Origin of the sequence: Streptomyces sp. NPDC046712 (assembly GCF_040645695.1) — a bacterium.
GTDB lineage: Bacteria > Actinomycetota > Actinomycetes > Streptomycetales > Streptomycetaceae > Streptomyces.
Genome location: NZ_JBEYYW010000047.1, coordinates 1 through 46,263 on the forward strand (window position 1 = coordinate 1; position 46,263 = coordinate 46,263).

The 46,263-nt window shown below is 71.6% G+C and carries 48 protein-coding genes, 2 pseudogenes and 1 riboswitch; of the genes and pseudogenes, 27 read left to right on the forward strand and 23 right to left on the reverse strand.

All coding sequences use genetic code 11. The features are described from left to right. Window positions 1–121: 121 nt before the first annotated feature. Window positions 122–964 carry a hypothetical protein gene (locus ABZ939_RS35730; RefSeq protein WP_361864578.1) on the reverse strand — a complete coding sequence of 281 codons (843 nt, stop codon included), beginning with the start codon at window positions 962–964 and terminating at the stop codon, window positions 122–124. An 89-nt stretch (window positions 965–1,053) separates the two neighbouring features. Here ABZ939_RS35730 and ABZ939_RS35735 point away from each other — a divergent pair, with 89 nt between their 5' ends. Together ABZ939_RS35735 and ABZ939_RS35740 are read left to right on the forward strand one after the other, a co-directional pair. After that, window positions 1,054–1,332 carry a hypothetical protein gene (locus ABZ939_RS35735; protein WP_361864580.1) on the forward strand — a complete coding sequence of 93 codons (279 nt, stop codon included), beginning with the start codon at window positions 1,054–1,056 and terminating at the stop codon, window positions 1,330–1,332. Between the two features lie 18 nt (window positions 1,333–1,350). Beyond that, window positions 1,351–2,532, forward strand: coding sequence for a glutathionylspermidine synthase family protein (locus tag ABZ939_RS35740; protein ID WP_361864582.1), 1,182 nt, complete (start codon window positions 1,351–1,353; stop codon window positions 2,530–2,532). Between the two features lie 3 nt (window positions 2,533–2,535). On the opposite strand, the gene ABZ939_RS35745 is transcribed toward ABZ939_RS35740, so the two are convergent. Beyond that, entirely contained in the window at window positions 2,536–3,231 is a 696-nt protein-coding gene (locus tag ABZ939_RS35745; protein ID WP_361864584.1) for a polysaccharide deacetylase family protein, read from the reverse strand. Window positions 3,232–3,310: 79 nt separating this feature from the next. Next, window positions 3,311–4,516 (reverse strand): ornithine--oxo-acid transaminase, encoded by a 1,206-nt coding sequence (gene rocD, locus ABZ939_RS35750; RefSeq protein WP_361864586.1) that lies wholly within the window; start codon window positions 4,514–4,516, stop codon window positions 3,311–3,313. Window positions 4,517–4,623: 107 nt separating this feature from the next. Next, window positions 4,624–4,714, forward strand: a riboswitch (ZMP/ZTP riboswitch). A 70-nt stretch (window positions 4,715–4,784) separates the two neighbouring features. Here rocD and glyA point away from each other — a divergent pair. Beyond that, window positions 4,785–6,074: a serine hydroxymethyltransferase gene (glyA, locus tag ABZ939_RS35755; RefSeq protein ID WP_361864588.1), complete on the forward strand. Its 1,290-nt coding sequence runs from the start codon at window positions 4,785–4,787 to the stop codon at window positions 6,072–6,074. A 16-nt stretch (window positions 6,075–6,090) separates the two neighbouring features. Here glyA and ABZ939_RS35760 read toward each other — a convergent pair whose 3' ends face one another. Together ABZ939_RS35760 and ABZ939_RS35765 are read right to left on the reverse strand one after the other, a co-directional pair. Then, window positions 6,091–6,891, reverse strand: a complete 801-nt coding sequence (locus tag ABZ939_RS35760) for a hypothetical protein (protein WP_361864590.1) — start codon at window positions 6,889–6,891, stop codon at window positions 6,091–6,093. After that, a complete protein-coding gene (locus tag ABZ939_RS35765) occupies window positions 6,866–7,471 on the reverse strand; it encodes an RNA polymerase sigma factor (protein WP_361864592.1) in 606 nt (201 codons plus the stop codon). Before ABZ939_RS35765 ends, ABZ939_RS35760 begins: the two co-directional genes overlap by 26 nt. Window positions 7,472–7,527: 56 nt before the next feature. On the opposite strand from ABZ939_RS35765, the gene trpS reads away from it, so the two are divergent. Both trpS and ABZ939_RS35775 read left to right on the forward strand, forming a co-directional pair. After that, entirely contained in the window at window positions 7,528–8,541 is a 1,014-nt protein-coding gene (gene trpS / locus ABZ939_RS35770) for a tryptophan--tRNA ligase (protein WP_361864594.1), read from the forward strand. 104 nt (window positions 8,542–8,645) lie between these two features. Further along, a complete protein-coding gene (locus tag ABZ939_RS35775) occupies window positions 8,646–9,233 on the forward strand; it encodes a 2'-5' RNA ligase family protein (protein WP_361864596.1) in 588 nt (195 codons plus the stop codon). A gap of 139 nt (window positions 9,234–9,372) precedes the next feature. Here the strand turns inward: ABZ939_RS35775 and ABZ939_RS35780 are convergent, their stop codons facing one another. Together ABZ939_RS35780 and ABZ939_RS35785 are read right to left on the reverse strand one after the other, a co-directional pair. Then, a complete protein-coding gene (locus tag ABZ939_RS35780) occupies window positions 9,373–10,128 on the reverse strand; it encodes a decaprenylphospho-beta-D-erythro-pentofuranosid-2-ulose 2-reductase (RefSeq protein WP_361864598.1) in 756 nt (251 codons plus the stop codon). Window positions 10,129–10,153: 25 nt separating this feature from the next. After that, window positions 10,154–11,524, reverse strand: a complete 1,371-nt coding sequence (locus ABZ939_RS35785; RefSeq protein WP_361864600.1) for an FAD-binding oxidoreductase — start codon at window positions 11,522–11,524, stop codon at window positions 10,154–10,156. A 160-nt stretch (window positions 11,525–11,684) separates the two neighbouring features. Here ABZ939_RS35785 and ABZ939_RS35790 point away from each other — a divergent pair. From ABZ939_RS35790 to ABZ939_RS35805, 4 genes and pseudogenes are all read left to right on the forward strand, one after another. Next, window positions 11,685–12,197, forward strand: a pseudogene (locus tag ABZ939_RS35790) (phosphatase PAP2 family protein); the annotation flags it as partial. 259 nt (window positions 12,198–12,456) lie between these two features. Then, entirely contained in the window at window positions 12,457–13,377 is a 921-nt protein-coding gene (locus ABZ939_RS35795; protein ID WP_361864665.1) for a decaprenyl-phosphate phosphoribosyltransferase, read from the forward strand. Beyond that, the gene (locus tag ABZ939_RS35800; protein WP_361864602.1) at window positions 13,374–13,808 is read left to right on the forward strand and encodes a GtrA family protein; all 435 of its coding nucleotides are present in this window, start codon (window positions 13,374–13,376) and stop codon (window positions 13,806–13,808) included. The genes ABZ939_RS35795 and ABZ939_RS35800 overlap by 4 nt, the downstream gene beginning before the upstream one ends. Next, on the forward strand, window positions 13,796–14,725 hold the full coding sequence (locus ABZ939_RS35805; protein ID WP_361864604.1) for a YihY/virulence factor BrkB family protein: 930 nt from the start codon (window positions 13,796–13,798) through the stop codon (window positions 14,723–14,725). Before ABZ939_RS35800 ends, ABZ939_RS35805 begins: the two co-directional genes overlap by 13 nt. Here the strand turns inward: ABZ939_RS35805 and ABZ939_RS35810 are convergent. Further along, a complete protein-coding gene (locus ABZ939_RS35810) occupies window positions 14,661–15,920 on the reverse strand; it encodes a D-alanyl-D-alanine carboxypeptidase (protein ID WP_361864606.1) in 1,260 nt (419 codons plus the stop codon). The genes ABZ939_RS35805 and ABZ939_RS35810 overlap by 65 nt on opposite strands. Window positions 15,921–16,038: 118 nt before the next feature. Between ABZ939_RS35810 and ABZ939_RS35815 the strand changes: the two genes are divergently transcribed. The 3 genes from ABZ939_RS35815 to ABZ939_RS35825 all read left to right on the forward strand — a co-directional run bounded on the left by ABZ939_RS35815 (window position 16,039) and on the right by ABZ939_RS35825 (window position 19,397). Continuing rightward, window positions 16,039–16,284, forward strand: a complete 246-nt coding sequence (locus tag ABZ939_RS35815; RefSeq protein WP_361864608.1) for a hypothetical protein — start codon at window positions 16,039–16,041, stop codon at window positions 16,282–16,284. Window positions 16,285–16,296: 12 nt separating this feature from the next. Further along, window positions 16,297–17,637 (forward strand): metallophosphoesterase, encoded by a 1,341-nt coding sequence (locus ABZ939_RS35820; protein WP_361864610.1) that lies wholly within the window; start codon window positions 16,297–16,299, stop codon window positions 17,635–17,637. A gap of 203 nt (window positions 17,638–17,840) precedes the next feature. Continuing rightward, window positions 17,841–19,397: an ABC transporter substrate-binding protein gene (locus ABZ939_RS35825; RefSeq protein WP_361864612.1), complete on the forward strand. Its 1,557-nt coding sequence runs from the start codon at window positions 17,841–17,843 to the stop codon at window positions 19,395–19,397. A gap of 136 nt (window positions 19,398–19,533) precedes the next feature. Here the strand turns inward: ABZ939_RS35825 and ABZ939_RS35830 are convergent, their stop codons facing one another. From ABZ939_RS35830 to ABZ939_RS35840, 3 genes are read right to left on the reverse strand one after another with little or no spacing between them, the layout of a single operon-like run. Then, complete coding sequence (locus tag ABZ939_RS35830; protein ID WP_361864614.1) at window positions 19,534–20,325, reverse strand: TetR family transcriptional regulator; 792 nt, start codon at window positions 20,323–20,325, stop codon at window positions 19,534–19,536. 20 nt (window positions 20,326–20,345) lie between these two features. Next, complete coding sequence (locus tag ABZ939_RS35835; protein ID WP_361864616.1) at window positions 20,346–20,774, reverse strand: DCC1-like thiol-disulfide oxidoreductase family protein; 429 nt, start codon at window positions 20,772–20,774, stop codon at window positions 20,346–20,348. A 7-nt stretch (window positions 20,775–20,781) separates the two neighbouring features. Then, window positions 20,782–21,234, reverse strand: a complete 453-nt coding sequence (locus ABZ939_RS35840) for a hypothetical protein (RefSeq protein ID WP_361864618.1) — start codon at window positions 21,232–21,234, stop codon at window positions 20,782–20,784. A gap of 135 nt (window positions 21,235–21,369) precedes the next feature. Between ABZ939_RS35840 and ABZ939_RS35845 the strand changes: the two genes are divergently transcribed. Further along, the gene (locus ABZ939_RS35845) at window positions 21,370–22,173 is read left to right on the forward strand and encodes an alpha/beta hydrolase (protein ID WP_361864620.1); all 804 of its coding nucleotides are present in this window, start codon (window positions 21,370–21,372) and stop codon (window positions 22,171–22,173) included. On the opposite strand, the gene ABZ939_RS35850 is transcribed toward ABZ939_RS35845, so the two are convergent. Then, window positions 22,145–24,616, reverse strand: a complete 2,472-nt coding sequence (locus ABZ939_RS35850; RefSeq protein WP_361864622.1) for a DUF4132 domain-containing protein — start codon at window positions 24,614–24,616, stop codon at window positions 22,145–22,147. The two genes, ABZ939_RS35845 and ABZ939_RS35850, sit on opposite strands and share 29 nt — an antisense overlap. 46 nt (window positions 24,617–24,662) lie before the next feature. Beyond that, on the reverse strand, window positions 24,663–25,895 hold the full coding sequence (locus ABZ939_RS35855) for an MFS transporter (RefSeq protein WP_361864624.1): 1,233 nt from the start codon (window positions 25,893–25,895) through the stop codon (window positions 24,663–24,665). Window positions 25,896–25,981: 86 nt separating this feature from the next. On the opposite strand from ABZ939_RS35855, the gene ABZ939_RS35860 reads away from it, so the two are divergent. Beyond that, the gene (locus tag ABZ939_RS35860) at window positions 25,982–26,524 is read left to right on the forward strand and encodes a MarR family transcriptional regulator (protein ID WP_361864626.1); all 543 of its coding nucleotides are present in this window, start codon (window positions 25,982–25,984) and stop codon (window positions 26,522–26,524) included. A gap of 30 nt (window positions 26,525–26,554) precedes the next feature. Here ABZ939_RS35860 and ABZ939_RS35865 read toward each other — a convergent pair whose 3' ends face one another. The 7 genes from ABZ939_RS35865 to ABZ939_RS35895 all read right to left on the reverse strand — a co-directional run bounded on the left by ABZ939_RS35865 (window position 26,555) and on the right by ABZ939_RS35895 (window position 32,335). Further along, on the reverse strand, window positions 26,555–27,583 hold the full coding sequence (locus ABZ939_RS35865; RefSeq protein ID WP_361864628.1) for a serine hydrolase domain-containing protein: 1,029 nt from the start codon (window positions 27,581–27,583) through the stop codon (window positions 26,555–26,557). Between the two features lie 70 nt (window positions 27,584–27,653). Beyond that, complete coding sequence (locus tag ABZ939_RS35870; RefSeq protein ID WP_361864630.1) at window positions 27,654–28,169, reverse strand: hypothetical protein; 516 nt, start codon at window positions 28,167–28,169, stop codon at window positions 27,654–27,656. Between the two features lie 81 nt (window positions 28,170–28,250). Further along, window positions 28,251–29,009, reverse strand: coding sequence for a succinate dehydrogenase iron-sulfur subunit (locus ABZ939_RS35875; RefSeq protein WP_361864632.1), 759 nt, complete (start codon window positions 29,007–29,009; stop codon window positions 28,251–28,253). Further along, entirely contained in the window at window positions 29,009–30,763 is a 1,755-nt protein-coding gene (sdhA, locus tag ABZ939_RS35880) for a succinate dehydrogenase flavoprotein subunit (RefSeq protein WP_361864633.1), read from the reverse strand. The genes ABZ939_RS35875 and sdhA overlap by 1 nt, the downstream gene beginning before the upstream one ends. A 25-nt stretch (window positions 30,764–30,788) precedes the next feature. Continuing rightward, on the reverse strand, window positions 30,789–31,262 hold the full coding sequence (locus ABZ939_RS35885) for a succinate dehydrogenase hydrophobic membrane anchor subunit (RefSeq protein ID WP_361667817.1): 474 nt from the start codon (window positions 31,260–31,262) through the stop codon (window positions 30,789–30,791). Between the two features lie 8 nt (window positions 31,263–31,270). Then, window positions 31,271–31,651: a succinate dehydrogenase, cytochrome b556 subunit gene (gene sdhC, locus ABZ939_RS35890; RefSeq protein ID WP_352191932.1), complete on the reverse strand. Its 381-nt coding sequence runs from the start codon at window positions 31,649–31,651 to the stop codon at window positions 31,271–31,273. A gap of 192 nt (window positions 31,652–31,843) precedes the next feature. Beyond that, window positions 31,844–32,335: a 2-oxo-4-hydroxy-4-carboxy-5-ureidoimidazoline decarboxylase gene (locus ABZ939_RS35895; RefSeq protein WP_361864667.1), complete on the reverse strand. Its 492-nt coding sequence runs from the start codon at window positions 32,333–32,335 to the stop codon at window positions 31,844–31,846. Between the two features lie 238 nt (window positions 32,336–32,573). On the opposite strand from ABZ939_RS35895, the gene ABZ939_RS35900 reads away from it, so the two are divergent. From ABZ939_RS35900 to ABZ939_RS35915, 4 genes are all read left to right on the forward strand, one after another. Continuing rightward, the gene (locus tag ABZ939_RS35900; RefSeq protein ID WP_361864636.1) at window positions 32,574–34,193 is read left to right on the forward strand and encodes a family 20 glycosylhydrolase; all 1,620 of its coding nucleotides are present in this window, start codon (window positions 32,574–32,576) and stop codon (window positions 34,191–34,193) included. Window positions 34,194–34,350: 157 nt separating this feature from the next. After that, window positions 34,351–34,953, forward strand: coding sequence for a DUF4328 domain-containing protein (locus ABZ939_RS35905; RefSeq protein WP_361864638.1), 603 nt, complete (start codon window positions 34,351–34,353; stop codon window positions 34,951–34,953). Between the two features lie 133 nt (window positions 34,954–35,086). Then, window positions 35,087–35,737 carry a DUF4328 domain-containing protein gene (locus ABZ939_RS35910; protein WP_361864640.1) on the forward strand — a complete coding sequence of 217 codons (651 nt, stop codon included), beginning with the start codon at window positions 35,087–35,089 and terminating at the stop codon, window positions 35,735–35,737. A gap of 58 nt (window positions 35,738–35,795) precedes the next feature. Further along, window positions 35,796–36,344, forward strand: coding sequence for a hypothetical protein (locus tag ABZ939_RS35915; RefSeq protein WP_361864642.1), 549 nt, complete (start codon window positions 35,796–35,798; stop codon window positions 36,342–36,344). Between the two features lie 36 nt (window positions 36,345–36,380). Here the strand turns inward: ABZ939_RS35915 and ABZ939_RS35920 are convergent, their stop codons facing one another. Next, window positions 36,381–37,112: a Clp protease N-terminal domain-containing protein gene (locus ABZ939_RS35920; RefSeq protein WP_361864644.1), complete on the reverse strand. Its 732-nt coding sequence runs from the start codon at window positions 37,110–37,112 to the stop codon at window positions 36,381–36,383. A gap of 75 nt (window positions 37,113–37,187) precedes the next feature. On the opposite strand from ABZ939_RS35920, the gene ABZ939_RS35925 reads away from it, so the two are divergent. The 6 genes from ABZ939_RS35925 (at window position 37,188) to ABZ939_RS35950 (ending at window position 41,708) form a co-directional block, all read left to right on the forward strand. Further along, on the forward strand, window positions 37,188–37,889 hold the full coding sequence (locus ABZ939_RS35925; RefSeq protein WP_361864646.1) for a hypothetical protein: 702 nt from the start codon (window positions 37,188–37,190) through the stop codon (window positions 37,887–37,889). Window positions 37,890–38,008: 119 nt separating this feature from the next. Further along, window positions 38,009–38,452 carry a hypothetical protein gene (locus ABZ939_RS35930; RefSeq protein ID WP_361864648.1) on the forward strand — a complete coding sequence of 148 codons (444 nt, stop codon included), beginning with the start codon at window positions 38,009–38,011 and terminating at the stop codon, window positions 38,450–38,452. A gap of 117 nt (window positions 38,453–38,569) precedes the next feature. Next, on the forward strand, window positions 38,570–39,148 hold the full coding sequence (locus tag ABZ939_RS35935; protein ID WP_361864649.1) for an RNA polymerase sigma factor: 579 nt from the start codon (window positions 38,570–38,572) through the stop codon (window positions 39,146–39,148). Then, complete coding sequence (locus tag ABZ939_RS35940) at window positions 39,145–39,717, forward strand: hypothetical protein (RefSeq protein WP_361864651.1); 573 nt, start codon at window positions 39,145–39,147, stop codon at window positions 39,715–39,717. Before ABZ939_RS35935 ends, ABZ939_RS35940 begins: the two co-directional genes overlap by 4 nt. A gap of 267 nt (window positions 39,718–39,984) precedes the next feature. Beyond that, complete coding sequence (locus ABZ939_RS35945; RefSeq protein WP_361864653.1) at window positions 39,985–40,650, forward strand: RNA polymerase sigma factor; 666 nt, start codon at window positions 39,985–39,987, stop codon at window positions 40,648–40,650. Further along, on the forward strand, window positions 40,650–41,708 hold the full coding sequence (locus ABZ939_RS35950) for a hypothetical protein (protein ID WP_361864655.1): 1,059 nt from the start codon (window positions 40,650–40,652) through the stop codon (window positions 41,706–41,708). Before ABZ939_RS35945 ends, ABZ939_RS35950 begins: the two co-directional genes overlap by 1 nt. A gap of 189 nt (window positions 41,709–41,897) precedes the next feature. On the opposite strand, the gene ABZ939_RS35955 is transcribed toward ABZ939_RS35950, so the two are convergent. Then, a complete protein-coding gene (locus ABZ939_RS35955; protein WP_361864657.1) occupies window positions 41,898–42,740 on the reverse strand; it encodes a L,D-transpeptidase family protein in 843 nt (280 codons plus the stop codon). Window positions 42,741–42,989: 249 nt separating this feature from the next. On the opposite strand from ABZ939_RS35955, the gene ABZ939_RS35960 reads away from it, so the two are divergent. From ABZ939_RS35960 to ABZ939_RS35970, 3 genes are read left to right on the forward strand one after another with little or no spacing between them, the layout of a single operon-like run. After that, window positions 42,990–44,570 carry a methylmalonyl-CoA mutase family protein gene (locus ABZ939_RS35960; RefSeq protein ID WP_361864659.1) on the forward strand — a complete coding sequence of 527 codons (1,581 nt, stop codon included), beginning with the start codon at window positions 42,990–42,992 and terminating at the stop codon, window positions 44,568–44,570. Window positions 44,571–44,629: 59 nt separating this feature from the next. Then, window positions 44,630–45,286 (forward strand): leucine efflux protein LeuE, encoded by a 657-nt coding sequence (gene leuE, locus ABZ939_RS35965; protein ID WP_361864661.1) that lies wholly within the window; start codon window positions 44,630–44,632, stop codon window positions 45,284–45,286. Between the two features lie 37 nt (window positions 45,287–45,323). Then, complete coding sequence (locus ABZ939_RS35970; protein ID WP_361864663.1) at window positions 45,324–46,145, forward strand: MerR family transcriptional regulator; 822 nt, start codon at window positions 45,324–45,326, stop codon at window positions 46,143–46,145. 31 nt (window positions 46,146–46,176) lie between these two features. Here the strand turns inward: ABZ939_RS35970 and ABZ939_RS35975 are convergent. Beyond that, window positions 46,177–46,263: pseudogene (locus tag ABZ939_RS35975) on the reverse strand (acyl-CoA thioesterase); the annotation flags it as partial.

Genomic DNA, 46,263 nt, shown 5'->3' on the forward strand with positions numbered 1-46,263 from the left:
CGGTGGGCGCAGGCACGAGGGGCGGAGGCGCCCGCAAGGGCGCCGTCCGTTGTGCCCACCCGTTCCGCCCCAGCGGAACGAATGCCCACAACGGGCCCGGGGGGAGCGGGCTGAGCGGGTGTCAGCGGCCCGCCGTCGTCTTCGGGGCCTCCGGCTCCCGTACCGGCGCCTCGCCGAAGCGGGCCAGGACCAGCGCCCCCGCCACCGCGATCGTGAAGCCGAGGATCGCCAGCCACGCCAGGCCCTCGCGTGTGGTGTCGCCGAGCCAGACCACGCCGACGAGCGCCGGGCCGATCGTTTCGCCAAGGACCGCGCCCGCCGTCGCCGTCGTCACCGAACCCCGCTGGAGCGCCGAGGCCAGCAGCAGGAATGCCGCCCCACCGCCCACGAGCAGCGCGTACCAGGCGGGATTGGTCAGGTCGGGGCCGTCGATCAGACGGACCGCCACCTCCACCACCCCGAAGCCGAACCCGGCCCCGAGCCCCAGCGCCAGTGCCCGTGGCCGGTCCGGCAGCCGTCCCGCCACGACACCGATCCCGAGGACCCCGAAGGCGGTCGCGAGCATGGCCCACTGCAGTTCCGGCGATCCGGTTCCCTCCCCCTCCGTCCCCGAGGCGAAGGCCAGCATCGCCAGCCCGCCGCAGACCACGGCCACCGCCGCCCATTCCGTCCGGCTGAGCTGGACCTTCAGCATCCGCGAGGCGACGACGGCGGTGACCGCCAGACTGGCCGCGAGCGCCGCGCCGACCGTGTAGATCGGCAGGGTGAGCAGGGCGACGATCTGCAGCCCGAAACCGATCCCGTCCAGCGAGAGTCCCGCCAGGTACCGCCACTGCCGCACCGCGCGCCAGAACAGCGCGACATCGACCCCGCCACCCGTCCCGGGCTTCGCCGCCCGCACACCCAGCGCCTGCAACACCGACGCCGTACCGAAGCAGATCGAGGAACCCAGCGCACAAATCAACCCGAAGAGCACAAAGGGACTCTAGTGCGAGGGCGCTCGGACACCGGCCTAAACTGTGCGGTCGCGACCAGGCGATGAGAGGGAATGACATGCGCAGGCTGAGGTCGAGCACGGTCGTGCTCGGCGGTATGGGGGTGCTGGCGGCGACGATCACGTCCTGCGGCTCCGAGCCGGACCGGCGGTGTGTCGACCCGCTGACCCGCGAGAAACTGCCGAGCTACGAGTGCGAGAGCGGCAGCGGCAGCTCGACCCGCGGGTCGTACTACTACGGCGGCAGCGTCAGCGACAACAGGGTCAGCGGCGGCAGCTTCGACAAGACGGCCGTCGACACCGGCGGCTTCGGCTGCTCCGGTTCCGGCGGCGGCTGAGCGGACGGACCGTACGACATGCAGCGGCACACGATCGACCCCCGGCCCGGCTGGCAGCAGACGGTGGAGGAGCAGGGGCTCGTCTACCCCCTCACCCGCTATCCCGACGGCTCTCTGCGCCCGTACTGGGACGAGAGCGCGTACTACTCCTTCACCCTGCCCGAGGTCGAGGCCCTGGAGGAGGTCGTCGAGGAGCTGCACGCCATGTGTCTGGCGGCGGCCGCGCACATCGTCGAGCAGGACCGTTTCGCCGATCTCGGCCTCACCGACCCCCGGCTCGCCTCCCTCGTCGCCGAGTCCTGGCGCCGCCGCGCCGAACTTCCCTCCCTCTACGGCCGCTTCGACCTCCGCTACGACGGCACGGGCCCGGCCAAGATGCTGGAGTACAACGCCGACACCCCCACCTCCCTGGTCGAGGCCGCCAGCCCGCAGTGGTTCTGGATGGAGGAGCGCTTCCCCGGCGCCGACCAGTGGAACTCGCTCCACGAGCGGCTCGTCGACGCCTGGAAGCGGCAGGCCGCGCTGCTGCCGCCCGGTCCCGTGCACTTCGTCCACTCCGACGGGGACGAGCTCGGCGAGGACCTGATGACGGTGGCGTATCTGCGCGAGACGGCCCAGCAGGCCGGGCTCGACACGGAGGCGCTGTCGGTCGAACAGATCGGCTGGGACCGTCTGTCGGGGCGGTTCGTTGACGACCGGCTCCGGTTCATCCGCAGCTGCTTCAAGCTCTACCCGTGGGAGTGGCTGGCCACCGACCGCTTCGGCCCGTACGTCCTGGACACCCTCGACAACGGCGGCGGTACGGGCACGACCTGCTGGATCGAGCCGGCCTGGAAGATGCTGCTCTCCAACAAGGCGCTGCTCGCGATCCTCTGGGAGCTCTACCCGGGCCACCCGAACCTGCTGCCGGCGTACCTCGACGGCCCGCGCGAGCTGGCCGAGAGCGGCGGCTACGTCGCCAAGCCGCTCCTCGGCCGCGAGGGCGCGGGCGTCACCGTCCACGAGCCGGGTGCGGCTCCCGCGGTCCGCGACGAGCCCTGCTGCTACCAGGAGCTTGCCCCGCTGCCCGACTTCGAGGGCAACCGGGTCGTGCTCGGCGCGTGGGTCGTCGAGAACGAGGCGGCAGGGCTCGGGATCCGCGAGTCGGCGGGCCTGATCACGGACGAGTACGCCCGCTTCCTGCCGCACGTCATTCTCTGACCGTTACTCAGGGACGTACTCCCTGAGGGGGGCCGGCCTCAGACCGGCGGCCTCGGCTGCGGCGAGGGCGCGGGTGAGGTCCTGCTCCAGGGTCTCGTTGAAGTGCAGCAGGATGATGTCGCCGGCCTCGAGCCGCGGGGTCGGCGGGGTCCACTGCCCCCAGGTGGTGAGGTCGTACGTCCAGGTCACCAGGGCCTTCGCGCCGCAGGCGCGGGCGGTGGTCCGGGTCGTCCCGTCGTACGTCCCGTAGGGCGGGCGCAGCAGGCGCGGACCGTCACCGAACTGGGCGAGGTGCTGCTCGCGCGCCCCGCAGACCTCCGCCTTCTGGCCGGCCGCGTCGAGGGTGGTCAGGTCGGGGTGGTTGACAGTGTGGTTCTCGACGCGGGAGCGGCCCTGGTCGAGCAGGGTGTGGAAGTAGCCGGAGTCGTACGAGTAGGCGCCCGGGAGCAGGAAGAGCGAGGCGGGCACCCGCCGGTCGAGCAGGATCTTCGCGGCGGCGGGGTCGTGGTACCAGCCGTCGTCGATGGTGATGAACACGACCGGGTCGTCGGTCTTGATGTGGCTGACGACGGGGACGGGCTCGGGCCAGGCCGCCTCGGGGGCGGCGTGCGCGGGTCCACCGAACGCGCCGAGCAGCGCGAGCGGGACGAGGGCGGCGAGTGCGCCACGCAGGGCGCGGCGCAGACGGGGTCTCGGCATGGCCGCATCATTGGCCTAGACCAACTGCCGTGTCAATGCCCCGAGTTGCCGCCACCGCCGCCCTCTCGAGCGGACCCGCTCAGTCCGAGAGCACCGCCCGCAGCTGCTCCAGGCCCCAGTCCAGATCCTCCTTGCCGATCACCAGCGGCGGCGCGATCCGGATCGTCGAACCGTGCGTGTCCTTCACCAGCACACCCCGCTCCATCAGCTTCTCCGAGATCTCCCGGCCCGTGCCCCGGGACGGCACGATGTCCACCCCGGCCCACAGCCCGCGCCCACGCACCGCCTCGACGGCCCCCGCGCCCACCAGCAGCCGCAGCTCGGCATGGAGATGCTCGCCCAGCTCGGTGGCCCGCTGCTGGTACTCCCCGGTCCGCAGCATCGCGATCACCTCGAGCGCCACCGCACACGCCAGCGGATTCCCGCCGAACGTCGACCCGTGCTCACCCGGCCGGAACACACCGAGCACATCGCGGTCCGCGACCACCGCCGAGACCGGGACGACACCGCCGCCCAGCGCCTTGCCCAGGATGTACATGTCCGGCACCACGCCCTCGTGCTCGCAGGCGAACGTCCGCCCGGTCCGGCCGAGGCCCGACTGGATCTCGTCCGCCATGAACAGCACGTTCCGCTCCCGGGTCAACTCCCGCACCCCGCGCAGATATCCGGCGGGCGGCACCAGGACCCCCGCCTCACCCTGGATCGGCTCAAGGAGCACCGCCACGGTGTGCGCGGTAACCGCGCGCTCCATCGCCGTCAGATCCCCGTACGGGACGATCTCGAACCCCGGCGTGTACGGGCCGTAGTGGTCGCGCGCCTCGTGGTCCGTGGAGAAGCTGACGATCGTCGTCGTCCGGCCGTGGAAGTTGTTCGCCGCGACCACGATCTTCGCGTGGCCGTCCGGCACGCCCTTGACCTCGTACCCCCACTTCCGCGCGGTCTTCACGGCCGTCTCGACCGCCTCCGCGCCCGTGTTCATCGGCAGGACCATCTCCTTGCCGCACAGCTCCGCGAGCTGCGTACAGAACTCCGCGAACCGGTCGTGGTGGAACGCTCTCGACGTGAGCGTCACCCGCTCCAGCTGCGCCCGCGCGGCATCGATCAGCCGCCGGTTGCCGTGCCCGAAGTTGAGCGCCGAGTACCCGGCGAGCATGTCGAGGTAGCGGCGGCCCTCGACATCGGTCATCCATGCCCCGTCCGCCGAGGCGACGACGACGGGCAGGGGGTGGTAGTTGTGAGCGCTGTGCGCCTCCGCGGAAGCGATCGCGTCTTGCGTCCTCGACACGGGATCTCCGTTCGTCCTGCGGCCAGGGGCGGGTGTGGCCCCTTTTTCTATCGTCGCTCGGATGCCGGATGAAGAAACCTGGGTGACGGCGCGCCCGCTAGGCTTGAAACACGCGCGGCGACTGGCGTACGGGGAAGCGACCCCGGGGGAGCCGCGCGCGGCAGACCACACGAGGTGCCGCCCGCCTGGGCACCACCGGACCCCGTCCCGAGTGGTGCCGCGAACCTCGCAGTACCCCGGGAACCGACGACATGCCCGGAGGAACGCCATGAACGACACCCCGCACGCTGCCGATCTTCCCTCCCACCACCCGGCCCTTGCCGCCACCGACCCCGAACTCGCCGCGCTCGTCGGTGCCGAGGAGCGGCTGCAGGCCGAGACCCTGCGGCTGATCCCCAGCGAGAACTACGTCTCCCAGGCCGTGCTCGAAGCCTCCAGTACCGTCCTGCAGAACAAGTACAGCGAGGGCTACCCCGGCCGCCGCTACTACGAGGGCCAGCAGAACATCGACCAGGTCGAGACCCTCGCCATCGAGCGGGCCAAGGCCCTCTTCGGCGTCGACCACGCCAATGTGCAGCCCTACTCCGGCTCCCCGGCCAATCTCGCTATCTACCTCGCCTTCGCGGAGCCCGGCGACACCGTGATGGGCATGGCGCTGCCGATGGGCGGGCACCTCACCCACGGCTGGGGCGTCTCCGCGACCGGCAAGTGGTTCCGCGGCGTGCAGTACGGCGTACGCCAGGACAACGGGCTCATCGACTTCGACCAGGTCCGCGACCTCGCGCTCAAGGAGCGGCCCAAGGTGATCTTCTGCGGCGGCACCGCCCTGCCCCGCACGATCGACTTCGCCGCCTTCGGCGAGATCGCCCGCGAGTCCGGGGCCGTGCTCGTCGCCGACGTCGCCCACATCGCCGGCCTGATCGCGGGCGGCGCCCACCCCTCCCCGGTCCCGCACGTCGACGTCATCTCGACCACCACCCACAAGACCCTGCGCGGCCCGCGCGGCGCCATGCTGATGTCCCGCGAGGAGCACGCCAAGGCCCTCGACAAGGCCGTCTTCCCCGGCCTCCAGGGCGGCCCGCACAACCAGACCACCGCCGCCATCGCCGTCGCCCTGCGCGAGGCTGCCCAGCCCTCCTTCCGTGACTACGCCCACGCGGTCGTCGCCAACGCCAAGGCCCTCGCCGAGGCACTGCTCGCCCGTGGCTTCGACCTGGTCTCCGGCGGCACCGACAACCACCTGATCCTGATGGACCTCACCCCCAAGGAGGTCCCGGGCAAGGTCGCCGCCAAGGCCCTCGACCGAGCCGGGATCGTCGTCAACTACAACACCGTCCCCTACGACCCCCGGAAGCCCTTCGACCCCTCCGGCGTCCGCATCGGCACCCCCTCCCTCACCTCCCGCGGTCTCGGCACGGAGCACATGGCACAGGTCGCCGACTGGATCGACCGTGGCGTCGCGGCGGCGGGCTCGGGCGACGAGGACGCGCTCCGGACGATCCGCGCCGAGGTCGCGGACCTGATGGCGGCCTTCCCGGCACCGGGACTCCCGGTCTGATCCGGCCGACGGGCGCTCAGCCCGCCGACCCGGCTATCCGGCGGGCCTCCGTCAGGGACGGCTCGCCCTCCAGCCGCAGGGTCAGGGCTCCCGCGTTCCTCGTCCAGAGGAGCGTGGGGCCCGCCGTGCGTATGGAGTGGGTCCACTCCTCCCCGCTCGCGTCCGTCATCGGGAAGCGCAGCAGATGCGGCTCGGCGAACCAGTAGCCCTGGTCCCCGTCCGGCATGTCGACCCACTCGGGATGCGTCTGGACCTGCTTGCCGAAGCCCATGTCGAGCCGCGCCGGGAACTCGTCCAGCCGGACCGTCCGACCACCGTCCCCGCGCCAGCACAGGCTGACCACCGCCCGCCCCCGCTCGGCCGAGCCGGTCACCGAGACCGCGTCCGGCGTGCGGAGCGCGCTCGGTGTCAGCGGCGTGAAGCCGGCCCTCCGAGCTGCCTCCTCCAGCGGCACCGGGTCGGGGCACCCCGGCACCGCCGCGCCCGGAGCGGGGTGCGCCCCGGGGTCGTACCGCACCTCCACCCCACCGAAGCCGAACCAGTCCGCCACCGTCGCCCGGACCGGCGGCGTCAGCACCAGGACCACCAGGACCCCGGAGAGCGCCGCGATCAGCGCCTTCCACCGCCCGCGCAGCCACGCGAACGGCAGCCACGCCCGTCGCGCCCACGCGAACCGCCGCCGCGGGACCGGCGTCGGCACCTGCTCCGTCAGAAGCTGAGCGAGCACCCGCTCGGCCATGGTCTCCCCGTCCACGTCCGGCACCCTCAGATGCCGTCCGAGGTCCCGCAGCTCATCCGAGAGCCCGTCGTCCGTCATGCTCGTCACCTCCCTCCAATGCCAGCCCGAGCTTCTTCAGCGCCCTGCTCAGCCGGGACTTCACCGTCCCTCGCGGCCAGCCGAGCGCCTCGGCCGTCTCCGTCTCGTCCAGCTCCAGCAGATACCGGTGGATCACCACCTGCCGGTGGTCCTCGCTCAACCCGTCCAGCGCCGCGAGCAGCCGTCGCCGCCGCTCGTCCTCCTCCACCGCCACCGCCGGGTCGGCCCCGTCCGGTATCAGCGGCTCGCCCGCCAGCAGCTCCGCCTCCCGCCCCGCGACGGCCCGCTGCCGCCCCGCCGAGCGCACTGTGTTCCTCGTCTCATTGACCACGATCCGCAGCAGCCACGGCCGGAACGCGGCCCCCTCCTTGAACCGCCCCAGCGACCGGTACGCCTTGAAGAAGGCCTGCTGCACCACGTCCTCGGCCTCCGCGCCGGCCCCGCACGCCACCGCCGCCCGCAGCGCGACCGCCGTGTGCGCGCGGACCAGCGCCGCGTACGCCTCCGCCTCCCCGGCGCGTACCCGTGCGATCACCGCGGCCTCATCGATCGCGATCAGGCCCCCCTCCCGCGTCCTCACACCTTTGATACACCGGTAGTCGGGGATCGGTTCCCACACCTGAGAGAATGATGGGCATGGCCTCTGACAGTCCCCGTGTGCTCTCCGGAATCCAGCCCACCGCAGGCTCGTTCCACCTCGGCAACTACCTTGGCGCCGTCCGCCAGTGGGTCGCCCTGCAGGAGACTCACGACGCCTTCTACATGGTCGTCGACCTGCACGCGATCACGGTTCCGCAGGACCCCGCGGAGCTGCGCGCCAACACCCGGCTCGCCGCCGCCCAGCTGCTCGCCGCCGGTCTCGATCCGGAACGCTGCACGCTCTTCGTCCAGAGCCACGTTCCCGAGCACGCGCAGCTCGGCTGGGTCATGAACTGCCTCACCGGCTTCGGCGAGGCCTCCCGCATGACCCAGTTCAAGGACAAGTCCGCCAAGCAGGGTGCCGAACGGGCCACCGTCGGTCTCTTCACGTACCCGATCCTGCAGGTCGCGGACATCCTGCTGTACCAGGCCAACGAGGTCCCGGTCGGCGAGGACCAGCGCCAGCACATCGAGCTGACCCGCGACCTCGCCGAGCGGTTCAACAGCCGCTTCGGCGAGACGTTCACGATCCCGGCGCCGTACATCCTCAAGGAGACGGCCAAGATCTACGACCTGCAGGACCCGACGATCAAGATGAGCAAGTCGGCGTCCACGCCCAAGGGCCTGATCAACCTCCTCGACGAGCCCAAGACCACCGCGAAGAAGGTCAAGAGCGCCGTCACCGACACCGACACGGTGATCCGTTTCGACCCGGAGAACAAGGCCGGCGTCTCCAACCTGCTCACCATCCTGTCCACGCTCACCGGGACGAGCATCCCCGACCTGGAGAAGAGCTACGAGGGCAAGATGTACGGCGCGCTGAAGACCGACCTGGCCGAGGTCATGGTGGACTTCGTCACGCCGTTCCGGGCCCGCACGCAGGAATACCTGGACGACCCGGAGACGCTGGACTCCATCCTGGCCAAGGGCGCGGAGAAGGCCCGCGCGGTCGCCGCGGAGACCCTGGCACAGACGTACGAGCGGGTGGGTTTCCTGCCCGCGAAGCACTGACCGGGACCCGAGACCGAGGACTCTGGCACTAAGGGCGGTGCAGGCCGCACACTGGCGGCTGCACCACCCACCATCCCGAAGAGACGACGACGGAGGAGAACGACGTGGGGACCGTAACGCTCGGCGTTTCGATCGCGGTCCCGGAGCCCTACGGCAGCCTGCTCCAGGAGCGGCGCGCGGGCTTCGGGGATCCCGCCGCGCACGGCATCCCCACGCACGTCACCCTCGTCCCGCCGACGGAGGTCGACCGGGAGCGGCTGCCCGCGATCCAGGCGCATCTCGCCGAGGTCGCGGCCGGCGTCCGCTCCTTCCCGGTCCGGCTGAGCGGCACCGGAACGTTCCGCCCGCTGTCACCGGTCGTGTACGTCCGGCTCGCCGAGGGCGTCTCCGCCTGCTCCTGGCTCCAGGAGCGGGTGCGGGACGAGTCCGGGCCGCTCGTGCGCGAGCTGCAGTTCCCGTACCACCCGCACGTCACGGTGGCGCACGGCATTTCCGAGGAGGCGATGGACCGGGCGTACGAGGAGCTGGGCGACTTCGAGGCGGCCTGGACCTGCTCGTCCTTCGCGCTGTACGAGCAGGGGCCGGACGGGGTCTGGCGCAAGCTGCACACGTACGAGTTCGGCGGCCGCACGGTCTCCGCGGTCCCGGCCCAGGGCACCCCGGTCGACACGCCGACCCCGACCGCCGGCTGATCGCCCCGGCGAGGGCCCGCACCCCGGCCGCCGGCCGATCGTCTCCACGACGCCCCCTCGACGCCGCACGACGTCCCACGACGCCCCCTCGACGTCCCCACGAGGCTCCACGACGCCCTCTCGGCATCCCCCTCGGGAATCACACCGGCAGGCGCCGGAACACCGCCCTCGGCACGTGCCGGAGCGCCGACATCACCATCCGCAGCGCCCCCGGCACCCACACCGTCTCCGAGCGGCGCCGCAGCCCCAGCTCGATCGCCCTGGCCACATCCTCCGGCGTGGTCGCCAGCGGGGCCTCCTCGAGACCGGCCGTCATCCGCGACCGTACGAACCCGGGCCGCACGACCATCACCTGCACCCCCGTCCCGTGCAGCGCGTCCCCGAGCCCCTGTGCGAACGCGTCGAGACCGGCCTTGGACGAGCCGTAGATGAAGTTGGCGCGGCGGGCGCGCTCCCCGGCCACGGAGGAGAGCACCACCAGCGAGCCGTGCCCCTGCGCCTGCAGCGCCGCCGCGCAGACGAGCCCGGCGGAGACCGCCCCCGTGTAGTTGGTCTGGGCGACCCGGACGGCGGCGAGCGGATCGGCCTCGTCGTGCGCCTGGTCGCCGAGGATCCCGAAGGCGAGCAGCACCATGTCGATGTCGCCCTCGGTGAAGATCTTGCCGAGACGCTCCGCGTGCGACTCGGGGTCGAGCGCGTCGAAGGGGACGGTGTGCACCTCCGCTCCCAGCACCCGCAGCGAGTCGGCGGCGGCCGTCAGGGCGGGGGAGGGGCGCCCGGCCAGCCAGACCGTACGGGTGCGGCGGGCGATCAGCCGGCGGGCGGTGGCGAGCCCGATCTCGGAGGTGCCGCCGAGGAGCAGCAGGGACTGCGGGGTGCCGAAGGCGTCCTTCATGACGATCAAACTCCTCAGAGAGCAATCAGACGGCGAGACGACGGGAGAGGTCGGAGGTGAAGACGGACCGCGGGTCGAGCACGGCGCGCAGCGCCTGGAAGTCGGCGAGCCGCGGATACATGGCGTGCAGCAGTTCGGGCCGCAGCCGGGAGTCCTTCGCGAGGTAGACCCGGCCGCCCGCGCCCGCCACCTCCTCGTCCAGCTCGTCGAGGAACACGCCGAGTCCGGAGATGCCGGCCGGGATGTCGAGCGCGAGCGTCCAGCCGGGCACGGGGAAGGAGAGCCAGCCCGGGTCGGAGTCGCCGAAGCGCTTCAGTACGGCGAGGAACGACGGGCAGCCGCGCCGCGCGATCCGCTTCACGATCCGGCGCAGGGTCTCCTCCTGCCCGTACCCGACGACGAACTGGTACTGCACGAAGCCGCCGCGTCCGTAGATCCGGTTCCAGTGCGGGACGCCGTCCAGGGGGTGGAAGAAGGCGGAGATCCGCTGGAGTTCGCCGGTCCGGCTGCGGGGCGCCCTGCGGTACCAGACCTCGTTGAACAGGCCGACCGTGGTCCGGCCGAGCAGTCCTTCGGGGACGAGCGCGGGCGCGGCCGGGAGCCGCCCGGGGCGGAAGGCGAGGGGCGCGCGGCGGGCGCGGCGGTTCCGGAGGGGGATCGCGTCGTACGGGGCGTGGTCGCCGCGGGTGAGTACGGACCGGCCGGTGGCGGCGCCGCGGGCGAGCAGGTCGATCCAGGCGACCGAGTAGCGGTAGCGGTGGTCGGTGGCGGTGAGCCGGGCCATCAGGTCGTCGAGGTCCGTGGCGCGTTCGGTGTCGACGGCCATCAGCGAGGTCTCGACGGGCAGGAGCCGGAGGGTCGCGGAGAGGATCACACCGGTCAGGCCCATGCCGCCCGCGGTGGCGTCGAAGAGATCGGTGCCGGGGGTGACCGTACGGATCTCCCCGTCGGCGGTGAGGAGTTCGAGGGAGGTCACATGGCGGGTGAAGGAGCCGGAGACATGGTGGTTCTTGCCGTGGATGTCGGCGCCGATCGCGCCGCCGACCGTGACGTAGCGGGTCCCGGGCGTGACGGGGACGAACCAGCCGAGCGGAAGCAGAACCTCCATCAGCCGGTGCAGACTGACGCCCGCGTCGCAGACGACGACGCCCGCGGTGACGTCGATCGTGCGGACGCGGTCGAGGCCGGTCATGTCGAGGACGGAGCCGCCGGCGTTCTGGGCGGCGTCGCCGTAGGCGCGGCCGAGGCCGCGGGCGATGGAACCGCGGGCACCGCACGCGCGGACCGCTTCGGACGCCTCCTCGTAGGTACGGGGGCGGTGCACGCGCGCGAGGGTGGGTGCGGTGCGGCCCCAGCCGGTGAGGGGTTCGCTGGGGATGTCGGTCTCGGCAGCCATGGACGCGACCGTATCGCCCGGCATGTGGTGTATGCCTGCTTTGCCCTACGGTTCGTCGAAATGGGTGATTAAACGAGTGTCAGGAAAGATTGCCGTGCGGTCGCCGACCCACCGGGTCAGAGTCACCCCTGGTTGACCGAGAACCGGGGAGGCGGAGCCGATGCGATACGGGGACTGGGCCGGGGCGGAGCGAAGGCTCCTCGCCGCCCTGCGCCGCTGCGGGCGGCGCGCACCGGTGGCGACGGCCGCCCGCGCACTGTCCTTCACCGGTGAACACGGCGCGCTGTGGCTCGCGGCCGGAGTCACCGGCGCGGCGGTGGACCCGGAGCGGCGGACCGGCTGGCTGCGGGGCACGGCGCTGATCGCCGCGGCGCACCTGGCGAGCATGGGCGTGAAACGGGTGGTGCGGCGGCCGAGGCCGGGGACGGCGGAGTACGAGCCCCTGGTCCGCACGGCGGGCCGGCACTCCTTCCCCAGCTCCCATGCGACCTCCGCGGCGGCCGCGGTCGTCGTCTTCGGGGCCCTGCACCCGGCCGTCCGCCGTCTGGCCGCCCCGGCGGCGACCGCGATGTGCGTCTCCCGCCTGGTCGTCGGCGTCCACTACCCGACGGACGTGGCGGCCGGCGCCCTCCTCGGCGCGGCGACGGCGGCCCTGGGCCGCGGCTGGCTGCGCGCGACGCCGGGCGCGCCCCACGCGAGGCCGGGCGCGATGTCACACGCGAGGCCGAGCGCGCCACACGCGACGCCGGGCGCGACGCCACACGCGAGGCCGGGCGCGAGCGCGATGCCACGCGCGCGTGCGGCGGCACTGCGCCACGCGCGCGTGGCGTCCGGGCCCGCCAGGCTCCGGTCCCGAGACCTGGCCTTCCTCGCCGGTGGTCGCCGTGGCTGAGCGGACCACCGGAGTCGCGGTACTCGAGCAGCATCCCTCCCTGGTCCAGGGGCGGCAGCGGACCGGCGGGAGACGGGTCTTCGCCGTGGGGCTCGGGCTCGTGCGGACCGCACGGCCCCGGCAGTGGGTCAAGAACGTCCTCGTCCTCGCCGCACCCGTCGCCGCCGGTCAGCTCGTCTCCTGGCACGCAGCCGCCCGACTCGCCCTCGTCTTCGCCCTGTTCACGGCCGCCGCGTCCGCCGTCTACCTCGTCAACGACGCCCGCGACGCCGCCGCCGACCGCGCCCACCCCGTCAAGCGCCTCCGCCCCGTCGCCGCCGGGCTCGTCCCGGTGCCCGTCGCGTACGTCACCGGGGTCCTCCTCGGTCTCGGCGCCGCGGTCGCCGGCGCGGTCCTGTGCAACGCCATGACCGCCGCGCTCCTCATCGCGTACCTCGTCATGCAGTGCGCGTACTGCGTGCGACTCAAGCACGTCCTCGTCGTCGATCTCGCCGTCGTCACCACCGGGTTCCTGATGCGGGCGATGATCGGCGGCGTCGCGCTCGCGATCCCGCTCTCCCGCTGGTTCCTCATCACCACCGGCTTCGGCGCGCTCTTCATGGTCGCCGCCAAGCGGTACTCCGAGGCCGTGCAGATGGAGGACGCCCAGGGCGCGACCCGTGCGCTGCTCACCCAGTACACGACCGGATATCTGCGCTTCGTCTGGCAGCTGGCCGCCGGTGTCGCCGTCCTCGGCTACTGCCTCTGGGCGCTGGAGAGCGGTGGCGTCGCCAACGCCGGTCTGCTGCCCTGGCGCCAGCTCTCCATGATCGCGTTCATCCTCGCCGTGCTGCGCTACGCCGTCTTCGCCGACCGTGGCACGGCCGGTGCCCCGGAGGACGTCGTCCTGCGCGACCGGCCGCTCGCGGTCATCGGTCTGGTCTGGGCCGCGATGTACGGCATGGCGGTCGCGGACCTGTGAAGGTTCTCCACCGCGAACTCGCCGGCTTCGCCGTCGCCGGACTCGCCGCGTACGGCGCCGATCTCGTCCTCTTCCTCTGGTTGCGCGGCCCCGCCGCGTTCGACCCGATCGCCGCGAAGGTGCTCTCCTTCCTCGCCGGATGCACCGTGGCGTACCTGGGCAACGCCCTCGGCACGTACCGCCGGCGGACGGTCGGGCTGCGCGAGTACGCCGTCTTCTTCGCCGTGAATCTCGCGGGCGCCGCCGTCCAGCTGTTCTGCCTCGGCGTCTCCCACTACGGCCTCGGACTCACCTCCGCGCGGGCCGACACGGTGTCAGGACTCGGTGTCGGCATGGTTCTCGCGACCTGTCTGCGATTCTGGGGAACCCGGACGATCGTGTTCCGTTCGGCTGCCGGAGCAAGGGGTACGCGTACGACATGGACTGGCTGACCAAGCTCCCCGTCATCGGCCCCTGGGTCACTCGGCTCATGCGGACCCACGCCTGGCGTTCGTACGAGACCCTCGACTCCGTCCACTGGGCCCGGCTCGCCGCCGCCATCACCTTCATCAGCTTCCTCGCGCTCTTCCCCCTGATCACCGTCGCCGCGGCGATCGGCGCCGCGCTGCTCAGCACGGAGCAACTGGACAAGATCGAGGCGAAGATCGCCGAGCAGGTCCCCGGCATCTCCGACCAGCTCAACATCAGCGGCCTCGTGGACAACGCGGGCACCGTCGGCATCGTCGCCGGCGCGCTGCTGCTCGTCACGGGCATCGGCTGGGTCGGCTACATGCGGGACTGCCTGCGCGCGGTGTGGGGGATCGACGACAAGGACGAGGGGAACATCGCCCTGCGCAAGGGGAAGGACTCGCTCGTGCTGCTCGGGCTCGGCGGCGTCGGGGTCTGCTCGCTCGCCGCGTCCTGGCTCGGGTCCACGGCCATCGGCTGGAGCGCCGAGCAGCTCGGGATCTCCGGCGGCGGGGCGGGCGGCGTCCTGCTCCAGACCGCCGCGGTCGCCGTCGCCGCCGTCGCCGACTTCCTCATCCTGCTGTACGTGCTGACGCTGCTCCCCGGCGTCGAGCCGCCGCGCCGCCGCCTGGTGGTGGCCGCGGTGATGGGCGCGATCGGCTTCGAGCTGCTGAAGCTGCTGCTCGGCGGCTATATGAGGGGCGTCGCGGCGAAGTCGATGTACGGCGCGTTCGGCGTCCCCGTCGCGCTGCTGCTGTGGATCAACCTCACCGCGAAGCTGCTGCTGTACTGCGCGGCCTGGACCTCGACCGACTCGCCCGAGGCCGAGCCTCCGGCTAAGGACGAGGACGGGACCGGGGACGGCGACCGACCAGCTCCGGCAGCGGCCAGCGACGGTTGACGAGGAAGACCCCGCCCGCGAGCACCACCAGGACCCCGCCGGCCACGGCCAGGGCGATCCCGACCCCGCCGGACTTCTCCGCGGACGCGGTGCTGGCGGCCGCTCCGGCCGTCGTCCCGGGGGCGTTCTTGCCGGGGGCGGGCGCCGAGCCGTCGCTCTCGGTCCCCGGGTTCGTACGGGCGGACTTCGGGGGGACGAGCTCGCCGACCGGCTTCACCTTCCCGGACGCCGCGAAGCCCCAGTCGAGGAGCCGGGCGGCCTCCTTGTACACCGCGTGCTGCTCCTTGGAGTTCGGGTTCATCACCGTCACGAGCAGCACTTTGCCGTTGCGCTCCGCAACGCCGGTGAAGGTGGAGCCGGCGTGCGTGGTGCTGCCGTTCTTCACGCCCGCCATGCCCTGGTACGGCGCGACGCCGAGCGCGCCGGTCAGCAGCCGGTTGGTGTTCTGGATCTCGAAGGTCTCCCGCGCCTTGCCCGGCTTCTGCTCGCCGGGGAACTTGGCGCGGGGGGTGGCGGCGTACTCCCGGAAGTCCGCCTTCTGCATGCCGCTGCGGGCGATGAGGGTGAGGTCGTACGCGGAGGAGACCTGGCCCGGGGCGTCGTAGCCGTCCGGCGACTTGACGTGGGTGTCGAGGGCCTGGAGCTCGTCGGCGTGGTCGTTCATGTCCTTGATGGTCTTCGGGATGCCACCGTTCATCTCGGCGAGCACCCGCACGGCGTCGTTGCCGGAGCGAAGGAAGACACCGAGCCAGAGGTCGTGCACGGTGTAGGTCTGCTTCTCCTTGACCCCGACGAGGCTGGAGCCCTCGCCGATCCCGGCGAGCTCCTTGGGGTCGACGGTGTGGCTCGTGGTCTTCGGGAACTTCGGCAGGACGGTGTCCGCGAAGAGCATCTTGAGCGTGGAGGCGGGGGCGAGGGGCCAGTGGGAGTTGTGCGCGGCGAGCACGTCCCCCGTCTCCGCGTCCGCGACGATCCAGGACCGGCCGCTCAGCTCCTTGGGCAGCACCGGTGCCCCCGCCCCGAGCCGCACCTGGGTCCCGGGCACGGCGAGCAGGGCGCCGCCCAGGGAGGACATGAGGGCCGGGGGCTTCGGCTGTTGGTCGTCCTTGTTGTCCGCGTGGGCCGGCGAGGCGGCGACAAGGGGAAGCAACGCGGCAGCAGTGACCGCCCAAGCGGTCTTCTTCGAAGCAGACACGATCGAAAACGTACAGGTACGCATCCGGGATCCGAACCCCGCCAGGCGGTTCGTCCCAGGGCGTCCACCCGGACGCCCCGAGCGCGGGCACTGGGGGGCGGATGGTGATACTGGGGCTATGAAGCTCAGCCGGCCCGTCTCCTGGTTCCTGCTCGCGTTCGGCGTGTGGAGCTGGTTCATCTGGATCACTTTCATCAAGAATCTCTCGGGCAACGGGAGCGGTCTCGCCTTCGACGACGCGGGCGACCCGACGGCCTACTTCTGGGTTCATCTGCTGCTCGCCATCACGTCCTTTGTCCTGGGGACGGTGGTCGGCGTGATCGGGTTGCGTGGTGTGCGCGCGTTGCGGCGCGAGCGCGGATAGGGGTTGGGGCGCGTGCTCGTCTTCCTGCTGGTGGTCGTCGTGGTCCTCGCCCTGCTGGGCGGGGTCCACTGGTACGTGTGGAAGCGGCTGGTCCGTGATGTGACCGTCGCGGGGGGCATGGCACGGCGCCTGGGGACGGTGGCCGCGTTCGTGCTGCCCCTGCTCTCGGTCGCCGCGCTCGTCTCGGGCCGGGCGGGGGCGCCGTTCTGGCTCCAGCAGGTGGTGGCCTGGCCGGGGTACCTCTGGCTGGCGCTGCTGCTCTACGTGACCCTCGCCCTCCTGGTCGGCGAGGCGGTCCGGCCGCTCCTGCGCCGGTGGCCGGCCCGCCGGGCCGCGACGGGCGCGCCTGCAGCAGCCTCCGCGAACGACATCGCGAAGGACACCGCGCGGGCCGGCACCCCGGTCGTGGCGGCCGGCGGGGGCGGCGGGCTGCTGCCCGAGGCCGAGGAGGAGCCCGCACCCACGGAGCCCGAGGAGGAGCCCGCACCCACCGAGCCCGAGGCACCGGCCGCCGGTGCCACCGCCGTGTCGCGGCGGCTGTTCGTGTCGCGGGTCGTCGGTGGGGCCGCTGCCGCCGCGGCCGTGGGGACCGTCGGGTACGGGACCTACGGCGTGATGCGCGGGCCCCGCGTCAAGCGGGTCACCGTGCCGCTCGCCAAGGTGCCGCGCGCCGCCCACGGGTACCGGATCGCCGTCGTGTCCGACATCCACCTCGGGCCCGTCCTGGGCCGCGCCCACAGCCAGCGCATCGTCGACGCCATCAACGCCACCCAGCCCGACCTGATCGCCGTCGTCGGAGACCTCGTCGACGGCACCGTCGAGAACCTCGGTCCCGCCGCCGAGCCGCTCGCCCAGCTCCGGGCCCGGCACGGCGCGTTCTTCGTGACCGGCAACCACGAGTACTTCTCCGGCGCCGACGCCTGGGTCGACCACGTCCGCGAGCTCGGCCTGCGCCCGCTGCGCAACGAACGCCTGGAGATCGCGGCCGGATTCGACCTCGCCGGGGTCGACGACGTCGCCGGCGAGAGCGAGGGCCAGGGCCCCGACTTCGTCGCCGCGCTCGGCGACCGCGACCGCGCCAAGGCCGCCGTCCTGCTCGCGCACCAGCCGATCGTCATCCACGACGCCGTGCGTCACGGCGTCGACCTCCAGCTCTCCGGCCACACCCACGGCGGCCAGCTCTGGCCCGGCAACTACCTCGCGGACCTCGCCAACCCGACCGTCGCCGGTCTGGAGCGGTACGGCGACACCCAGCTCTACGTCTCCCGGGGCGCGGGCGCCTGGGGACCCCCCGTCCGGGTCGGCGCGCCCTCCGACATCACCCTCGTGCAACTGGCCTCGAAGCAGGCGTAGCAAGGGACGGAGCGGAAGGGGTCACTCATCGCGCAGGGGTGGATACGTACTGCCCAGTCACCGGAAGTCCCCCTATCCCGGACATATACCTGCAGTGTGAAGGTTTACTCTTCCACTTGTGAAATACGTGTGATTGGGTGGCGCCATCGCGGCGGCTGGGCGCCGCCGCGCCAGGGGTGGGCACAAAAAAAGGAAGCACGGCGATGCGGTCGACGGTCCGTATGCGGATCCTCATCACTTGTGGAGTTCTGGTGGCCGCCGGGGTGGGGGGCTGGCAACTTCTGCCCTCCGACGAGGTCCGGAACGACCCCATCACGGTCGGGACGACCGACGAGGTGACCTCGCTCGACCCGGCGGGTGCGTACGACGCCGGTTCCTGGGCGATGTACAGCAATGTCTTCCAGTCGCTGCTGACCTTCAAGCCGGGCTTCACCACGCCCGTCCCGGACGCCGCCGAGAGCTGCAAGTTCGTCGGGGCCAAGCTCACCACGTACCAGTGCAAGCTCCGTGAGGACCTCACGTTCGCGAGCGGCCGCAAGGTCACCGGCGAGGATGTGAAGTACTCCTTCGAGCGGATGCTGGGCATCAAGGCGGACGTCGGTCCCGCCCCGCTCTTCCCGACCCTGAAGAACGTCGTGGCCGACGGCCAGACGGTCACCTTCAACCTGAGTGGGCGGGACGCCACCTTCCCGCTGAAGGTGGCCACGGGCGCCGGCTCGATCGTCGACCGCGACCAGTACCCGGCCAAGCAGCTGCGCGATGGCACCACCGTCGAGGGTTCGGGGCCGTACGTCCTCAAGGAGTACAAGCCCGGCGAGAGCGCCCGTCTGGAGCCGAACCCGAGGTACCGGGGAGCGCTCACCAAGACCGGCGGTCCGATCGTCGTCCGGTACTTCACCGAGTCCGAGCAGCTCGCCTCCGCGTGGAAGACCAAGCAGGTCGACGTCACGCACCGGCAGATGCCGCCGGAGTTCCTGTCCACGCTGGGGAGCGGCAAGGACTCGGCCCGGATCACCGAGGCGCAGACCGCCGAGATCCGCAATCTGTACTTCAACGTGAAGTCCCCTTCGCCGATGGCGAAGAAGGAGGTCAGGCAGGCCGTCGCCGCCGTCATCGACCGCCCGGCGATCGTCACCGGCGCCTACCACGGCACGGTCGAGCCGCTGTACTCCCTCATCCCGCAGGGCTTCAACGGTCACAGCACCTCGTTCTACGACACCTATCCCGAGCCGTCCAAGAAGACGGCCAAGAGCCTGTTGAAGGCTGCCGACGTCGAGACCCCGGTGTCCTTCACCCTCGGCTACCGCAAGGACGCCACCTACGGCGCCGAGGCGGCCGAGCTGAAGCGGCAGCTGGAGGCGACCGGCCTGTTCAAGGTCAAGCTCGTCGAGGCGGAGTGGAAGGACTTCCAGAAGGCGTACGTGCGGGGCGACTACGACGCGTACCCCGTCGGCTGGCTCCCCGACTTCCCGGACTCGGACAGCTTCACCGCCCCGCTCGTGGGGTCCGACAACGCGATGCACAACGGCTTCGCGAGCAGCAAGATCGACTCGCTGATCTCCGCCACGCAGCAGTACAGCGACCGCGGTGCGGCCGCCAACGACTTCGAGGCCATCCAGTCGGAGGTGGCCGCGGACGTGCCGCTGGTGCCGCTGTGGCAGAAGAAGGACTACGTCCTGGCGACGGACGACGTGGCCGGTTCGCAGTACCTGACCGACGGCACGGGCATCTGGCGCCTGTGGGAGCTCAGCTGGATCTAGGAGCGCCCTGCTCCGAGCGGAGGGGCCCCGAGTCGCGTACCGACTCGGGGCCCCCGCATGGGCGGCCGAGTCGCGTACCGACTCGGGGCCCCCGCATGGGCGGCCCGTGGCAGCGGCCGCGTCGGCGGCGAGCCTGTCAGCCCTTCGCCTTGGGGGTCTTCGCCGCCGCCCGCTTGGGCATGCCCGAGGCCGCCATGCCCGCCGCCGTCGGCATGAAGTCGGCGAGCAGGTCGTGCGTCTCGCGGACCAGGGGGCGCAGCAGCCGGAAGCGGGAGAGTGAGATCGCCCGGGCGGTGACCGGTGCGAGCCGGTCGACCAGGCGGCGGCTGTTGGCGCATCCCTCGGAGCGGTCGTACACCCAGAACAGCACCAGGCCCATCTGCTCGAGCCAGAGCAACTGCGGGAGCGGTTCGGCCAGTTCGGGGTCGATCTTCACCGCGGCGCCGGAGATGACCCTCCGGTGGACCTCGATCGCCGCCTCGCGCGGGCCCTCCGACTCGGGGGAGAAGGGGCTGAGCGGGCTGTCCGGATCGGCGGCGTTCTTGAAGAACTGGGCCGCGAACTCGTGGTACGGCTCGGCGATGTCGAGCCAGCCGAGGAGGACCCCGCGGATGCGTGCCGTGAGGTCCTTCTCGTCGCTGTCGAGGATGTCTTCGACGGCCGCCTGGTGCTCCTCGGCGATCCGGTCGTAGAAGCCCTGGACGAGGTGTTCCTTGGAGGCGAAGTAGTAGTACGCGTTGCCTACGGAGACCCCGGCCTCCTGGGCGATGGCCCGCATCGTCGTCTTGTCGTAACCGCGCTCCTTGAAGAGCCGGAGGGCGGTTTCGAGGATGAGCGTACGGGTCTGTTCGCTCTTCGCGGCCTTGGCCGGGGCCTTCGCCCCGTCGGCGGCGGGCTCGGCGGGCTCGGCGGGCTGCACTGCCTTCACGTCCTTCACAGTGCCCGAGCCTATCCGGGCGCGCCGGGCAGCTCACACGTCCCGTCCTCGCAGGCGGGAGCGCCCTTGATCGCCTCGCGCCACTTGGCGGCGGCGAGGACGGTCGCCCGGGCGAACGGCTGCCCGGCCGGGGTGGCCAGCCAGTGGGCCTTGGGCCGGTGGTCGGCCAGGGCCCAGAGGCAGACGATCCAGGCGGAGGTGGCGCGGTAGATCTGTCCCCGGTCACCGATCACGGTGATCTCCTTGAGGGTGGACTCGTGGTCGAGGCCGGGGAAGCGGCGCCGGGCCTCCTGGGAGGCGGCCGGGACGAGGTCGAGCGGGACGAGTTGCCGCTGCCGCAGGAGCCAGTGCCGCAGATGGACACAGAGCGAGCAGTCGGCGTCGTACAGCACGGTCAGGCGGTGCACGGGTGTGGTCGGTCGTCCGGTCGGCGTCGTCATGGCCGGCTCACGCCCCGGCGCCGGCGCCCGCGCCCGGAGCGGGCGGCGCCCAGGGGCCGCGGCCTGCCTGCTGGGTCCAGCCCTGCGGGGGCACCGGCGGGACCTGCTCGCGCTCCATCATGCCCCGGCGGCGGATCTTGTTGAGGACCCAGACGTTGCCGAGGTGCATCACGCCGAGGACAAGGAGGACCACGCCGAGCTTGACCGAGAGGGCCTCGAAGAGGGACCGGGCGTCGGCCACGGCCTCGTCCTGGCTGAGATAGAGCGCGACGAAGCCGAAGTTGACGAGGTAGAACCCGACCACCAGGAGGTGGTTCACGGCTTCGGCGAGCTTCTCGTTCCCGTGCAGGACGTCGGCGAGGAAGATCCTTCCGTTGCGGCTGAGGGTGCGGGCGACCCAGACGGTCAGGGCCACGCTGATCAGCAGGTAGACGATGTACGCGACGACAGTGAGGTCCATGCCCCACCCTCCCTTGAACGCGTTCAAAAGCTGGCGGTCATGACTGTAGACCCTCGTTTGAACATGTTCAAGCGAGGGTCGGAAGGGTGCGGGAAAGGGGTGGGCGGACGTCGTGCCGTGCGCCTAGAGTGGCGCGTGATGCTCACTCATGACCTGGCCGGTGAAGGCCCTTCCGTCGTCCTCCTGCTCCACTCCGGCGTCTGCGACCGGAGGATGTGGGACGCGCAGTTCACGGCGCTGGTCGCCGCCGGGCACCGCGTGGTGCGCTGCGACCTCCGCGGCTTCGGCGAGACCCCGATCGACCGCCCGCACACCCACTGCGACGACGTCGTGGAACTCCTCGACACCCTCGGCGTCGAGCGGGCCGCCCTCGTCGGCTCCTCCTTCGGCGGCGAGGTCGCCCTGGAGACCGCCGTCCGGCACCCCGACAGGGTCTCGGCGCTCGTCCTGCTCTGTGCCGGCATGCCCGGCTTCGAAGCGAGCGACGAACTGCGCGCCTGGGGCCGGCGCGAGGACGAGCTGCTCGAGGCGGGCGACCTCGACGGCGCGGTCGCGCTCAACGTCGACACCTGGCTCGGCCCCGAGGCCGGGGACGAGGCGCGCGAGCGCGTACGCGTGATGCAGCGGCGCGCCTTCGACGTACAGCTCGCCGCTCCCGAGGAGTTCCACCCGGTCGACGCCGGTGTGAAGGCGGACGACCTGGCCGGGATCGACGTGCCGTGCCTGATCGTCTCCGGCGGGCACGACGTACCCGACTTCCGGGCGATCTCCCGACGGCTCGCCGACCTCCTGCCGGACAGCCAGCACATCGATCTGGACTGGGCGGGCCATCTCCCCGCCCTGGAGCGCCCGGACGAGGTGAGCGGGCTGCTCGTCGAGTATCTGACCGTGGAGGGCGGCGAAGGGGCGGCTACAGCGTCCGGCGTATCGGTTCCGTGATCGTGCGGTCGGTGATCCCCGCGTCGGCGGCGAGCAGGAACGCCTTCGAGAGGATCACCGACAGCAGGCCGCCGTCCTCCTCGAACGGCAGGAAGACCTTCTCGCCCGCGGCACCGCCTCCGTCGGCGGCCCCGGCCTCCCGGCCCACCGGTATGCGCAGAACCTCGTCCGTCGGCTCCATCAGGACATCGCCCGAGCCCAAGTGGATCCGATAGGCGCGCAGTTCGCCCCGCACCCGTAGGAAGTGGTCCGTCAGCTCCACCCGGTCCGCGATCCGGGTCCGCGGCAGCAGCCGGGCCAGCGACTCCCGGCGGATCCACGCCGACTCGGTCGGCGCGGTCCGGTCCTCGGACGCCACCCCCGTGAACAGGTCGACGTCCCGCAGCGCCTCCGACAGCACCAGCGCCGGTACGTCGGTCAGCGCGGCCTCCTCCCAGGGGCCGCGCGCCCCCGCGGAGGCCGCGCGGCGCTCGAAGCGGACCCGGTCCGTGGAACAGAGATACGCGACCCCTCCGGCGGGGCTGCCGGCGTCGAGCAGCTCGACGAGGAACCGGGCGCGCCAGAACAGGCCCTCGGCAGCCGGGAGATCACCCGGCCGGGGCAGCTCCCGGACCATCTCGGAGGAGGCGCCGCCGGAGAAGTACCCGAGAGGGTCCCCGCCCCACCCGCGCTCGGCCATCAGCGACCTTGCCTGGCCGTAGCGCAGGGTGCGCCCGGCGAACCGGTGCGAGTGGGCCCCGGTCGCCACCTCGGCGGGCGTGAGCGTGTACACCTCGCGGAAGACCTGCTGGAACGGCTGGCGCAGCTCCCGCCCCGTCAGTTCGGACCGCCACTCGGAGACCTCCTCACCGTCCGCGCGGACCGGATGCCACAGCCGCAGCAGGGCCCCGGGGCCCACCGGGGTCGCGGTGCCGTCCGCGCCGGCCAGCGCCCAGCCGCCGCCCGTCCGCTCCGGCAGCCCCGCCGTCCAGCGCCCGCCGCCGTCCGGGGCGACCTCCCACAGCAGCGCGCGGGCGGCGGCACCGGTCACCGGGTGGTCGATGTAGTACCGCTCCCAGTCCTCCACCGGCCAGGTCGTACCCGCCGCGAGATGCTCCTCCAGCCGGGTCCGCTCCACGGCCAGCAGGGCCCGCAGCTCCTTCAACGCGGTGCGGAGCGGCGCCAGTCGCTCGCCGTACCGCTCCCGGGCCGTCTTCGGCGCCGACTTCAGCACCCTGCCCTGGGGACCCCGGAACGAGAGCGAGGCCACGCCCGGCTCCTGCACGGAGAGCACCGCCGTGTACTCCCCGAGCGCCTCCTCCCGCATCCCGCGCCCGTCGAGCCCGTGCTCCGGCGTGCCGCGCTCGCGCAGCATCGACGGGGTGAGCCCGGCCCGCCCGGCGACGCTCTCCAGGGCCTTGGCGGCCGCCTTGAGGACCGTACGGTTGCGCACCGTGCCCTTGACGCGCCCGAGCCACTGGACGGCCTGCTCGCCCCGGCGGCCCTCGAACTCGCCGAGGACGGCGACGGTGGCCGAGGCGAGCGGCTGATTACGGCAGTCGCCGCCGGAGCCGCCGGAGCCGCCGAGCCCCGTGCCCGCGTGGAGCGCGACGGCGCCGGCCAGCGGGGCCGCCCAGTCCACGTCAAGGTCCAGCGCCGCCCACAACAGCCCGCGCACCAGGCGGGTGTTGCTCTCGCCCGCGATGCCCCAGCCGCTCATCCGCAGCGGGTCCAGATCGGACAGCTTGTGTTCGGGCTGGGCGGCGATCCCCTCCAACAGCCGCCGCACCAGCTCCGCACCGGCCTCGGTCTCCGCCAGGAGCGCCGAGGCGCGTCTGCGCCAGGCCGGGGTGGCCCTGACCCTGTCCACGAGGGCGCAGTGCGCGAGGAACGCTGCCGCGCCCCGGCCCCCGAGCAGGTCCGCGTGCGTGGCCCGCATCGCCGGGCCGTAGTCGTCCAGCGCGTCGAGCACGTCACGGGGCAGCCGGCCCTCGACGACGGGCGTCTCGCGGCGCAGCAGCGCGTCGATCCGGTCCCTTATCCGCGAGAACTCGTCGCTCGCGTCCACACACAGGCTCTCCGCGATCCCGCGCAGCGCGCGGAGCCGGGGCCGGTCGAACTCCTCGGCCTGCTCCGCAGCCGACAGAGCGATCGGCAGCAGCGCCCGGAACGACGCCTCCAACTCGTGCGGGGCGACGGCGGCGTCCTTCCCCTGCAGCCGCGCGAGCAGCACGTCCGCCTCCGCCGTCGACCAGCCGAGCGCCTGACCGGCCAGGTGGTCCAGAGCGCCCGCCACGACCGGATCCGGGTGCCGGCACATCCGCCGCTGGAGCAGCAGCGCGCTCTCCCGCCGCCCCGCCGTGTCCAGCGCGTCCAGGAAGTCCCGAACCCGCTCCGACCGGTCCGGCCGGTCGGACTCCAGCGCTGCGTTCAGCCCGTTCTCCAGGCTTGTGGTCCCCACCATGCGTACGACGGTAGGGGACCGCACTGACAGCGCCGCCGTGGCCCCCTCAGGTGAACTTCCGTACCCCTGGCACCAGAGCCGTTCCCAGGCAGCAGCCGCCCACCAGCACCGCGGCGGCGACCAGGGGGACCTCCGGGCCCCAGGCGGAGGCGGCGAGCGGGGCCAGGGCGTAGCCGAGCGGCATGGCGGCCAGGGAGAGCAGCCAGTCGTAGGAGGTGACGCGGGCCAGGGTGTGGGCGGGGATCGCCTGTTGGACGGCGGTCTCCCAGACGGGGGAGAGGAAGCCGAGGCCGGCCTGGGCGATCCCGTACGCGGCGATGGTCACCGGCGCGGGGGCGGGGAGGGCGAGCAGGAGCAGCGGCAGGGCGTACGTGGCGAGGCCGAGGTTCGCGGTGAGGACCGGGCGCCGGGGGCGTACCCGATGGGCGAGCAGCGAGCCGAGCAACAGGCCCACGGCGCCGGTCTGGAGGAACGCCAGCCAGACGGCCGTGCCCCCGAGCTGGGTGAGGGCGATGGACGGGCCGAGGGTCATCAGGACGGCGGCGGCGCCGTTCCAGGCGCTGTGGCCGACGAGGCTGGTCCAGTACCAGTCGCGGGACCTGACCTCCTGCCAGCCCTCTCTGAGGTCGGCCCGCAGCGAGCGGCGGGGGATCGGCACCCGCTCCACCCGTACGGCGAGGAGCAGCAGGGCGCTGACCGCGAAGGTGGCCGCGTCCAGGACGAACGCCCAGCCGGCGCCCGCCGTCAGGATCAGCGTGCCGGCGAGAGCCGGCCCGCCGATACGGGTGGCGCTCTGGGCGATGCCCATCGCGGCGTTGGCGCGCTGGAGCGCCTCGGGGGCGACGGTCCCCTTGACCAGCGGGGCCCCGGTCGGCATCGAGAACGCGCCGGCCGCACCCCCGACGACCTCGGCGCCGGCGATGACCCAGAGGGACGGCTCACCGCTCAGCAGCTGGACCCCGACGAGGAGTTGGGTGGCGCAACGGACGAGATCGGTCGTCAGCGCGACGGTACGGGCGTTGAAGCGGTCGCCGACGACTCCGCCCACCGGCAGCAGGAGAAGCTTGGGGACCATCGCGCAGGCCAGGACGAGCGCGAGCGCGGAGGACGATCCGGTGGCCTCCCAGACGGCGATGGCGAGGGCGGCCGGGATGGCGGCGTCGCCGAGCAGGGAGAGCGTGCGGCCGGTGAAGAGCAGTCGGAAGGAGCGGGTGCGCAGGGGGTGGGGGACGGCGGAGGGCATGGACACGGGCTCCGTGTCGGAGGGGACGGCGGGCATGACGGCGAGAGTATTTCGGTACCGAATAATTCGTCAACGAAATATTCGGTGTCGAAGGAATCCGGGTGCGGACGTACCATCGACCCATGGAGTCGACCGAGCCCGAGGGCCCGACGCAGCGGGACTGGACCGACGAGCACGTGGCGCAGTGGCAGCCCGTGCTGCCCGGCCTCGACCCTGTCGTGGAGGGCGCGGTCACCCGTATGAAGAAGCTCTCCGTCCATCTGCGGCGGGTGCGCGAACAGTCACTCGTCGACTTCGACCTGGAGCGCCACGAGTTCGACACGCTCCACAAGCTCGCCGGCCGCGGCGGCAGCGCCGCACCCTCCGACCTGGCCCAGGACCTGGACCTCGCACCGGCCTCGGTCACCGGCCGCCTCGACGCCCTGGAGAAGCGCGGCTTCGTCCGACGCACGCCGTCCACGACCGACCGCCGCCGGGTCGTCGTCGAGCTCACCGCCTCGGGCCGCGAGACCTGGCTCGGCGCGATGGACGTCCTCGGCCACGAGGAGGACCGCCTGCTCGGCGTCCTCGACGAGGACGAACGCACCCTGCTGAACGACATGCTCCGCCGGATCATGCTGGCCGCGGAGCAGGACGCCGCCGGTGCCCGGCCCCTGCACGGCTGAGCCGCTCGGTACGGCTGCGCCGCCCGCCGCCTAGCCCTTGAAGGCGGCCTGGGCCATGCGCATGATCCGCTTGAACTCCTCGTCGCCGTTCTTTCCGGTCGGGAGCATCGAGTACACCAGGACCCGGCGCAGGTCGGGCGTGGCGAACACCCCGGACGTGTAGCCGCGGTTCGTTCCCGTCTTGCCCCAGACCAGAGGCCCGTTGTTCGGCAGCCGGGTGCGCGTCAGGCCGCCGTAGCTGAAGCTCGCGTCGGGCACCGACGGTGTCGTGAACAGCAGCTTCTGCTCGGCGGGGCGCAGCAGCCGACCGCGCATCAGGGCGTTCATGAAACGCGTCAGTTCGGGGGCCGTGGAGACCATCCCGCCCTCGGCCCAGGCCCAGTCGTCGGCGGGCAGGGAGGTGTGGCGCAGACCGAGAGGCCGCAGCACACGGTCGTGGACCTCCTCGGCGTACGACCGGCCTGTCACCTTCTCGACGACGAGACCGGCGATGAAGTAGTTGATGCCGTTGTACTGGACGGTCTTCCCCGGGGCAGTGGGGGTCCCGCAGGAGACCGCGGAGGTCACGACCTCCACCGGGGTCCCGGGCCGGACGCACTCCGGCTTCTGCAGACCGCTGGTGTGGCTGAGCAACTGTCCGACGGTGATGGGCTCGTACGAGGCGGGCAGCAGCCCCGGCAGCAGTTCCTGCACGGTGTCGTCCAGGGCCAGTCGGCCCTCGCCGACGAGCTGGAGCGCGACGGTGGAGGTGAAGAGCTTGGTGATGCTGCCGATCGCGAACGGCGCCTCCGCCGGCCGCGTCCATTCCCCGGCGGTCCCGGTCCACCGGCCCTCGCGCCCGGTCACCCGGATCATGGCACCCCGGACGTAGTCGTCGGGCAGCCCGGCGAGCGCCGCGCGCAGGGCGACGGGGTCGACGTGTCCGTGCTGCGCGGCGACCGCGGTCACCGCAGGGGGTGCCGCCGCCGCTGCGGGCACGGTCGCCCCCACCACTCCGGCGAGGGCGAGACCCGCCACCGCTACCGTCCAACGCGCCTTGCTGATCCGTGAGTTCGTCATGGATCAAGCATCCCGCCGGATGATCGCCGGGCCCATCGGGGACGACCCTGGTCGGCCCCTGACGCGCCCCCTAGATGCTCAGCGAGCGTGCGTAGTTGAGCTGGCCCATCACCCAGTGGATGGTGTCCGGCCCGGTCGCCGGGATCATCGTGGCGTGGTGCCGGCCGCCGCTGGTCACCGTGACCTGGATGAAGCCCGTCGTCTGCTTCTCCTTCATCAGCAGGAAGAGCAGACCCAGCAGGCACAGCACGAAGAAGATGATCGCCAGCACGATCGCGACCGTCGGGATCTTCTCCTCGGTACGCGACATGTCCATCGCGTTCCACACCGCCCCCTTGAGCGGCATGTTCCCGGCGGGCGTGATGATCTGATCACCCATCACCGTGATGTCGCCCAGGCTCAGCAGCGGTGCACCGCCGCCCTGAACCACCGGCGGATGCTGCGGCGGCATCGGCGCACCGGGAAGGGTCGGCTGGTACCCCTGCCCCGGCACCCCCGCCTGCGGGTATCCGTACCCGGGCGCCCCGGCCTGCTGCTCCGGCCCCCACTTGTACTCGCCGTCCGCGTAAGGGTTCGGCTCGCTCATCAGTCCCCGCTCTCCACAAAGAAAAAGCCCGCTCCTGCACGCCGCAGCGTACAGAAGCGGGCCACTGCCCCGGAAAGGGTGTCAGAAACGACGCGTGATCAGCGCGCGCTTCACTTCCTGGATCGCCTTCGTGACCTCGATGCCACGCGGGCAGGCGTCCGTGCAGTTGAACGTCGTGCGGCAACGCCACACGCCGTCCTTGTCGTTCAGGATCTCCAGGCGCTGCTCGCCCGCCTCGTCACGCGAGTCGAAGATGAAGCGGTGCGCGTTGACGATGGCGGCCGGGCCGAAGTACTGACCGTCGTTCCAGAAGACCGGGCAGGACGACGTGCACGCGGCGCACAGGATGCACTTGGTGGTGTCGTCGAAGCGCTCGCGGTCCTCGGCCGACTGCAGACGCTCACGCGTCGGCTCGTTGCCCTTGGTGACCAGGAACGGCATGACGTCCCGGTACGCCTGGAAGAAGGGCTCCATGTCGACCACGAGGTCCTTCATCACCGTGAGGCCCTTTATGGCCTCGACCGTGATCGGCTTCTCGGGGTTGATGTCCTTGATCAGCGTCTTGCAGGCGAGCCTGTTCTTGCCGTTGATCCGCATCGCGTCCGAGCCGCAGATGCCGTGCGCGCACGAGCGGCGGAAGGTCAGCGAGCCGTCGACGTCCCACTTGATCTTGTGGAGGGCGTCGAGCACACGCTCCTTCGGGTCGATCTCGATCTGGAAGTCCTCCCAGACCGACGCGTCCGACACCTCGGGGTTGAAGCGGCGGATCCGCATCGTGACCGTGATGTACGGGGAGGCGGCGGAGTCCGCCTCGACCTTGTCCAGTACGGGGGTAGCCATCAGTACTTACGCTCCATCGGCTGGTAGCGGGTCTGGACGACCGGCTTGTAGTCGAGACGGACGGTCTCGGAGCCGTCGTCGCCGACCTCGCGGTACGCCATGGTGTGGCGCATGAAGTTGACGTCGTCGCGGTTCGGGTAGTCCTCGCGGTAGTGACCGCCGCGGGACTCCTTGCGGGCCAGGGCCGAGACGGCCATGACCTCGGCCAGGTCGAGCAGGTTGCCCAGCTCGATGGCCTCGAGGAGGTCCGTGTTGAAGCGCTTGCCCTTGTCCTGGACGGAGACGTTCAGGTAGCGCTCGCGCAGCTCGGCGATCTTCTCGACGGCCGTCTTGATCGTCTGCTCGGTGCGGAACACCATCACGTTGGCGTCCATCGTCTCCTGGAGCTCGCGGCGGATGTCGGCCACCCGCTCGTTGCCCGTGGAGTTGCGCAGCCGCTCGACCTGCTCCTCGACGAACGTCGCCGGGTTCTCCGGCAGCTCCACGTAGTCGGACTTCGCGGAGTACTCGGCGGCCGCGATACCGGCGCGCTTGCCGAAGACGTTGATGTCGAGCAGCGAGTTGGTGCCCAGACGGTTGGCGCCGTGCACGGAGACACAGGCGACCTCGCCGGCCGCGTACAGACCCGGGACGACGGTGGTGTTGTCCGCCAGGACCTCACCCTCGACGTTGGTCGGGATGCCGCCCATGGCGTAGTGCGCGGTGGGCTGGATCGGGATCGGGTCCGTGTACGGCTCGATTCCGAGGTACGTACGGGCGAACTCGGTGATGTCCGGGAGCTTGGCGTCGAGCTGCTCCGGCGGAAGGTGCGTCAGGTCCAGGTAGACGTGGTCTCCCTCGGGACCGCAGCCGCGGCCCTCGCGGATCTCCGTGTAGATGGAGCGCGAGACGACGTCACGGGACGCGAGGTCCTTCATGACCGGCGCGTACTTCTCCATGAAGCGCTCGCCGTCCTTGTTGCGGAGGATGCCGCCCTCACCACGGGCGCCCTCCGTCAGCAGGATGCCCATGCGCCAGATGCCCGTCGGGTGGAACTGGAAGAACTCCATGTCCTCCAGCGGCAGACCGCGCCGGTAGCAGGCCGCCTGGCCGTCACCCGTCAGCGTGTGCGCGTTGGAGGTCACCTTGAAGAACTTGCCCGTGCCGCCGGAGGCGTAGATCACGGCCTTGGCCTGGAAGATGTGGATCTCACCGGTGGCCAGCTCGTACGCGACCACACCGGCGGACTTCTTGACGCCGTCGACCTCGGTGATCAGCTGGTCCAGGACGTAGAACTCGTTGAAGAACTCCACGCCCTCCTTGACGCAGTTCTGGTACAGCGTCTGGAGGATCATGTGGCCGGTGCGGTCCGCGGCGTAGCAGGACCGGCGGACCGGGGCCTCGCCGTGGTTGCGCGAGTGACCGCCGAAGCGGCGCTGGTCGATGGTGCCGTTCGGGGTCCGGTTGAACGGCAGACCCATCTTCTCCAGGTCGAGGACGGCGTCGATGGCCTCCTTCGCCAGGATCTCGGCGGCGTCCTGGTCGACCAGGTAGTCACCACCCTTGACCGTGTCGAAGGTGTGCCACTCCCAGTTGTCCTCCTCCACGTTGGCCAGCGCGGCGGCCATGCCGCCCTGCGCGGCGCCCGTGTGGGAGCGGGTGGGGTAGAGCTTCGTGAGCACGGCGGTGCGGCTGCGCTTCGTCGCCTCGATGGCGGCGCGCATGCCGGCGCCGCCGGCGCCGACGATGACGGTGTCGTACTTGTGGATCTTCATGACGTGGATTACCTCAGCCCCGTGCCTAGCGGATGTTCGGGTCGAAGGTGAAGATCACCAGCGTGCCCAGAAGGATGGTGAACACCGTGGCGGTGTACAGCAGGCCCTTGAGCCACAGGCGCGTGTTGGCCCGCTCCGCGTAGTCGTTGATGACCGTGCGGAGGCCGTTGGCGCCGTGCAGCATGGCGAGCCAGAGCATCAGCAGGTCCCAGACCTGCCAGAACGGGGACGCCCAGCGGCCGGCCACGAAGGCGAAGCCGATCTTGGAGACGCCGCCGTCGAGGAAGAGCTGGATCAGCAGGTGGCCGAGGACCAGGACGACGAGGACGATGCCGGAGAGGCGCATGAAGAGCCATGCGGCCATCTCGAAGTTGCCTCGGGTCGCCCGCGGCGTCCTGCCGGTGCGCTTGCGGGGGGCCTCGATGTACGGGGCCGGGTTGTCCACGTCGTAGGAGGCGCCCTCGACGGGACCGATCGCGGAAGTGGTGTCAGCAGACATGTCTGGCGTCAGCTCCCGAACAGTTCACGTGCGGCGTGGCCGAGGACGGGGTAGATGGAGCCCGCCATCAGCACGACCCAGATGCCCACGACGGTCCAGAGCATCTGCTTCTGGTAGCGCGGGCCCTTGGACCAGAAGTCCACGGCGATGACCCGGAGGCCGTTGAGCGCGTGGAAGAGAATGGCGGCGACCAGGCCGTACTCGAGGAGTGCGACGATCGGCGTCTTGTACGTGGCGACCACGTCGTCATAGGCCTCGGGGGAGACGCGGACGAGAGCGGTGTCCAGCACGTGTACGAACAGGAAGAAGAAGATGAGGACGCCGGTGACTCGATGAGCCACCCAGGACCACATTCCTTCCCGGCCGCGGTACAGCGTTCCAGCCGGCACGGAAAAACCCTCCGGGAGCGGGGATCAGGGTCGGCCGGCTTCGATGTCGGTCTGACCCGGCCGGGTACGGTCCACCGGCCCCGGTCATCGTAGCGACGACTTGTCGGTTCGCTCGCGCGGGGTCCATAGGTGTGATCAAAGAGGCACGGACGGGCTATCGCCTGGGCGGGAATCGCCGCATTCCGGACGGAATCACGAGCCGGCGATTCCGAATGTGAGGCGGGCGCGGGCCAGCCGGCGGAGCTCGTCGGCGGCGATCACCCGCTCTTCCTCCGGTTCGTTGCCGAGCCGTGACCGGATGCCGGCCAGGACCTGGTCGAGGCGCTCACCGGGGCGTACGCCGTCCAGGCTGATCACGAAGGCGTGCCCGAACCTGCTCTCGTACGCGGCGTGGGCGGCCCGCAGGGCGGTGTGCGCGGCGGGCGGGGCGTCGGGATGCGGCGCGGCGGAGGACTCGGCGGCCAGCGCCTCGTCGAGGTCGGTACGGGACAGGTCGTATCCGGCCTCGTCGGCGGCGGCGAGCAGCGCGTCGAGCGTCGGGTACGGACGGTGCGCGGTCACCCGTTCGGCCCAGCGGCGGCTGTGGCAGCAGGAGAGGAGCAGTTCCTGGGCGACGGCGGCCGGGGCCGCGTTGAAGCGCCCGAGACCGAGGGGGTGCCGGGGGCCGCCCTGCTGGGCAGGTATCGCGGGAGCGGCGGGGGAGCCCAGGTTCCGGGAAGAGGCACGGGTGTCGCTGGTCAGCGTGGACTCCGGGAATGGTGGGGTGGGTGTGACGCAACGTTATCGACGAGGGGTGAGAACTGTCCGACGGATGCGCGAATTTCACCCGGAAGGGAGAGTTTCGGAACGTGTGCGTGACGTTTCGGCGTCGGCGCCCGCCTCCGAATGGCCCCATCCGACCCCCTGAGGGAGGATCCGAGTGATGCGGTACGCCATACGAGGGGCCCAAGCGGGCCCGACACTCCTCGCGGCCGCGGTGGCACTGGTCACCGTGACGGCCTGCTCCAACGGGCCGTCCTCCGGCCCGGCCGGCCCCACGTCCGGAGCCGGGACGCCGTCGCCGGTCACCAGCGCGCCGACGAGCGCGGCACCGAGCCCCACCCCCACCCGGACGTTCCCGCTCTCCACCGCCCCGCTCACCGTCCCAGCCGTCCGCTCCCACGAGGCGGCCCGCGGCCCGGGCTGGCGCCCCACATCCGAGGCCGGCGTCGTCGTCGCCCCGGGCAGCGAGGGGCTCGCCGACGAGGGGCGGCTGCTCGCGGGGGAGCTCAAGATCGCGTACCGGGGCGCCGTCGCCGCCCGCGCGGGCGACGTCGAGCTGGCGCTCGGCGGGAAGGGCGCCCCCGAGTCGTACACGCTCACGACCCGCGACGACCGGGTCCGGATCACCGGCCCCGACCAGGCGGGGGTCTTCTACGGCACCCGCACCCTCAAGCAGTCGGTGAAGGGCTCCGGCGCGATGCCCGAGGGCACGGTCACCGACGCCCCCGCGAAGCCCCAGCGCGGACTGAACCTCGACATCGCCCGCAAGTTCTTCACCGTGGACTGGATCGAGGCCCGGCTCCGCGAGATGGCCGACCTCAAGCTCAACCAGTTCGGTCTGCACTTCTCCGACGACCAGGGCTTCCGCATCGCATCGGACACCCACCCCGAGATCGTCTCCGCCGAGCACCTCACCAAGGCCGAGGTGCGACGGATCCTCGCGCTCGCGGAGAGCCTGCACATCACCGTCGTGCCCGAGATCGACTCGCCCGGACACCTCGGCGCCGTCCTGCGCGCCCACCCGGACCTGCAGCTCCGCAACGTCCAGGGGACCCCGCGCCAGGGCGCCATCGACATCTCGAAGCCGGCGTCGGCGCGGCTCGTGGACGAGCTGCTGCGCGAGTACTCCGGTCTCTTCCCCGGCGGCTGGTTCCACGTCGGCGCCGACGAGTACCAGGCGCTGACCGTCCGCTCCCCGGCGGCCTCCTATCCGCAGCTGGCCACGGCGGCGCGGCAGAAGTACGGCCCGCAGGCGGGCGTCCAGGACCTGGCGGAGGGCTGGCTGAACGACCGGGCGGCGGTGGTCCGCGAGGCGGGCAAGGTCGCGAAGGCGTGGAACGACGGGTTCTTCCGGGGCGGGGTCGTCAGCGCCGACCGGCGCATCGAGGTCGAGTACTGGACCGGCAAGGAGATCGGGGCCCGGCCGCCGGCCGAGTACCTGGCCGAGGGCCGGAAGGTCGTGAACCTCAACGACGAGTTCCTGTACTACGTCCTCGGCCAGCCGAACCAGTTCACGTATCCCACCGGGCGCCGGATATACGAGCAGTGGACCCCGCTGGTCCTGCGCGGCGTCACACCCGTGCCGCAGCGGTACGCGTCCCAGATCCTGGGCGGCCGGTTCGCGGTTTGGTGCGACCGTCCCCAGGCGCAGACGCAGGCGCAGGTGGCCGACGGGATCCGGATGCCGCTGACGGCGACGGCCCAGAAGCTGTGGGACGCGCGGAAGCCGACGGCGAGCTGGGAGCAGTTCCGGGCGCTGGCGGCGCAGGTGCGTGGCTGACCAGCGGTTTTCCCATGGACGTGGGTCTTCCGCGTGGCATACGTTTCCCCTCCGCCGCGGCCGCCAGGCCGCCCGGCGCCTCGGGGAGGGGCGCCGTGGACCCATGGGGGTTCGCTCGACCATGCTCCGCAATCCGACCGGCTTGTCCCATGCCGTCGTGTCCCTGCTCGGCCTCAACGTCGTTTTCGACGTCCTGCTGTCCGTGTTCGACATCCGCGTCCTGCTCACCGACCCCACGGCGGGCGGCTACGACCCGGCCGTGTTCGGCCCCCTCGACCTGGACCTGACCTACAGCATCGCGTTCACGCTGTACGTGGCGACCGGGATCGTCTTCATCGTCTGGTTCCACCGGCTGCGGAGGAACGCCGGCGTCTGGGCCGGTGACCTGCAGAGCCGGGGCCCGGGGTGGGCCATCGGCGGGTGGTTCATCCCGATCGGCAACCTGTGGATCCCGCGCGGGATCGCCGTGGACATCTGGCGGGCCAGCCGCTTGGCCCCGTACGCCGCCGACGGGAAGAGCGAGCTGACGCTGCTCAACAGCTGGTGGGGGTTCTGGGTCGCCGGCACGGTGGTGGACCGGATCGCGGCGCGGCTCTACAGCAACGCCTACACCGCCGACGCGTATGTCACCGCGGCCTCCTGGTCGTTCGTCGGCTACGCCCTCGACATCGCCGCAGCCGTCCTCGCGATCCGGTTCGTCCCTCGCCTGACCTCCATGCAGCATGCGAAGGCCACCGGCGTGCTCCCGGCCGCGCGGTAGGAGGAAGCGCGACCGGGCGCCGGCGGCGAAGGGGGGTCGAGTCGGCCGGAGTACGCTCCCCACCGCGGTGGCCGCCCGGTCGCCGGGTGCCTCGGGGAGGGGCGCCGCTCACCCGTGGGGGTTCCGCTCCGACATGCTCCGCAATCCCGTTGGTCTGTCGTACGCCGTCGTGGCGCTGCTCGCGGCGCTCGCCGTGGCCGATGTCGCTCTCATCGCGGCGGCCATCGACGTACGGCTGCTGATGACCGGCGACCTGAAGGACCACCCGGATCCGGCCGGCTTCGCGCACATGGGCGTCGAGGTCGCGACGGTCTTCTGGGGGCTGATCCAGCTGGCGCTCGCCGTCGTCTTCATCATCTGGTTCTACCGGGTCCGCAAGAACGCCGGCGTCTTTGCGCCCGATCTGCACCGGGGCGGTCCGGGCTGGGCCATCGGCGCCTGGTTCGTCCCGATCGCCAACATCTGGTGGCCGCGGACCGTGGCGGCCGGCACCTGGCGGGCCAGCCGCCGGGACCCGTACGGCGAGGGCAAGGTCGAAGGGGAGTCGTTGGCCCTGCTCAACTGGTGGTGGGTCTTCTGGATCCTGACGGGCATCGGCAACTTCTTCGCGTCCTCGGTGTACGACGACGCGGACACGGTCGAGGAGTTCGCGGCCGGGGCCGGGGCGCTCATGGGAGCGGCCGTCGTGGACATCGTCGCCGTCGGTCTCGCGATTCTTTTCGTCCGTCGTCTGACCTCTATGCAGCACGCGAAGGCCACTGGCATGATTCCGGCCGCGCAGTGACGTAATCGCGCCAGGCGGCGCAGTAAGGGAAGTACTGCGTCCGCAACGGGAGGCCTCCATGAGCCTGCTGGAACTGATCGACCGGGCCGACGAACGGAGTCTGGCGGCCGCCGGGCTCGCCTGCCTGGACCGGTGTCTGCCGCTGCTCGCCCCCGAGGGCGGCGAGGCGCTGCGGCCCGTCTGGGCGGCGGTCGCACGCGGCGACGGCGGGGCGTGGGGCGAGGCGATGGCCAAGGCCCGGGTCGAGCTGGACGGTGACGCCGGGAACGACGCGACGGCCGGGCTCGTACGCGGGATGCTGGACACCGCGCCCGCCGAGTGGGCCGAGGGGCCGCTGCGGGAGTGGGCCTCCGGATGTTCTGTCACCGCGCTGGCCCTGCACGGCCGGTACGACGCGGCCGAGGTCACCGACGAGTCGATCGCGCGCTGCCGGGCCGGGGACGGCGCCGGGGTGGGGCCGCTCCTCGCGGGCGAGCTGCGCCGGCAGGAGACCGTCCTCGAATCGGTCGCCCATGGCCCGACCGGTCTGCGTCGGGCCCGCGAACTCTCCACGGAGGGCGGCCGCGTACTGCGCGCCGTCGTCTCCCGCCGGGCCCGCACGGCCTGACGCCGGCCGGGGCCCCTCGGGCCCCGGCCGTTCGCTTCATTCCTTCGGGCCCGCCATCCGCGCGACCGTCTCCGCGATGTCCCTCTCCGCCACCGCCTTGTCGAGGCCGAGGCCGGTCAGGACCCCGTCGCCGTCCTCGAACTCGAGCAGCGCCAGCAGGATGTGCTCGGTGCCCACGTAGTTGTGGCCGAGCCGCAGTGCCTCCCGGAACGTCAGCTCCAGGACCTTCTTCGCCGCGGCGTCGTACGGGATGAGCGCGGGCACCTCCTCGACCGCCGGCGGCAGCGTCGGGGTGACGGCCTCGCGCAGCCGCTCGGGCGTCACACCCTGCGCGCTCATCCAGAGCCCCGCGAGGCCCTCGGGTTCGGCGAGGAGGCCGAGGGCCAGATGGCCGGGGAGGGTCTCGGCGTTGCCGGCGGCCGTGGCCTCGTTCTGGGCGGCCATGACGACGTTCCTGGCCCGGGGGGTGAACCGGCTGAACCCCGCGTTCGGGTCCATCTTCTCGGAGTCCGGGTCCTTCGGGACGAACCGCTTCTGGGCCGCCTGCCGGGTGACGCCCATGCTCCTGCCGATGTCGGTCCAGGAAGCACCCGAGCGCCGTGCCTGGTCGACGAAGTGCCCGATCAGATGATCGGCCACGTCGCCGAGATGGTCCGCCGCGATGACCGCGTCGGAGAGCTGGTCGAGGGCGTCCGTGTGGCCCCTCTTGATCGCTTCGATGAGGTCGTCGAGCCGGACGGGATGGGTCATGCCGACTGGTTTCGTCATAGAGGCAACCCTAGGTTGACAGTCCATGGGTGTCAACCTTCGGTTGACAGTTCGAGGGGCGCCATGATGATCGCCATGACGACGACGAGCGACCCCACCGCCCCCGGCACCCTCACCGCCGACGACCTCCAGCACGCCGTCCGCCTCTCCCTCACCACCCTGCGCGGCGCGGCCGCCACGACGACCACCGACGACTGGCAGCGTCCCGCCGGTGCCCTGACCTGGAGCTGCTGGGAGACCGTCGAGCACCTCGCCGACGACCTCTTCGCCTACGCCGCCCAGCTCGGCCTCGAAGCGCCGCTCGACACCGAGGTGCCCTTCCTCTGGGAGCGGCGCCGCGAAGGCGGCCCCGCCAACGTCACCTACGCCGATCCCGAGGCGGGGACGTCCGGGCTGCTCCAGGTCCTCGAGTCCTGCGGCGCGATGCTGACCGCCCTGGTCCGTACCGTCCCCGCGGACCGGCGCGCGTACCACTGCTTCGGAATCTCCGGCGGCGAGGGCTTCGCGGCCATGGGCATCGTCGAGATCCTCGTGCACACCCATGACGTCGCCACCGGCCTCGGCGTCCCCTTCCACCCGCCGGCCGGCCTGTGCGACCGCGTGCTCCTCCGGCTCTTCCCCGACGCCCCCACGGACACCGACCGCTGGCCGACCCTGCTGTGGGCCACCGGCCGCGGTGAGCTCCCGGGGCGCGAACGGCTCACGTCCTGGCGCTGGTTCGCCGAACCGCGGGGTTCGGAGGAGCCGCGGGGCCCGGAGGAGGTGCGGGGGTCGTAGGGGTCGCGTGACCGGGCGTGCCCAAAGGTCGGACGGTGTGACCAAGATGTGGGCATGGTGTGACCAGCGCCACCTCCGTCACCTGTGACACTTGCGTCCCACTGGTCGCTTGGTTTGGCATGTACCAGGAATCCGACTCCGCGCCGGCCTTGCCGTCCGCCGACGGAATGCGCGCCTACGTGACCCATGTCGTCGAACGGCTCACGGCCAGGAGCCGTCTGCCGCTCGACTACTCCGTCGCCAGCCTCCGCCTGGTCGACCTGATCGTCGACGGCCTCCGTCGCGACCAGCCCGACCGCGACCGCGTCGACCGCATCCTCCAGGGCCTGGGCGCGTACACCGGAGAGGTGATCGTGCGCCGGGCCGGGGCGCAATGGGTGGACTTCGACGAGGGGCAACGGGAGTTCTTCCGGCAGCCCGTCGGGATCCGGATGCCCGACGGGCGGGCCTGGAACCCCCTCGGAAAGGTCGTCAACCGATTCGAGACAGGTCCGGAGGAATCCGTACAGCGCTTCTACCTGCTGCTGCACGGCCGGGCCAGGACACCTGTGCGCTGCCTGTGAAGCTGTGACGTTTCCACGGGTCCGCGCGCTGAAGGGGAGGGGGGATGGCGCGCCGCGCCCTGCCTCACGGGGGCATGGGCACGGTGAGCGGTGCCGAGTCGGCACGAAGAGGGAAGTGTGGGCGCGTACGACGCGGAACTGGGGATCCTTGTCGAGCGCGCGCAGGGCGGGGACGAGGACGCGTTCGCGCAGGCCTACCGTCTGGTCCACCCCGGACTGCTCGGCTATGTACGGGGCCTGGTCGCCGAGGACGCCGAGGACGTCGCCTCCGAAGCCTGGCTGGAGATCGCCCGGGACCTGGGACGGTTCCGTGGCGACGGGGCCGGGTTCCGGGGCTGGACCGCGGTGATCGCCCGCAACCGGGCGCTGGACCATCTGCGCCGGCAGCGAAGACGGCCCCTCACCTCCTTACTGGAGCAGGACGTCCTGGATCTGCCGGGTGGTCACGACACGGCGGCCGCGGCCCTGGAGAGGCTGTCGACGGAGCAGGCGCTCGCCCTGGTCCGCAGCCTGCCGCGGGACCAGGCCGAGGCCGTGCTGCTGAGGGTCGTGGTCGGCCTGGACGGACCGGCGACGGCGCGCGTCCTGGGCAAGCGCCCCGGGGCGGTCCGCACGGCGGGCCACCGGGGCCTGAGGAGACTGGCGTTACTGCTCGCCGCCGCGGAGCCGCCGCGGCGGCGGAAGGATGGGACATGACACGTGAGCCGGACCCGCTCGGCGCGGCGCTGAGCGCGGCGCTCAGCGCCGCGCTGCGGCGCGAACAGGACGGTGCCGACACGGGCGAGGCCCGGGCGCGCGAGGCCTTCCGGGCGGCGCGGGACGGCGCGGGGTACGCGGCGCGCCGCACCAGACGGCGGGACGACTGGCGGTCCGTGACGGTACGGGGTCGGTGGCGCGGTTCCCTGCGGACCACTGCGCTCGGTGTCGCCGCGACGGTCCTCCTCGGCGGTGTCGCCGTGGCGGCGTCCGGAACCCTCGACCCCGACCCGCCCGCACCGGCACCCGTCCAGGACAACCCCGAGGCTCCTGAGCCCCCCGAGGCGAGCCCCCGCGCGTCGGCCGTCCCCACGGCGGGGGACCTGGCGCCGGACCGGCGCGACAGACGGACGCGCAAGACCATGGGCAGGGACCCGGACGCCGACATCGGCAAAGGCATGGACAAGGACAGGGGCAAGGACAAGGACAACGGCAAGTTCAAGACCAAGGTCGAGAAGAGCAAGGTCCACGATCCGAAGCGCGCCGGATCGAAGGATCAAAGGCCCTGAAAAGAGGGCGAATAGGAGGACGACCGGGGCCGCCACCCCCCACAGGAGAGGCCCCGGTCGCCGTCCGCCGGAGCCGCAGCACGGCCCCGTACTCCCTACAGCGCCATGGATGCGTTTTCTGTCACACCGTCCTGCCCCCCTCGAAGGTTGCAGGTTGTACAAAGACCGGACGAACATGGACGCGGTGACGGGGAAGGACGTAGCGTGCTGGTGCGCGCCGGACGGTGCGGCGGTGGTGACCAGCCGTGATGACGAACAGGGTGGGGAGTGCTCGGGGACGACGCGGAGCTGACGGCCGCGGTGCTCGCTGCGCAGGACGGGGACGACGACGCCTTCCGTACTGTGTACCGCGCCGTGCATCCCCGGCTGCTGGGCTACATACGCACGCTCGTCGGTGACGCCGACGCCGAGGACGTCGCCTCGGAGTCCTGGCTCCAGATCGCCCGCGACCTCGACCGCTTCAGCGGCGACGCGGACCGGTTCCGGGGCTGGGCGGCACGTATCGCCCGCAACCGGGCGCTCGACCACATCCGGATGCGGGGCAGACGACCCGCCGCGACCGGCGACGAGACCGAACTCACCGACAAGCCCGCGGACTCCGACACCGCGGGCGAGGCCCTGGAGGCACTGGCCACCGGCCACACCATGAATCTGATCGCCCAACTGCCACAGGACCAGGCAGAGGCCGTCGTCCTGCGGGTCGTCGTCGGCCTGGACGCCAAGAGCGCCGCCGACACCCTCGGGAAGCGCCCCGGCGCCGTACGGACCGCCGCGCACCGCGGTCTCAAGCGCCTTGCCGAACTCCTCGGCTCCGAGGGCGACGGCAGCGGTACCCCGCTCGGGGGCGTACCGCCGCAGCGCGGTCGCCGACCGGGGGCCTCGGCTCCCGGTGGTGTGACGCAATCGCGCGCGCGTACGCAGAAGGACATGTGATGGCCGACGAGCGGTACCAGTGGCTCGACCAGGAGGCCGCGGAGCGACTGCTGCGCGGCGAGCCGGTCGAGGCCGTCGACGATCACGTCCGCGAGCAGGCCGAGCGCCTCGCTCAGGCCCTCGCATCGGTCCGGTCCCTGCCCCTCGCCGGACCGGCGCGGGCTGAACTCCCCGGCGAGGAGGCCGCCCTGGCCGCCTTCCGCAAGGCCACCGCCGAGCGCGTCACCGCGTCCGCGTCCCCGTCCGCCTTCGTGCCCACCGCGGAACTCGGCGGAGTGCGGCTCCGGCCGGTGCCCGCCGTCCGGCAGTGGGGACGCTCGCTGCGGTACGGACTGGCCGCGGCGGTCGCCGCCGTCGCCGTCGGCGGGGTCGCCGTCGCCGCCGGCACGGGCATGCTCCCCTTCGACACCGATCGTCCGGAGCCGGCCGGCTCGGTATCGGCCGTGGAGATCCCGGAACCCGTCGTCTCGGGCTCCCCCGACGACGGGTTCGGTACGGGTACGCCGTCGGTGCCTCCCTCGGGCGAGGGCCGGACCCCCGGCGCGTCCCCCTCGCTCTCCACGCCCCCGGCCACGGCCGGCTCCGGCGGTACGGGCGACAAGGACGACGCCACGCCCAAGCCGGGGAAGACCGCGACCCCCACGGCCCGCGGCGGCGACACCTTCTCCGCCAAGACCCTCAAGGCCTGTCAGGACTACCGCGCCGGACGACTCGACGACAGCGCCCAGCGCCGGCTCACGGAGTCGGCGCGCACCGGCGAGACCGTACGGCGCTTCTGCGACCGCGTCCTGGCCGGCGGTTCGACGAGCGGCGCCACCAGGGAGCCGTCCGGCGGCTCCTCGGGCGGCTCCTCGGGCGGCACGGGCGACGGCAAGGGCGACGACAGCTCCTCCGGAGAGGGCGATCGAGCGGGAGCGTCCTCGGGCGCCGGCACCGGCAACGGCGCCGGCGGCAAGGGCCGCGAGGACAAGCGTGCCGACAACGGTTCCGACAAGCGTGCCGACGGCCGCGACACCGGGCACGGCAAGGGCTCCGACCGTACCCAGAACCGCTCGTAGGACCAGGCGTGACATCGGCGAGACAGCGGGCGTAACACTTTTCGGCCCGTCGGCGCAGTACTGAGTGAGCCGACTGGTCATCGGCCGCGCAGAGAGCCGGGGTTCCCCCCGTACCTTCGGCTCCGCGCACCCGGCGCGGGTGGGACACGTTCCCCCGGTCCCACCCGCGCCCCTTCCGCTCTCCCGCTGCTACCAGTGGACGACGACCTTGTCGCCGACCTTCACCTGGTCGAAGAGCGTCGCGATCTTCCCCCGGTCACGGACGTTGACGCAGCCGTGCGAGGCCCCGTTGTAGCCGCGGGCCGCGAAGTCCGACGAGTAGTGCACGGCCTGGCCACCGCTGAAGAACATCGCGAACGGCATGGGCGTGTGGTAGATCGTCGAGACGTGGTTGCGGCTCTTGGAGTTGACCTGGAACGTGCCCTCACGGGTCGGCGTGTTCTCGGAGCCGAAGCGGACGTCCATCGACGAGACGACCTTGCCGTCGATCATCCAGGCCAGCGTCCGGCTCTCCTTGCTGATGCACAGCACCCGCCCGGTCATGCAGCGCGGGTCCGGTGTGTCCAGCTTGTTGGTCGTGGAGGGCTTCAGCTCGGCGGCCGTCGGCTTGTGCGTCATCCCGACCAGCCGCTGCCAGGTCGTCTCGTCCACCGAGCCGGTCTGCGGCAGCTCCCGCTTCTTCTGGAAGGCCTTGACCGCGCCCGCGGTCATCGTGCCGTAGAAGCCCGTGGGCGCACGGTCGAAGTACCCGACCTGCCGCAGCCGCGCCTGCAGCTCGCGCACCTTCTCGCTCTCGTCCCCGTCCTTCATCAGGACCTTGGCGGCCGGCTGCGCGGAGGTGGGGGAGGAGCTGGGCGTGGAGGACGGCTTGTCGTCCGTCGTCGGCGTGCCGGCCGGCTCGGTCGTCGGCGTGGTCGGGGCCGGGGCCGATGACGAGCTCGGCGGCGCGCCGGTCGTCGAGGGCGACGCGCCTCCGCCGCCGGCCGCCTGGGCCGTACAGCTCGTGACAAGTGCCACGACGGCCATGGACATGAGTGCTCTGCGTATGACGGACGAACGGCGCATCGGAAGCCCCCCGGGTATCAGACTGTGTACCTATTGGATGCTTCCCACGTCCGCTTGGTTGCGCACGCGACGCAAGTACGGAGCATGCTGTTACGAAGTGCGGAGCATGCTGTGAGGAAGGTCCCAGCGTGCGGCTCTCCACCCGCCGCACGGCCGCCGCTACAGTCCGTCGCGAGGGTCGGTACCGCAGAGTAGGTCTATCGGGAGGCACAACAGATGGCGCGCGAGTCGGAGTCGGGGCTCCCCATTGAGCCGGTCTACGGACCGGACGCCCTGGACGGGTGGGATCCCGCCGAGAAGCTGGGCGAGCCGGGCTCGTACCCCTTCACGCGCGGCGTGTACCCCTCGATGTACACCGGCCGCCCCTGGACCATGCGGCAGTACGCGGGCTTCGGCACGGCCGTGGAGTCCAACGCCCGCTACAAGCAGCTCATCGCCAACGGCACGATGGGTCTCTCCGTCGCCTTCGACCTGCCGACCCAGATGGGCCACGACTCGGACGCGCCGATCTCCTCGGGCGAGGTCGGCAAGGTCGGCGTCGCCATCGACTCGATCGACGACATGCGGATCCTGTTCGACGGGATCCCGCTGGACAAGGTCTCGACGTCGATGACGATCAACGCCCCCGGCTCCCTCCTGCTGCTCCTCTACCAACTCGTCGGCGAGGAGCAGGGCGTCCCGGCGGACAAGCTCACCGGCACCATCCAGAACGATGTGCTCAAGGAGTACATCGCCCGCGGCACGTACATCTTCCCGCCCAAGCCCTCGCTCCGGCTGATCGCGGACATCTTCAAGTACTGCAAGACCGAGATCCCGAAGTGGAACACGATCTCGATCTCCGGCTACCACATGGCCGAGGCCGGCGCCTCGCCCGCGCAGGAGATCGCGTTCACCCTCGCCGACGGCATCGAGTACGTCCGTACCGCCGTCGCCGCCGGCATGGACGTGGACGACTTCGCGCCCCGCCTCTCCTTCTTCTTCGTGGCCCGCACCACCGTCCTCGAAGAGGTCGCCAAGTTCCGGGCCGCCCGCCGCATCTGGGCGCGGGTGATGAAGGAGGAGTTCGGCGCGAAGAACCCCAAGTCGCTGATGCTCCGCTTCCACACCCAGACCGCCGGTGTGCAGCTCACCGCCCAGCAGCCCGAGGTCAACCTGGTGCGCGTCGCCGTCCAGGGCCTCGCGGCCGTCCTCGGCGGTACGCAGTCGCTGCACACCAACTCCTTCGACGAGGCCATCGCCCTGCCGACGGACAAGTCCGCCCGCCTGGCCCTGCGCACGCAGCAGGTCCTCGCGTACGAGACCGACGTCACCGCCACCGTCGACCCGTTCGCCGGTTCGTACGTCGTCGAGAAGATGACCGACGACGTCGAGGCGGCCGCGCTGGAGCTGATGGCCAAGGTCGAGGACATGGGCGGCGCGGTCAACGCGATCGAGCGCGGCTTCCAGAAGAACGAGATCGAGCGCTCCGCCTACCGCATCGCACAGGAGACTGACAGCGGCGAGCGCGTCGTTGTCGGCGTCAACCGCTACACGATCGACGTCGAGGAGCCCTACGAGCCCCTGCGCGTCGACCCGGCGATCGAGGCCCAGCAGGCCGAGCGGCTCGCCAAGCTGCGCGCCGAGCGCGACCAGGCGGCCGTGGACGCGGCGCTCGCCGAGCTGAAGAAGGCGGCGGAGGGCACGGACAACGTGCTCTACCCGATGAAGGACGCGCTCAAGGCGCGCGCCACGGTCGGCGAGGTCTGCAACGCGCTGCGGGAGGTCTGGGGCACGTACGTCCCGACCGACGCGTTCTGATCTTCCGCGATACGAAACAGACGGGCGGAGTGTCGTACCCACGTGCGACACTCCGCTTCATGTTGGGTGTCACCGATCTTCCGACGTATCTCGTGGGCCTCGTCCTCATCATCCTTCTGCCGGGGCCGAACTCGCTGTACGTGCTGTCCGTCGCCGCCCGCAAGGGCACCCGTACGGGATACAAGGCGGCCGCCGGCGTCTTCACCGGGGACGCGGTCCTGATGACGCTGGCCGCCCTCGGCGCGGCCTCGCTGCTCCAGACCACCCCCCTGCTCTTCATGATCGTGAAGTACGCGGGCGCGGGGTACCTGGCATGGATGGCGTACGGGATGCTGCGGGCGGCCTGGTCGATGTGGCGCGGCCGGCACGAGGCACCCGACGAGGAGACCGTCCAGACCCCGGCCACCGCAGGGGAGAACCCGTACCGCCGGGCGCTGATCATCAGCCTCTTCAACCCGAAGGCGATCCTCTTCCTGATCTCGTTCTTCGTGCAGTTCGTCGACCCCGGCTACGCCTACCCGGCGCTGTCCTTCCTGGTGCTCGGCACCCTGCTGCAGATCGGCAGCTTCCTCTACCTCACGATGCTGATATTCGGCGGAACACGGCTCGCCGCCGCGTTCCGACGCCGCCGCCGGCTCTCGGCGGGGGCGACCTCCGCCGCGGGCGCCCTCTTCCTCGGCTTCGCCGCGAAGCTCTCCCTCAGCAGCGCCGCTTGACCCTGACACCGTGTGAGGCCGTTCCGTAGGGGGCGTCATGTTCACCATCGGAGACTTCGCGCGGCACGGGCGGGTGTCGGTCCGGATGCTGCGTCATTACGACGCCATCGGACTGCTGCGCCCGGCCCATGTCGACCCGCACAGCGGCTACCGCTTCTACGAGGCGGACCAGCTGGCCCGCCTCAACCGCGTCATCGCGCTCAAGGAGCTCGGCTTCACCCTCGACCAGGTGGGGTCGATCCTCGACGAGCACCTCGGCGCGGAGGAGCTGCGCGGCATGCTGCGGCTGCGCCAGGCCGAGCTGGAGACGGCCCTGGCGGAGGCGGCGGGACGGCTGGCGCAGGTCGGCGCGCGGCTCCGAGCCATCGAGAGCGAGGGACACATGTCCACGCAGGACGTCGTGATCAAGAAGGTTCCGCCGGTGCGGCTCGCCGAGCTGAGCGGGGTGGCGGCCGGGTTCGGCCCCGGCGAGATCGGCCCGGTCATCCAGCCGCTGTACGAGCGGTTGTGCGCGCGCCTGGAGGCCGCGGGCGTGACCGGGTTCGGCCCCGGGATCGCGTACTACGAGGACGCGGGCGCCGCTGACGGCTCGGTCCTCGTGCACGCCGGCATGACCGTCCCCGACGGTACGGAGGTGGAGGGCGTCGACATCGTGGTGCTGCCGGGTCTGGAGGAGGCGGCCACGGTCGTCCACCGGGGCCCGATGGACGAGCTCCTGCCGACCGTCCAGACCCTGGCCACCTGGATCGACGCCAACGGCTACCGCTCGGCGGGCTATGCCCGGGAGCTGTATCTGGAGTGCCCGGACGACACGGCGAAGTGGGTGACGGAGCTCCAGGAGCCGGTCGTCCGCGCGTAGTCGTACGGGGCGTGCAGGGGTGGGCCGGCTTCACCGGCCTCATGATCACGCCGCCGTGCACCGTACCGAGGAGGTTGGTGTCGTGGCTGGTCATGATGTGGCTGAGGGTGGTGCGGGA

Excerpts from the sequence above, each read along its gene's own strand:
- ABZ939_RS35960 (WP_361864659.1), top strand. The coding sequence starts at position 42,990 with ATGGCGCGCGAGTCGGAGTCGGGGCTCCCCATTGAGCCGGTCTACGGA.
- ABZ939_RS35735 (WP_361864580.1), top strand. The coding sequence starts at position 1,054 with ATGCGCAGGCTGAGGTCGAGCACGGTCGTGCTCGGCGGTATGGGGGTG.
- ABZ939_RS35875 (WP_361864632.1), bottom strand. The coding sequence starts at position 29,009 with ATGGCTACCCCCGTACTGGACAAGGTCGAGGCGGACTCCGCCGCCTCC.
- trpS (WP_361864594.1), top strand. The coding sequence starts at position 7,528 with ATGGCCTCTGACAGTCCCCGTGTGCTCTCCGGAATCCAGCCCACCGCA.
- ABZ939_RS35860 (WP_361864626.1), top strand. The coding sequence starts at position 25,982 with ATGGAGTCGACCGAGCCCGAGGGCCCGACGCAGCGGGACTGGACCGAC.
- ABZ939_RS35815 (WP_361864608.1), top strand. The coding sequence starts at position 16,039 with ATGAAGCTCAGCCGGCCCGTCTCCTGGTTCCTGCTCGCGTTCGGCGTG.
- ABZ939_RS35825 (WP_361864612.1), top strand. The coding sequence starts at position 17,841 with ATGCGGTCGACGGTCCGTATGCGGATCCTCATCACTTGTGGAGTTCTG.
- ABZ939_RS35855 (WP_361864624.1), bottom strand. The coding sequence starts at position 25,895 with ATGCCCGCCGTCCCCTCCGACACGGAGCCCGTGTCCATGCCCTCCGCC.
- ABZ939_RS35970 (WP_361864663.1), top strand. The coding sequence starts at position 45,324 with ATGTTCACCATCGGAGACTTCGCGCGGCACGGGCGGGTGTCGGTCCGG.
- ABZ939_RS35900 (WP_361864636.1), top strand. The coding sequence starts at position 32,574 with ATGCGGTACGCCATACGAGGGGCCCAAGCGGGCCCGACACTCCTCGCG.
- ABZ939_RS35785 (WP_361864600.1), bottom strand. The coding sequence starts at position 11,524 with ATGGCTGCCGAGACCGACATCCCCAGCGAACCCCTCACCGGCTGGGGC.
- ABZ939_RS35745 (WP_361864584.1), bottom strand. The coding sequence starts at position 3,231 with ATGCCGAGACCCCGTCTGCGCCGCGCCCTGCGTGGCGCACTCGCCGCC.
- ABZ939_RS35870 (WP_361864630.1), bottom strand. The coding sequence starts at position 28,169 with ATGAGCGAGCCGAACCCTTACGCGGACGGCGAGTACAAGTGGGGGCCG.
- ABZ939_RS35740 (WP_361864582.1), top strand. The coding sequence starts at position 1,351 with ATGCAGCGGCACACGATCGACCCCCGGCCCGGCTGGCAGCAGACGGTG.
- sdhA (WP_361864633.1), bottom strand. The coding sequence starts at position 30,763 with ATGAAGATCCACAAGTACGACACCGTCATCGTCGGCGCCGGCGGCGCC.
- leuE (WP_361864661.1), top strand. The coding sequence starts at position 44,630 with ATGTTGGGTGTCACCGATCTTCCGACGTATCTCGTGGGCCTCGTCCTC.
- ABZ939_RS35835 (WP_361864616.1), bottom strand. The coding sequence starts at position 20,774 with ATGACGACGCCGACCGGACGACCGACCACACCCGTGCACCGCCTGACC.
- ABZ939_RS35850 (WP_361864622.1), bottom strand. The coding sequence starts at position 24,616 with ATGGTGGGGACCACAAGCCTGGAGAACGGGCTGAACGCAGCGCTGGAG.
- ABZ939_RS35780 (WP_361864598.1), bottom strand. The coding sequence starts at position 10,128 with ATGAAGGACGCCTTCGGCACCCCGCAGTCCCTGCTGCTCCTCGGCGGC.
- ABZ939_RS35805 (WP_361864604.1), top strand. The coding sequence starts at position 13,796 with ATGGACTGGCTGACCAAGCTCCCCGTCATCGGCCCCTGGGTCACTCGG.
- ABZ939_RS35955 (WP_361864657.1), bottom strand. The coding sequence starts at position 42,740 with ATGTCCATGGCCGTCGTGGCACTTGTCACGAGCTGTACGGCCCAGGCG.
- ABZ939_RS35915 (WP_361864642.1), top strand. The coding sequence starts at position 35,796 with ATGAGCCTGCTGGAACTGATCGACCGGGCCGACGAACGGAGTCTGGCG.
- ABZ939_RS35865 (WP_361864628.1), bottom strand. The coding sequence starts at position 27,583 with ATGACGAACTCACGGATCAGCAAGGCGCGTTGGACGGTAGCGGTGGCG.
- ABZ939_RS35910 (WP_361864640.1), top strand. The coding sequence starts at position 35,087 with ATGCTCCGCAATCCCGTTGGTCTGTCGTACGCCGTCGTGGCGCTGCTC.
- glyA (WP_361864588.1), top strand. The coding sequence starts at position 4,785 with ATGAACGACACCCCGCACGCTGCCGATCTTCCCTCCCACCACCCGGCC.
- ABZ939_RS35950 (WP_361864655.1), top strand. The coding sequence starts at position 40,650 with ATGGCCGACGAGCGGTACCAGTGGCTCGACCAGGAGGCCGCGGAGCGA.
- ABZ939_RS35760 (WP_361864590.1), bottom strand. The coding sequence starts at position 6,891 with ATGACGGACGACGGGCTCTCGGATGAGCTGCGGGACCTCGGACGGCAT.
- ABZ939_RS35840 (WP_361864618.1), bottom strand. The coding sequence starts at position 21,234 with ATGGACCTCACTGTCGTCGCGTACATCGTCTACCTGCTGATCAGCGTG.
- ABZ939_RS35925 (WP_361864646.1), top strand. The coding sequence starts at position 37,188 with ATGACGACGACGAGCGACCCCACCGCCCCCGGCACCCTCACCGCCGAC.
- ABZ939_RS35920 (WP_361864644.1), bottom strand. The coding sequence starts at position 37,112 with ATGACGAAACCAGTCGGCATGACCCATCCCGTCCGGCTCGACGACCTC.
- ABZ939_RS35930 (WP_361864648.1), top strand. The coding sequence starts at position 38,009 with ATGTACCAGGAATCCGACTCCGCGCCGGCCTTGCCGTCCGCCGACGGA.
- ABZ939_RS35940 (WP_361864651.1), top strand. The coding sequence starts at position 39,145 with ATGACACGTGAGCCGGACCCGCTCGGCGCGGCGCTGAGCGCGGCGCTC.
- ABZ939_RS35885 (WP_361667817.1), bottom strand. The coding sequence starts at position 31,262 with ATGTCTGCTGACACCACTTCCGCGATCGGTCCCGTCGAGGGCGCCTCC.